Source organism: Anoxybacillus thermarum (assembly GCF_000836725.1).
GTDB classification, from domain to species: Bacteria; Bacillota; Bacilli; order Bacillales; family Anoxybacillaceae; genus Anoxybacillus; species Anoxybacillus thermarum.
Genome location: NZ_JXTH01000019.1, coordinates 1 through 42,266, shown reverse-complemented (window position 1 = coordinate 42,266; position 42,266 = coordinate 1). Strand labels below are relative to the sequence as shown.

General features: G+C 42.0%; 46 protein-coding genes, 2 pseudogenes and 1 riboswitch. Of the genes and pseudogenes, 41 read left to right on the top strand and 7 right to left on the bottom strand.

Going from position 1 to position 42,266, the window contains the following annotated elements; translation table 11 throughout:
• The 24 genes and pseudogenes from LH47_RS15130 to LH47_RS06390 form a co-directional block, all read left to right on the top strand.
• Positions 1 to 143, top strand: a pseudogene (locus LH47_RS15130) (UPF0236 family protein); the annotation flags it as partial.
• 308 nt (positions 144 to 451) lie between these two features.
• Complete coding sequence (rluB, locus tag LH47_RS06490; protein ID WP_043965796.1) at positions 452 to 1,189, top strand: 23S rRNA pseudouridine(2605) synthase RluB; 738 nt, start codon at positions 452 to 454, stop codon at positions 1,187 to 1,189.
• Positions 1,190 to 1,283: 94 nt separating this feature from the next.
• Positions 1,284 to 1,805, top strand: coding sequence for a thiol-disulfide oxidoreductase ResA (resA, locus tag LH47_RS06485; RefSeq protein ID WP_035066924.1), 522 nt, complete (start codon positions 1,284 to 1,286; stop codon positions 1,803 to 1,805).
• A gap of 12 nt (positions 1,806 to 1,817) precedes the next feature.
• On the top strand, positions 1,818 to 3,434 hold the full coding sequence (gene resB, locus LH47_RS06480) for a cytochrome c biogenesis protein ResB (RefSeq protein ID WP_043965794.1): 1,617 nt from the start codon (positions 1,818 to 1,820) through the stop codon (positions 3,432 to 3,434).
• Between the two features lie 12 nt (positions 3,435 to 3,446).
• Positions 3,447 to 4,622 carry a c-type cytochrome biogenesis protein CcsB gene (gene ccsB / locus LH47_RS06475; protein WP_043965792.1) on the top strand — a complete coding sequence of 392 codons (1,176 nt, stop codon included), beginning with the start codon at positions 3,447 to 3,449 and terminating at the stop codon, positions 4,620 to 4,622.
• Positions 4,623 to 4,715: 93 nt separating this feature from the next.
• Positions 4,716 to 5,432 carry a response regulator transcription factor gene (locus tag LH47_RS06470; protein WP_043965789.1) on the top strand — a complete coding sequence of 239 codons (717 nt, stop codon included), beginning with the start codon at positions 4,716 to 4,718 and terminating at the stop codon, positions 5,430 to 5,432.
• On the top strand, positions 5,429 to 7,192 hold the full coding sequence (locus LH47_RS06465) for an ATP-binding protein (protein ID WP_043965787.1): 1,764 nt from the start codon (positions 5,429 to 5,431) through the stop codon (positions 7,190 to 7,192). The genes LH47_RS06470 and LH47_RS06465 overlap by 4 nt, the downstream gene beginning before the upstream one ends.
• A gap of 67 nt (positions 7,193 to 7,259) precedes the next feature.
• A riboswitch (cobalamin riboswitch) is annotated at positions 7,260 to 7,451 on the top strand.
• A 152-nt stretch (positions 7,452 to 7,603) separates the two neighbouring features.
• Positions 7,604 to 8,413, top strand: coding sequence for a hypothetical protein (locus LH47_RS06460; protein ID WP_235341073.1), 810 nt, complete (start codon positions 7,604 to 7,606; stop codon positions 8,411 to 8,413).
• 417 nt (positions 8,414 to 8,830) lie between these two features.
• Positions 8,831 to 9,787: an ABC transporter substrate-binding protein gene (locus LH47_RS06455; RefSeq protein WP_043965783.1), complete on the top strand. Its 957-nt coding sequence runs from the start codon at positions 8,831 to 8,833 to the stop codon at positions 9,785 to 9,787.
• Entirely contained in the window at positions 9,753 to 10,799 is a 1,047-nt protein-coding gene (locus LH47_RS06450; RefSeq protein WP_043965781.1) for a FecCD family ABC transporter permease, read from the top strand. The genes LH47_RS06455 and LH47_RS06450 overlap by 35 nt, the downstream gene beginning before the upstream one ends.
• Positions 10,796 to 12,247, top strand: coding sequence for an adenosylcobinamide amidohydrolase (locus tag LH47_RS06445; protein ID WP_084221271.1), 1,452 nt, complete (start codon positions 10,796 to 10,798; stop codon positions 12,245 to 12,247). Before LH47_RS06450 ends, LH47_RS06445 begins: the two co-directional genes overlap by 4 nt.
• Positions 12,244 to 13,176, top strand: coding sequence for an adenosylcobinamide-phosphate synthase CbiB (gene cbiB, locus LH47_RS06440; RefSeq protein ID WP_043965777.1), 933 nt, complete (start codon positions 12,244 to 12,246; stop codon positions 13,174 to 13,176). The genes LH47_RS06445 and cbiB overlap by 4 nt, the downstream gene beginning before the upstream one ends.
• Positions 13,151 to 14,200 carry a threonine-phosphate decarboxylase CobD gene (gene cobD, locus LH47_RS06435; RefSeq protein ID WP_043965775.1) on the top strand — a complete coding sequence of 350 codons (1,050 nt, stop codon included), beginning with the start codon at positions 13,151 to 13,153 and terminating at the stop codon, positions 14,198 to 14,200. Before cbiB ends, cobD begins: the two co-directional genes overlap by 26 nt.
• Positions 14,197 to 14,748 (top strand): bifunctional adenosylcobinamide kinase/adenosylcobinamide-phosphate guanylyltransferase, encoded by a 552-nt coding sequence (locus tag LH47_RS06430; RefSeq protein ID WP_043965773.1) that lies wholly within the window; start codon positions 14,197 to 14,199, stop codon positions 14,746 to 14,748. The genes cobD and LH47_RS06430 overlap by 4 nt, the downstream gene beginning before the upstream one ends.
• Positions 14,727 to 15,476, top strand: a complete 750-nt coding sequence (locus LH47_RS06425; RefSeq protein WP_043965771.1) for an adenosylcobinamide-GDP ribazoletransferase — start codon at positions 14,727 to 14,729, stop codon at positions 15,474 to 15,476. The genes LH47_RS06430 and LH47_RS06425 overlap by 22 nt, the downstream gene beginning before the upstream one ends.
• The gene (locus LH47_RS06420; protein ID WP_043965769.1) at positions 15,434 to 16,030 is read left to right on the top strand and encodes a histidine phosphatase family protein; all 597 of its coding nucleotides are present in this window, start codon (positions 15,434 to 15,436) and stop codon (positions 16,028 to 16,030) included. Before LH47_RS06425 ends, LH47_RS06420 begins: the two co-directional genes overlap by 43 nt.
• Positions 15,982 to 16,407, top strand: a complete 426-nt coding sequence (locus tag LH47_RS06415; protein ID WP_043965767.1) for a bifunctional adenosylcobinamide kinase/adenosylcobinamide-phosphate guanylyltransferase — start codon at positions 15,982 to 15,984, stop codon at positions 16,405 to 16,407. The genes LH47_RS06420 and LH47_RS06415 overlap by 49 nt, the downstream gene beginning before the upstream one ends.
• Before the next feature lie 10 nt (positions 16,408 to 16,417).
• Complete coding sequence (locus tag LH47_RS06410; RefSeq protein ID WP_043965765.1) at positions 16,418 to 17,002, top strand: cob(I)yrinic acid a,c-diamide adenosyltransferase; 585 nt, start codon at positions 16,418 to 16,420, stop codon at positions 17,000 to 17,002.
• Positions 17,002 to 17,472, top strand: a complete 471-nt coding sequence (locus LH47_RS06405) for an ECF transporter S component (RefSeq protein WP_043965763.1) — start codon at positions 17,002 to 17,004, stop codon at positions 17,470 to 17,472. The genes LH47_RS06410 and LH47_RS06405 overlap by 1 nt, the downstream gene beginning before the upstream one ends.
• Entirely contained in the window at positions 17,465 to 18,190 is a 726-nt protein-coding gene (locus LH47_RS06400) for a hypothetical protein (RefSeq protein WP_043965761.1), read from the top strand. Before LH47_RS06405 ends, LH47_RS06400 begins: the two co-directional genes overlap by 8 nt.
• Before the next feature lie 106 nt (positions 18,191 to 18,296).
• Positions 18,297 to 20,093 (top strand): IS1182 family transposase, encoded by a 1,797-nt coding sequence (locus tag LH47_RS06395; protein WP_052585015.1) that lies wholly within the window; start codon positions 18,297 to 18,299, stop codon positions 20,091 to 20,093.
• A gap of 78 nt (positions 20,094 to 20,171) precedes the next feature.
• On the top strand, positions 20,172 to 20,237 hold the full coding sequence (locus LH47_RS17215; RefSeq protein WP_407637151.1) for a helix-turn-helix domain-containing protein: 66 nt from the start codon (positions 20,172 to 20,174) through the stop codon (positions 20,235 to 20,237).
• Positions 20,238 to 20,471, top strand: a pseudogene (locus LH47_RS15125) (zinc ribbon domain-containing protein); the annotation flags it as partial.
• A gap of 289 nt (positions 20,472 to 20,760) precedes the next feature.
• Positions 20,761 to 21,573 carry a histidinol-phosphatase gene (locus LH47_RS06390; RefSeq protein WP_043965759.1) on the top strand — a complete coding sequence of 271 codons (813 nt, stop codon included), beginning with the start codon at positions 20,761 to 20,763 and terminating at the stop codon, positions 21,571 to 21,573.
• A 28-nt stretch (positions 21,574 to 21,601) separates the two neighbouring features.
• Here LH47_RS06390 and serA read toward each other — a convergent pair whose 3' ends face one another.
• The 3 genes from serA to LH47_RS06375 form a co-directional block, all read right to left on the bottom strand.
• The gene (serA, locus tag LH47_RS06385; RefSeq protein WP_043965757.1) at positions 21,602 to 23,176 is read right to left on the bottom strand and encodes a phosphoglycerate dehydrogenase; all 1,575 of its coding nucleotides are present in this window, start codon (positions 23,174 to 23,176) and stop codon (positions 21,602 to 21,604) included.
• Between the two features lie 169 nt (positions 23,177 to 23,345).
• The gene (locus LH47_RS06380; RefSeq protein WP_019418534.1) at positions 23,346 to 23,846 is read right to left on the bottom strand and encodes an inorganic diphosphatase; all 501 of its coding nucleotides are present in this window, start codon (positions 23,844 to 23,846) and stop codon (positions 23,346 to 23,348) included.
• 118 nt (positions 23,847 to 23,964) lie between these two features.
• Entirely contained in the window at positions 23,965 to 24,213 is a 249-nt protein-coding gene (locus LH47_RS06375; RefSeq protein ID WP_003394452.1) for a ferredoxin, read from the bottom strand.
• A 200-nt stretch (positions 24,214 to 24,413) separates the two neighbouring features.
• Between LH47_RS06375 and LH47_RS06370 the strand changes: the two genes are divergently transcribed.
• The 9 genes from LH47_RS06370 to LH47_RS06330 all read left to right on the top strand — a co-directional run bounded on the left by LH47_RS06370 (position 24,414) and on the right by LH47_RS06330 (position 31,325).
• Positions 24,414 to 25,436: a helix-turn-helix domain-containing protein gene (locus LH47_RS06370; RefSeq protein ID WP_043965753.1), complete on the top strand. Its 1,023-nt coding sequence runs from the start codon at positions 24,414 to 24,416 to the stop codon at positions 25,434 to 25,436.
• Positions 25,429 to 26,871, top strand: coding sequence for a RecQ family ATP-dependent DNA helicase (locus LH47_RS06365; RefSeq protein ID WP_084221270.1), 1,443 nt, complete (start codon positions 25,429 to 25,431; stop codon positions 26,869 to 26,871). The genes LH47_RS06370 and LH47_RS06365 overlap by 8 nt, the downstream gene beginning before the upstream one ends.
• The gene (locus LH47_RS06360) at positions 26,868 to 27,458 is read left to right on the top strand and encodes a CPBP family intramembrane glutamic endopeptidase (RefSeq protein ID WP_043965749.1); all 591 of its coding nucleotides are present in this window, start codon (positions 26,868 to 26,870) and stop codon (positions 27,456 to 27,458) included. Before LH47_RS06365 ends, LH47_RS06360 begins: the two co-directional genes overlap by 4 nt.
• Entirely contained in the window at positions 27,451 to 27,972 is a 522-nt protein-coding gene (locus tag LH47_RS06355) for a LysM peptidoglycan-binding domain-containing protein (RefSeq protein WP_043965747.1), read from the top strand. Before LH47_RS06360 ends, LH47_RS06355 begins: the two co-directional genes overlap by 8 nt.
• Before the next feature lie 60 nt (positions 27,973 to 28,032).
• A complete protein-coding gene (locus LH47_RS06350) occupies positions 28,033 to 28,470 on the top strand; it encodes a YpbF family protein (RefSeq protein WP_043965745.1) in 438 nt (145 codons plus the stop codon).
• 45 nt (positions 28,471 to 28,515) lie between these two features.
• Positions 28,516 to 28,890, top strand: coding sequence for a hypothetical protein (locus tag LH47_RS06345; RefSeq protein ID WP_043965743.1), 375 nt, complete (start codon positions 28,516 to 28,518; stop codon positions 28,888 to 28,890).
• Between the two features lies 1 nt (position 28,891).
• Complete coding sequence (locus tag LH47_RS06340) at positions 28,892 to 29,653, top strand: metallophosphoesterase (RefSeq protein ID WP_043965741.1); 762 nt, start codon at positions 28,892 to 28,894, stop codon at positions 29,651 to 29,653.
• 82 nt (positions 29,654 to 29,735) lie between these two features.
• Positions 29,736 to 30,656 (top strand): MerR family transcriptional regulator, encoded by a 921-nt coding sequence (locus LH47_RS06335; RefSeq protein WP_043965739.1) that lies wholly within the window; start codon positions 29,736 to 29,738, stop codon positions 30,654 to 30,656.
• An 81-nt stretch (positions 30,657 to 30,737) separates the two neighbouring features.
• Complete coding sequence (locus LH47_RS06330) at positions 30,738 to 31,325, top strand: genetic competence negative regulator (RefSeq protein ID WP_043965737.1); 588 nt, start codon at positions 30,738 to 30,740, stop codon at positions 31,323 to 31,325.
• Between the two features lie 26 nt (positions 31,326 to 31,351).
• On the opposite strand, the gene LH47_RS06325 is transcribed toward LH47_RS06330, so the two are convergent.
• Positions 31,352 to 32,038, bottom strand: coding sequence for a PIG-L deacetylase family protein (locus LH47_RS06325; protein ID WP_043965735.1), 687 nt, complete (start codon positions 32,036 to 32,038; stop codon positions 31,352 to 31,354).
• 181 nt (positions 32,039 to 32,219) lie between these two features.
• On the opposite strand from LH47_RS06325, the gene LH47_RS06320 reads away from it, so the two are divergent.
• The 4 genes from LH47_RS06320 to bioA all read left to right on the top strand — a co-directional run bounded on the left by LH47_RS06320 (position 32,220) and on the right by bioA (position 36,618).
• Positions 32,220 to 33,485: a Glu/Leu/Phe/Val family dehydrogenase gene (locus tag LH47_RS06320; RefSeq protein ID WP_043965733.1), complete on the top strand. Its 1,266-nt coding sequence runs from the start codon at positions 32,220 to 32,222 to the stop codon at positions 33,483 to 33,485.
• A 69-nt stretch (positions 33,486 to 33,554) separates the two neighbouring features.
• Positions 33,555 to 34,535 (top strand): YpdA family putative bacillithiol disulfide reductase, encoded by a 981-nt coding sequence (locus LH47_RS06315; RefSeq protein WP_043965732.1) that lies wholly within the window; start codon positions 33,555 to 33,557, stop codon positions 34,533 to 34,535.
• A 74-nt stretch (positions 34,536 to 34,609) separates the two neighbouring features.
• Positions 34,610 to 35,278 (top strand): dethiobiotin synthase, encoded by a 669-nt coding sequence (bioD, locus tag LH47_RS06310; protein WP_043965730.1) that lies wholly within the window; start codon positions 34,610 to 34,612, stop codon positions 35,276 to 35,278.
• Positions 35,254 to 36,618 (top strand): adenosylmethionine--8-amino-7-oxononanoate transaminase, encoded by a 1,365-nt coding sequence (gene bioA / locus LH47_RS06305; RefSeq protein WP_043965728.1) that lies wholly within the window; start codon positions 35,254 to 35,256, stop codon positions 36,616 to 36,618. The genes bioD and bioA overlap by 25 nt, the downstream gene beginning before the upstream one ends.
• 11 nt (positions 36,619 to 36,629) lie before the next feature.
• Here the strand turns inward: bioA and ypeB are convergent, their stop codons facing one another.
• From ypeB to prsW, 3 genes are all read right to left on the bottom strand, one after another.
• On the bottom strand, positions 36,630 to 37,976 hold the full coding sequence (gene ypeB / locus LH47_RS06300) for a germination protein YpeB (RefSeq protein WP_043965726.1): 1,347 nt from the start codon (positions 37,974 to 37,976) through the stop codon (positions 36,630 to 36,632).
• A gap of 12 nt (positions 37,977 to 37,988) precedes the next feature.
• The gene (gene sleB / locus LH47_RS06295) at positions 37,989 to 38,828 is read right to left on the bottom strand and encodes a spore cortex-lytic enzyme (RefSeq protein ID WP_043965725.1); all 840 of its coding nucleotides are present in this window, start codon (positions 38,826 to 38,828) and stop codon (positions 37,989 to 37,991) included.
• A gap of 114 nt (positions 38,829 to 38,942) precedes the next feature.
• A complete protein-coding gene (gene prsW, locus LH47_RS06290; protein WP_043965724.1) occupies positions 38,943 to 39,617 on the bottom strand; it encodes a glutamic-type intramembrane protease PrsW in 675 nt (224 codons plus the stop codon).
• A 128-nt stretch (positions 39,618 to 39,745) separates the two neighbouring features.
• Between prsW and LH47_RS06285 the strand changes: the two genes are divergently transcribed.
• From LH47_RS06285 to LH47_RS06270, 4 genes are all read left to right on the top strand, one after another.
• Positions 39,746 to 40,405: a flagellar brake protein gene (locus tag LH47_RS06285; RefSeq protein ID WP_043965721.1), complete on the top strand. Its 660-nt coding sequence runs from the start codon at positions 39,746 to 39,748 to the stop codon at positions 40,403 to 40,405.
• 50 nt (positions 40,406 to 40,455) lie between these two features.
• Entirely contained in the window at positions 40,456 to 40,635 is a 180-nt protein-coding gene (locus tag LH47_RS06280; protein WP_043965719.1) for a YpfB family protein, read from the top strand.
• Positions 40,636 to 40,710: 75 nt separating this feature from the next.
• Complete coding sequence (gene cmk / locus LH47_RS06275; protein ID WP_043965717.1) at positions 40,711 to 41,388, top strand: (d)CMP kinase; 678 nt, start codon at positions 40,711 to 40,713, stop codon at positions 41,386 to 41,388.
• Entirely contained in the window at positions 41,388 to 41,969 is a 582-nt protein-coding gene (locus LH47_RS06270; RefSeq protein WP_043965714.1) for a lysophospholipid acyltransferase family protein, read from the top strand. The genes cmk and LH47_RS06270 overlap by 1 nt, the downstream gene beginning before the upstream one ends.
• The last annotated feature ends 297 nt before the right edge of the window (positions 41,970 to 42,266 follow it).

The window sequence follows — 42,266 nt, the reverse complement described above, 5'->3', positions numbered from 1 at the left end:
CCAAGCGGGTTGAACAGGCCAAACGGAAGGCAGGACGGTTGTGGGCAGATGTGGTGCGTCAGAATCTACCGTGTCTGCAGCGGTCATCCGGGACGCCGATCCATCAAGCGTTGTCGGCGCTTCGGGATTTTGGTTGGGTGTAAAAAAATGGAATACAATATCATCACTTCAAGATGAGGGATGAGAGTCCAAAAGCGCTTACGATATCAATTCCTGAAAATGGTTCGCTAACTAGTGATTGACAACACCCGTAGTGAACCGAAAAAATGTTCTCCACAAAGTCTTGACTGACTCCTAAAAGTTGGCTTACTTGCCGATCTCGTTAGCTTTATCGTATCATTTCTTATTGTGTTATGGATGTTTGGAAAATGAAGCGGTCGATATGATCGCTTTTTCTTATTTTTGAACTCTTGTACTGAATGTGGTAAAACTATATAGTGAGGTGAATGAAATGGAACGATTACAAAAAGTAATTGCTCATGCCGGTGTGGCATCACGAAGAAAGGCAGAGCAATTAATCGTCGAAGGAAAAGTGAAAGTAAATGGAAAAGTCGTAACAGAACTTGGGGTGAAAGTAAGCCCACAAGATCGCATTGAAGTAGACGGCATTCCGCTTGAGCGTGAAGAGCCGGTATATTATTTGTTGTACAAACCGCGCGGTGTGATTTCTAGCGTAAAAGACGAAAAGGGAAGAAAAGTAGTGACCGACTTTTTCAAACATGTCAACAAACGCATTTATCCGATCGGACGTCTAGATTACGATACGTCGGGGTTATTGTTGTTAACAAACGATGGTGAGTTTGCCAATTTATTAATGCATCCGCGTTATGAAATTGAAAAAGTGTATATCGCAAAAGTAAAAGGCATTCCAGCGCGTGAAAAAGTGAAACAGCTTGAAAAAGGTGTTGCGCTAGAAGATGGGGTAACAGCGCCAGCGAAAGCAAAAGTATTATCAATTGATAAACGAAAACAAACGGCGATTGTTGAACTGCACATTCATGAAGGACGCAATCGTCAAGTGCGCCGCATGTTTGAAGCGATTGGTCATCCTGTATTGAAATTAAAACGAGAACGCTACGCTTTTTTAGATTTAAAAGGGCTCAATCCTGGAGACTATCGCGAGCTATCACCGCATGAAGTGAAACAATTGCGCACGTTAGCGCTAGCTGGTTCGCCTTTTCCATCATAATTTTGTCACAATTTGTTCAAATAATTTTCATTATTTATATAGTGGTAACTTGTATAATGAGGTTGATGAAAACGGTTTATTAGGAGAGTTGGCAATGAAAGAAAAGCGATTTTGGCTTCGAACAGTCATTTTAGCCATCATGCTTGCAGCGATCGGCTATACGATTTATTCGAACGTTTTTGTGGAGAAAAAAGCGATTCAAGTAGGCGACTCAGCACCAGATTTCGTACTTACTGATTTAAACGGCAACAAAATTCAACTATCCGATTATCGTGGCAAAGGTGTCTTTTTAAACTTTTGGGGAACGTGGTGTAAACCGTGTGAAAAAGAGATGCCATACATCAATAGTCAATACAATGTATATAAAAATGAAGGGGTAGAAGTGATTGCTGTTAACGTTGGTGAAGCGAAAGTGACGGTACAAACATTCGTTGATCGCTTTCAGCTTACGTTCCCAGTTGTGATTGATCAACAAGATCAAGTGATGAATGCGTACGATATTAATCCGCTGCCAACGACATTTTTAATCGACAAGGACGGAAAAATTGTAGACATCATTACAGGAACGATGACAGAAGAAGATGTAAAAAAATATATGGAACGAATTAAGCCGTAAGGGGTTTTCAACATGGAACAAGTAAAATGTGAATGCGGGCATGTCAATCCGATCGGAACAGTGCTTTGTGAAGCGTGTGGTAAGCCGCTCGAAGAAGTGCCAGCGTTGCTAGATATGCGCTATGAAGGGAGCGCGCGCCGTTCACAAACGTACAATAAAACGATCATTGATAAAATTTGGAACTTTTTTTCATCTGTCAAAGTTGGGGTTTGGCTCATCGTCATTACGCTAGTTGCTTCTGCGATCGGTACGATTTATCCGCAACAAATGTACATTCCACCAACCGTATCACCATCGGAATATTATGAGCAGCAGTACGGTTTGCTCGGAAAATGGTACTATGCGCTTGGCTTTCATGACTTGTATAGTTCTTGGTGGTACATGTTGCTTATTGCACTCATTGGCGTATCGCTTGTCATTTGTAGTTTAGACCGTGTTGTACCGCTATATCGTGCGTTAAACAATCAACGAGTGACGCGCAACGAGCAATTTTTACAAAGACAACGTCTATTTAGTCGGGCGAAAGTAGAACATGATGAAACGGCATTTCGAAACGTCGTCGACAAGCTAACAAAACGAGGCTATCGCGTTCGGGAAGAAAACGGAAATATTTTAGCTGAAAAAGGGCGATTTTCTCGTTGGGGACCGTATGTGAATCATATTGGGCTTATCATTTTTTTAATCGGTGCGATGCTTCGTTTCGTTCCGGGCATGTATGTCGACGAAAGCATGTGGATTCGTGAAGGAGAAATAAAAGAAATTCCGGGAACGAACGGAAAATATTTTTTAGAAAATAAAAAGTTTATTTTTGAAGTATATGAGAAAGAAAAAGAGAAAGAAGCGTTTCAAGCAGCCATTGATCGCCTCGGTAGCGGAATGATGGCGAAAAACTATCAAACCGACGTCGTATTATACGAACGTGTTGGCCCAGTCGTTGCGGGCGAAGAGCCGAAATTAAAAAAAATAAAAAGTTTTCCAATTCGGGTTAATGAACCGTTAAAACATGATCATTACGCATTATACCAAGTTGATTTTAAGCTAGATGAGTTAAAAAGTATGTCGTTTCATTTCACCGATAAGGAAACGAACAAATCGTTTGGCACAATTACAGTTGATTTAATTCAACCAGAAAAAGAATATGATCTTGGTAACGGGTATAAAGTACAACTATTAAGCTATTTTCCAGATTTTTATTTTGATGAAAACGGCAATCCGAATACGCGCTCGAAAGTACCGAACAATCCAGCGTTCGTATTTAAAATGTTTGCACCAGATCGTCCGAAAGGCGAAGTGAGCTTCACGGCCATTCGTCAAACGATTGAGCCGCTTGGTAATAACAAATATAAGATGGCATTTGCGAATATTGAAACACGAAACGTATCAGCCTTAACGGTGCGTCGTGATTTTACACTTTGGATTTTAGGGGTTGGCGGCGCTATTTTCATGATCGGACTTATTCAAGGAATGTATTGGAACCATCGTCGCATATGGATTCAACGGATGGATGACGAGGTGCTCGTTGCCGCACATACGAATAAAAACTGGTTTGGGCTGAAAAAAGAGCTTGAAGGCATCTTTAACGATACGCCGTTTGTCATGCCAATCGATCAAGCGGACAAGCGGTCATAAGGGGGGAACATCGTGGTTCAGCTAAGTAGCACGTTACTGTACGTGGCATTTGTTCTTTATTTAGTTGCAACGCTTTTCTTTGGTGGAGCGATTCGTGTCAAAAAGAAAGAAGGAGTAGACCGTTGGGCAACGATCGGAATTTTTGTGACGATCATTGGTTTTGTCGCTCAACTCGGTTATTTTATTACGCGTTGGATTGCTGCCGGGCATGCACCTGTCAGCAATTTGTTTGAGTTTACAACATTTTTTGGCATGATGATTGTCGGCGCGTTTATCGTCATTTATTTTATTTACAAAACGAGCTTGCTCGGCTTATTTACTTTACCGATTGCCATTTTAGTCATCGCTTATGCGAGCATGTTTCCGCGGGAGATTTCGCCGCTCATCCCAGCTTTACAAAGCGATTGGTTGCATATTCATGTGACGACGGCAGCGGCTGGCGAAGCTATTTTAGCTATTAGTTTTGCGGCGGGACTCATTTATTTAATTCGCGTTGTCGATCAATCAAAACCGAGTAAGCGAACGTTTTGGCTTGAATTCGTATTATTTTTCTTAATTAGTACGCTTGGCTTTGTCATCGTCACAACATCGTTTCGCGTTGCTGGTTATGAAGCAACATTTGAGTGGATCGATAAAAATGGCAAGCAAGATGAAATGGTATACCATATGCCTGCGCTTGTCGGCCCGCATGAAGGAGTGCTAAAAACGGAAGAACGCATGAAGCCGCTTGTGGACATGCCAGCGATCATTAACGCGCGGAAATTAAATACGGTCATTTGGTCTTTATTTTCTGGTCTTGCGTTATACGGCTTGCTGCGCCTGCTTTTACGCAAACGTATCGCAGCCGCATTGCAGCCGATTGTAAAAAACGTCAATTTGGATTTAGTTGATGAAATTGGCTATCGTTCCGTAGCGATCGGCTTTCCAGTATTTACGCTCGGTGCGCTTATTTTTGCGATGATTTGGGCGCAAATCGCATGGACGCGTTTTTGGGGCTGGGATCCGAAAGAAGTATGGGCGCTCATTACGTGGTTGTTTTATGCAGCCTTTTTACATTTGCGACTATCGAAAGGATGGCATGGTGAACGTTCGGCATGGCTTGCGGTCATCGGTTTTGCGATCATTATGTTTAACTTGGTTGCGGTAAACTTAGTCATTGCCGGTTTACACTCATATGCTGGATCTTAAAAACGCCTTCGCCATGAAGGCGTTTGTTTTTTTATGAGAAGTAGAAAAAAGTTTGTCGGTTTTGTACAATAGAAAATGAGGAGGTATGACATCATGGAGAAAGAAATTAAAATTTTAGTTGTGGATGATGAAGAGCGAATTCGCCGCTTGCTTCGCATGTATTTAGAACGTGAACAATATGTCATTGATGAGGCAGAAAACGGCGAAGAAGCGCTAGCGTTAGCGATTGAAAATGATTATGATTTAATTTTGCTTGATCTTATGTTACCAGGAAAAGATGGGATTGAAGTATGTAAACAGTTGCGTGAGAAAAAAGCAACGCCCGTTATTATGTTGACAGCAAAGGGAGAGGAAGCGAACCGCGTGCAAGGGTTTGAAGCAGGAACAGACGACTATATTGTAAAGCCGTTCAGCCCGCGTGAAGTCGTGCTGCGTGTGAAAGCGCTGCTTCGTCGCACAGCAAACGCTTCCTACGTACCAACGGATACGACAGCACGGGATGTGCTTGTTTTCCCACATTTAACAATTGATCATGATGCACATCGTGTGACAGCAGATGGACATGAAGTCAGTTTAACTCCGAAAGAATATGAGTTGCTTCACTTTTTAGCGAAATCGCCAGATAAAGTGTTTGACCGTGAACAGTTGCTAAAAGAAGTATGGCATTACGAATTTTTTGGTGACTTGCGCACGGTAGATACGCACGTCAAGCGATTGCGTGAAAAACTAAATAAAGTGTCGCCAGCTGCAGCGAAAATGATCGTCACTGTTTGGGGTGTCGGGTATAAATTTGAGGTCGTGAATGAATGATGGCGTTATGGCGTAGTGTAGTCGGCAAACTATGGCTGACGATTTTGTTGCTTGTTGCTTTCGTTCTCTTTATTTTAACTGTCTTATTGCTCGGTTTTTTTGAAAAATATTATTTAGAAAAAACAAGTGATCAACTTACTCAACAAGCAACAAAAGTGGCTCGCGTTGTCGCTGAACATGACGAGCAGTTTGCGCGCTCGATTGCGTGGACGATGGTGGATGATGTGTCAAAGTTAATGATCATTGTTGATAATCGTCATTATTGGTATTCACCAAATGAAAAACTTCCTGATTTACCGCTCTCGTTCATTCAGCAAGATCAACAGTTAGGGCGCGTATTTGATGGAAATAAAGTAGTGAAACGGACGCTTATGCTAAATCAAACGATGCGAAACGGCGAATATAATGAACTATTTATTGTCGGTGTTCCGCTTCATACATCGGATGGGAATGGCGCGGTATTTGTATATCAGTCGTTAAAAGCGGTAGAAGAAACGACAAAGCAAACGACAAAATTTATTTTTCTTGCCGCGTTTATCGCTATTGTGTTAACGACCGTATTTGCCTTTTTCTTATCTACACGTATTACAGCGCCGCTTCGAAAAATGAGGCAAGTGGCATTCGAAATTGCGCGTGGAAAATTTGACTCAAAAGTGCCGATCGTCACCCATGATGAAATCGGGGAACTTGCGATGGCTTTTAATCAAATGGGACGGCAGTTGCAGTTTCATATTAATGCGTTAAATCAAGAAAAGGAGCAATTAGCAAGCATTTTAAGTAGCATGGCCGATGGTGTCATTACGTTCAATCGAAACGGGGAAGTGCTCATTACAAACCCGCCGGCTGACCGATTTTTACAAGCGTGGTATTACGAGCAAGGGCAAAGCGATAATTTATTGCCACTTCCTCCAGAAGTGAATGAATTGTTTACGAAAGCAGTCGCGGAGGAAAAAGAACAAGCGATAGAAATGGCTTTACAAGGGCGCAATTGGGTCATTGTCATGACGCCGTTATACAACGGCAAGGTCATTCGGGGAGCTGTTGCGGTGCTTCGCGATATGACGGAGGAACGACGGCTTGATAAGTTGCGCAAGGATTTTATCGCAAACGTCTCGCATGAGTTGCGCACGCCGATTGCCATGTTGCAAGGGTATAGCGAAGCGATTGTCGATGATATTGCCGGGACAGATGAAGAGAAAAAAGAATTGGCAAAAGTCATTTACGATGAATCGTTGCGCATGGGTCGCCTTGTTAACGATTTGCTTGATTTAGCGCGCATGGAAGCAGGTCATTTAACGCTTCATGAAGAGCAAGTGCCACTTAGACCGTATATCGAGCGCATTATTCATAAGTTTCAAGCGTTAGCGAAAGAAAAAGGAGTTCATTTGCTTGTTGAAATGAACGATGAGCTCATCGTTTCATTCGATCCCGACCGAATTGAACAAGTGTTGACGAATTTAATTGATAATGCGCTTCGCCATACAGATAACGGTGGCGAAGTACGTGTCATTGTCGACGCGGGGGAAGAAGTCGTGCGCATCTCTGTGCAAGATTCTGGCTCAGGCATCGCAGAAGAAGATTTACCGTTTGTGTTTGAGCGTTTTTATAAAGCAGATAAAGCACGCACGCGCGGTCGCTCAGGTACAGGTTTAGGTCTTGCGATTGCGAAAAACATCGTTGAAGCGCATAAAGGAACGATTGCAGTCCATAGCAAACTAGGAGAAGGAACGACGTTTACGTTTACATTGCCATTGAGGTAGAAAATTTTTATTGTCATCAGTGACGTTTTTCGTTATGATAGAAACGTAGAAATTGTTCGACAATTACATACGTTTGTTGCAAAAAGGTGTCGAATGGGAAACCTAGTAGACTTAATAGGGAATCTGGTGCAAGTCCAGAACTGTCCCCGCAACTGTAAATGCTGACGAAATGAAAACCGCCACTGTACAATTCGTATGGGAAGGCTTCAAAGTAGGATGACGCATAAGTCAGTAGACCTGCCTTTTTGCATCGTCATTCGCGTCTTCGGGGAGTGAGACGGCGAAACGACAAGGGGAAGTTATTGTCTTTTGTTGTTTCCAGCTCATTCCATTTGGAATGAGCTTTTTTATTTGATATACATAAAAGGGGGGAAAAACAGTGAAGGCTAAACTTTCTGCGGAGTTATTTGTGTGATCCTTTTTGCAACAATTTTTCTAAACGTAAACGTTGGTTATGTTGCAGCACATATGGATTATACAGATTTAACTTCTGTTGATTTTGTGGAGAACACAGATAATTTAATAGTTTATCGGATTGAAGAGAACGAGGAGCTTTATGAGTATGTAGAGGAATCAGAAATTGTAGATGGGGTCATAGAGGTCAATATAAAAAAATACGAAATCAAGGGCAATGAGAAGATTTTGATAGAGGAATCTATACAACAAATAAAAGAGTTAAATGATAGTAGTTTAGTTGTTCGTTCTCTAGTAAACGGAAGTGATGAAGAGATAATTATACATTTAGGCAATGAGGAGTCTGCGGAAATTATAGACTCAGAATATGTTAAATCCGAACGATTCATGCATTTTATTAATGCATTTCATACAAATTCTTACTGGTATATATCAGAAAAAGGAGCATCGTATATCACTGATACGAGATACGAAGTATTTTCGAATGGGCATGCCCGAGCCATAATGGCGGGAAATGACCCTTACTATAAAAACACTAGAAGTAGTAATGGTGATTTCAAGGTCTTCAAAGTGTATGCTGATTCCCTTAGACAAAAAGAAATTGAACTGACCTTAATTGGAGGAGCCATAGGTATAGCAGATGCAGTAATTGATGCTGTACGATCAGGACAAGTTTTAAACTTTACTTTAATTAAGACAATAGCCAAAAAGATGGGAAAGGGCATACCTATCATTGGTACATTATATGCAATCTATGACTATGCTCAAACGTATATAGATGCGAGAAGTGCGTATAAAAGGATCTAGTTTTCTTTAAAAGGATGGTTCTCGCTATGAAAGCTATAGAAAGTGTTATTTTAGCAATAACATATGTTTTTTTGCATCAATAGTTGCAAAACTTATTATCTACTATTTTAAGAATAAATATACATCCTATGAACTTGGGCTTTTCTTCTCAGCTATTTACTTAGGAGTATTTTCATTTACTATTCTAAGATGGGATTTTGATTATTTTATGCTCAATAATTTTCTTAAAGCAGGAATTACAATTAGCGCTATTCAGTTAACCTTAATACCAATACTTATTTTTATAAAGAAACGATACAATAGTTTGTACGACAAAATCGTTATGAAAATGAATAAAATGTTGTAGCGGGTGAGACTCGTCACAACATGTTTGAAAAGGTCAAAAAATAATTATTCTCATTTATAGGGGGAAAAACGATGAAGAAATGGAAACAATATGTGTGGCTTCTTGCGCTCGTATTGACGCTCGGATTAGCAGCGTGCAGCAATAACGCGGAGCCAGCAAAAGAAACGAAGCAAGAGGCGAAAACAGAGGAGGCTGCATTTCCGGTTACGGTAAAAGATGCGGTTGGCGATGTCACGATTGAAAAAGAACCGACAAAAATCGTTTCGCTCATTCCGAGCAATACAGAAATTGCATACGCGTTAGGGCTTGGTGACAAAATCGTTGGTGTAAGCGATTTTGATAACTATCCGGAAGATGTGAAAAATAAAGAAAAAATCGGCGGCATGGAGTTTAATGTTGAAAAAATTATCGCGCTTCAGCCGGATGTTGTGCTTGCGCATGCATCAAGCGCTCACAATTCTGAGGAAGGATTAAAACAATTGAAAGATGCGGGCATTACAGTCATTGTTGTGCCAAATGCTACATCGTTGAATGACGTGTATGCTTCCATTGAACTAATCGGTAAAGCGACAGGGAAAGGGAAAGAGGCAGCCGATGTTGTGCAGCAAATGAAGCAAAAAATTGATGCCATTGCGGAAAAAGCAAAAGAAGTAAAAGAAGAGGCAACTGTTTGGGTGGAAGTTTCTCCTGCACCTGAAATTTATACGGCTGGAAAAGGAACATTTATGGATGAAATGTTAACGATCATTCATGCGAAAAATGCAGCAGGCGATCAAGAAGGGTGGCCGATGTTTACAGAAGAAGATGCAGTGGCGTTAAACCCGGATGTCATCATTACGACATACGGTTATTACACACCGAACGCTGTCGAGCAAGTGCTCGCTCGCCCAGCTTGGAAAGATGTCCCTGCCATTAAAAATAAACGAGTATACGATGTCAATTCTGATTTAGTTTCTCGTCCAGGACCACGTTTAGCTGAAGGGGTCGAAGAAATTGCCAAAGTCGTTTATCCAGACATTTTTAAATAATTACATTAGCGCATCGCTTATTGCAACGATTGCCTTGTTATTAGGGGTATCGATTGGATCACAATCGATTCCCTTTTCTTCTATATGGGAGACGCTATTACATCAGTTTTTTCATACGCCGACAAATGTTCCTGCCACCGTTTCGCAAATTATTGTTGCGATTCGTTTACCGAGAGTGGTACTCGCCTTTCTGATCGGGGCATCTTTAGCACTGGCAGGGGTAGCGTTTCAAGGACTTTTGAAAAACGTTCTTGCCGATCCGTATACAATCGGGGTGTCGTCTGGAGCAGCCGTTGGCGCAGTGCTCGTCTTTTTCTTTCAGCTTCAGTTTTCGATTCTCGGACGTTTTACGCTCCCGATCGTTAGTATTATATTTGCGCTTGTGACATTATTGTTTGTTTTATTATTTACACGGCTTGCGGAACGAAATATGGCGATGGAGACGATTGTTTTAATCGGCATTATCATAAATGCGTTTTTCGGTTCGCTCATTTCGCTTATGGTCGCTTTTAGCGGCGAAGAATTGCGCCAAGTCATTAGCTGGCTCATGGGGAGCGTCGCGATGCGCGGCTGGTCGTACGTGTCTTTATTTGTTCCGTTTTTTATCATCGGTTCTCTCGGTTTATTTGCACATATTCGTGAGTTAAACGCTTTTTCATTCGGTGAACGGGTCGCTGCCAATATTGGTGTACACCTATTACAAAAAAAGCTAGCCATTTTACTTAGTGCCTCCTTGCTTACAGGAGGGGCGGTAGCGGTATCGGGAACGATCGGATTTGTCGGCCTCGTTATTCCGCATATGACTCGCCTCATTTGCGGGGCGAATCATCGGAAATTGTTGCCGCTCTCCTTTTTATACGGTGGAACGTTTTTAGTATTAGCGGATGTCGTGGCGCGAACGATCGTTTCGCCGCGAGAGTTGCCGATCGGGGTCATTACCTCTCTCATCGGCGCCCCTTTATTTGCGATATTGTTGTTTAAAAGTTTAAGACGGAAGACGGGATCAACATGATTGATGTGAAGAATGTTTCGTATCGATATGATGAAAAACAAGTATTACGGCATGTTTCGTTTACAGTATATGAAGGAGAGTTTTTCGGTATTTTAGGTCCGAACGGATCAGGGAAAACGACGTTAATAAAACTGTTAAGCCGCGAACTTGCTTTACAGCAAGGGGACATTTTTGTTTGTGGTCAACATATTGAAACATATAAGCCGAAACAATATGCAAAATTGATCGCTACGTTGCCGCAACATACAGATGTTTCGTTCGGATATACGGTGAAAGAAATGGTTGAGCTCGGTCGCTATCCTTATCAATCCAATCTTTTTCCGAAATGGACAAAGGAAGATGAGCAAGTCGTTAGTGACTCACTCCATGCGGTGACATTGGCGCATAAACAACATGCTTTATTAGAGCAGTTAAGCGGTGGAGAACGTCAGCGCGCTGCACTTGCTCGAGCGCTGGCACAACAACCGTGCGTATTGCTCCTAGATGAACCGACGAACCATATGGATGTGGCACAGCAATTTAAATTGCTTAATTTATTAAAGCAATCGAAGCTGACAATCGTTGCTATTTTTCATGATATAAACATTGCATCGCTTTATTGCGATCGTCTTCTTTTTTTGCGAGATGGAAAAGCCGTTGCATGCGGTACACCGAAAGAGTTGTTAAATGAATCGATGATTGCATCCGTATTTGAAACAAACATGAAACGATATGAGCATCCGGTGTTGCCAAAACCGCTTGTGACGTTCGTTCCGTTTTTAGAGGAGCCTATGAATGATGTGCTATGGCATGTCAATCAAAATGAAACGATGGTTGTCATTGAAACGGTAAAGCCATTTAAAGTGCTTTCTTCTGCGCTCGTTGGCGGTGGAACGCGCTGGGCAACGACGTTTGTCAATCGGCATGTTCCGCTTGATTATCGTTGTGATGATGCAAAGCAAGAGATGATTCAATTTTTGCGACAACACGGTTTTGATGAGCAGTGGACTGTTGGGATGATGACGGCTGTTTGTGTAAATGATGTCGCGTTTGCGTCTGTTCATGAAGATGTTCGCCTTTTCGTTGCCGTAACGGCAGGGGTTGGAAATGCTGTTGATAGTGCACAGGCTTGGCGTCGTACAGATATAATCGCTTCTCCGGGCACGATTAATACGTTTATTTTTATTGATGCACACTTATCAGAAGCTGCGTTTGTGCAAGCGTTAATGACCGCAACAGAAGCAAAAGCAAAAGCGCTGTACGATAAACAAGTCATCGACCCTCAAACCTACACAATTGCGACAGGAACATCGACAGATTCGACAGTCATCGCTGCGTCTCAACAAGGAACGTATTATGAATACGCTGGAACGATTACATCGATTGGTAAACAAATCGCTCGTCTTGTATATGAAGCGACGCAAACAGCAATTGATCGCTACCGAAAGCGAAAGGGTGACATTCGATGACGCACATATGGGCGGTGTGGCTTGCGCTTTTGCTCGATCGCATATTTGCTGATCCTCGCCGCTTTCATCCTGTTTGTTGGATTGGGCAAATGATTGCGTTCATGGATCGTCGTTTGAACAAAGGAAAATGGAGAAAAGGAAAAGGAATATTCACGCTGTTTGTCGTTTGTACGGTGACGTTCATTATAAGTTACGGACTGATTGCTAGCGCCTACCGCCTTTCATTTATATTCGGCATATTCATTGAAGCAATGATCATTTTTACTTCGATTGCGCCGACAAGTTTAGCGAACGCAGCGTTCGATGTCCTCGATCCGTTAGAAAGAGGGGATATGGATGAAGCGCGAAAAAACGTGGGAATGATTGTCGGGCGTGATACAAAAACGTTGCAAAAAGAAGGGATCGTACGTGCATGTGTGGAAACAGTAGCCGAAAATACGAGCGACGGAGTAACCGCCCCTCTTTTTTATGCTTTTATTGGCGGGGGAGCGTTAGCGATGTTGTATCGCGCTGTAAATACGTGCGATTCGATGCTCGGCTATAAAAACGAGCGATATGCCCAATTTGGTTGGGCATCGGCTCGATTTGATGATGTACTTAATTACATTCCTGCTAGACTAACAGCGTTCGTTATGCTGTTTGTTCATCGTGCAAATAAACGAGCATGGAAACTATTATTTCGCGATGCGCGTAATCACCCAAGTCCAAATAGCGGGTGGTGCGAAGCGGCGATGGCTGCGTTGTTACATGTTCAACTCGGAGGAGTAAACACATATCACGGTGTCGTATCCGTCCGACCAACGATTGGAGATGCGTCTGTTCCGCTTTCCGCTTGGCACATTAAACAAGCGGTGGCAATCATGATACGCACGACCGTTGCTTTTACGATAGGAGGGAGTTTGCTTGCGCTTGCCTGCACATGGGGCTAATCCACATCGTTTATATGAAGCGATGCAAATAAGTATGCCGAGCTCATATATTGATTTTAGCGTCAATGTCAATCCAATGCAGTACGAATATATACTAACAGAACAACAGTGGTTACGTTGGATGAGCGAATATCCAGAGGAGCGAAGTGAGTCGCTTCAAACGATGATTGCTGAACGAGAGCGTCTTGCGCGCAGCCATGTATTTGTCGGAAATGGTGCTGCCCAATGTATTTATTTGCTTGCCGAACAATTTGCCGGGCAACATATTGGCATCCTCGAGCCGACGTTTACAGAATATCGCCTCGCATGTGAGGCTTACGGTTGTACCGTTCACTCGTTTATATTAGATGAACATTGGCAACCACCGATTGAACAAATGATAGAACACTTGCCGTCTTTACACGCGTTATTCGTTTGTCATCCGAACAATCCAACAGGTACCGTATGGTCGAAAGAAACGATGTATGCTTTATTAAAAGCAGCACATGATGAAGGGGTATATGTTATTGTCGACGAAGCGTTTTACGATTTTTGGCTCGATGGTTATTCCGTTTCTTCTTTTTTACGCACATTCGATCGTTTAATTGTGCTACGGTCATTAACGAAAATGTACCAATTGGCAGGCGTACGGCTCGGTTATGTGTTAGCGCATGAGCATGTCGTAAGAAAGTTAACGGAAAAACAACCGCCATGGAGCGTGAACACGATCGCTCAACAAATAGGAAAACAATTATTGAACGATGAGGCATTTGTCGAACGAACAAAAACATATATCGCATCAGAACGAAAACGAATATTTTCACAGCTTACTGAGATGGGCTATCGCTATTCACCGTCTGTTGTCAATTTTTATATGTTGAATGATGAGACGATGACACTTTTTCCTTTTTTGTTGCAGCACGGCATTGTTGCTCGTCATACGTTTAATTTTCAAGGACTGAACGGAAAATATGTTCGTTTTGCGATTCGAACGAAAGAAGAGAACGATCGTCTCCTTTCTTATTTAAGGAGGTGGCATAAATGATCGTATTTATTAGCGGTGGGGTGCGTAGCGGAAAGTCTTCATTTGCAGAACAATGGGCAAAAACAATGGCGGGAGCAACACATTCACTTCATTATATTGCGACAGCGATACGCGCAGATGAAGAAATGGAGAAGCGCATTGCTCATCATCAACAACAACGAAAACATGATCGGTGGCAAACATGGGAACAGCCATATGATCTCGATCACATCATTTCTATGTTTTCCAAACGTGATATCGTGCTGCTTGATTGCTTAACAAATTTATGGGCAAATGAGTTGTTTCGTGATCATATATGGGATGTACATGGAAAAGTACCGCGCATCGTTCAACAAATGAAACAGTTAGCTGACAAAGTTAAAGGACTAATTATTGTAAGTAACGAAGTGTTTTATGATGGGATACCTAATGAACGAGGAACGTATATGTATATGCACGGTCTCGGTTTATTGCACCAACATCTTGTTACATTAAGCGATGTGGCGATTTTGATGCGTTACGGATTGCCGATTGTAAAGAAAGGAAGATGGCCATGTGGCGTGGTGTAATGTTGGCTGTACAATTTTTAACTGTGTTTCCGCTTCGTATGCAAGTGGACTGGAATGAGCGAACAGCACGCGCAGCTGTTCTGTCGTTTCCGTTCGTCGGTGCGATGATTGGAGCGTTTCTCGTTGTTTTGTACGTGTTCATGTTTCATCATGTGTCTGTGCTTGTCTTATCATTTTTGCTCATGTTTTTTTCTATCTTTCTTTCCGGAGGTTTGCATGCTGACGGATGGATGGATTGTAGCGATGCGTATTTTTCATATCGCGATCCACAGCGCCGTCTGGATATTATGAGCGATTCGCGCGTCGGGGCGTTTGCGGTGCTCTCCATTTTATTTTTACTTGGCTTCCGTTTCGTTTTTCTGTTTGAGACTGTTGCGCACATGTCATTGTTTTCTCTTTTTTGCCTTCCGTTACTTTCACGTCTTGGCATGACGTTGTTTTTATTGACGACGCCGCTTGCGAAACAGACAGGGATGGCAGCAGCATTTCGTCAACATGTCGATCACCGCTATGTACCTTTCGTTATGGCGTACGCATTCATTGTTTTATTATCGCGTGAAACGATCATATTGTTTTTGGCACTTATGTTGTTTTATGTCGTCGCGCGTGCGTTCGCTGTGAGGCAATTTGGTGGAATCACAGGCGATGTGCTTGGGGCGTTTGTTGAAGGAGGCGAAACGTTTTTATGGCTCGTCATTTGGCTATTACATACGTTCGCCATTTTATAACGAAAGAAAACGAAGCGAAACAATATATCGGTTGGACGAATGTGCCAGTAATTAAGCCGAAAAATGTGTCGCATGAGCTGAAGCCAGAAATCGTCATGACAAGCGATTTGCTCCGTTGTCGCCAAACGGCGCATTTGTTGTTTCCGAATCACGTCATTGAATGTTCTTATCGTTGGCGAGAACTGCATTTTGGTGATTTTGAAGGAAAAACGTATGAACAATTGCAAACGGTCAAAGCATATCGTCGTTGGTTAGATGATCCGTTTCGCTATGCACCTCCAAACGGTGAAACGTTTGCTCAGTTTGAAGCTCGTATTGAACAAGCCGTTAGCGATGCGATTCATCGATCCGTTTCACATGTTGTCGTTGTGACGCACGGCGGGGTAATTCGTTATATATTATCGAAGTACGCACCGGACATTCGTTCGTTTTGGGAATGGCACGTTCCGTTTGGCGAAGGAGTGACGCTTTATAATACGAAGGAACGATGGAAGGAGGGAAAGCGATGCATTTCGTTAGCGGCGGTGCATTTCAAGGGAAGCGAAAATGGGTAAATGCCCATTATTCATTCGCGCATACGCCATACAGTTGGTATTGTGCATATGAAAATATGTTTCCGTTTCCACATGATGAAACCGCATCTGTTGTTGTGCTTGAAGGAATAGAACATTGGATTCGCGAATATTTTTTTCCTTATACGGACGATGAAAAGGAAGCGATCCGATCGTATATGTGCGCGTGGAAGCGATGGGAACAAGCGGGGGAACGGACGGTCGTTTGGATTGGTTGCGATATTGGGCAAGGTATCGTGCCGATCGATGCGCATGAACGGGCATGGAGAGATATGGTTGGCTGGACGTATCAACAGCTAGCGAGCATATGTAACCGTGTCGATTACGTATGGTGTGGGATCAATGAACGAATCAAGTAGGAGGGAGAACATGAAATTATATACAAAAACAGGAGATAAAGGACAAACGAGTTTAGTTGGAGGGCGAGTCGATAAAAACGATGTACGTGTTGAAGCGTACGGAACGATTGATGAAGCGAATTCTGTCATTGGATGGGCGATGACGTTATTACAGGATGAGAAGTTTCGCGACATTTATGAAGAATTGCAACGCATTCAACATGAACTTTTTGATTGTGGTGGTGATTTGGCCATTGTCGGTAAAAAAATACCATACAAAGTAAAGGCGGAAATGGTGACGTTTTTAGAAGAACGCATCGATGCATATATTCAACAAGCGCCGCCGCTTGAACGGTTTATTTTGCCGGGAGGTTCGCCGCAAGCAGCAGCTTTGCATATGGCACGTACTGTGACGCGAAGAGCAGAACGTTGTGTCGTTGCGCTGATGAAGCAACAACAAACGAACGAAGTCGTCTTACAATATATGAATCGTTTATCAGACTATTTATTTGCGATTGCACGCGTTGTTAACGCTCGTTTACACGTAAAAGACGTGGAATATGAACGAAGCGCGATCGTGTTTCGGGATAAAAACGAAAAAAAGGGTGAATCATAATGAGGCGTTTCACATTGCTCGTTATGTTTATTAGTTTATCGGTCATCGGTTCACTTATAAAAATCCCATTTACAATTGGAAGCATTGCATTAGATAGTGCTCCAGCAGTTGTTGCTGCGTTTTTGCTCGGTCCAACAGCTGCAGCGGTCGTTGCAAGTGTTGGACATATTGTTTCTGCGCTATTTGGCGGATTTCCGCTTGGACCTTTTCATATACTTGTGGCGGTGGAAATGGCAGCTCTTTTATACGTTGTTGGCTTGTTGATGAGAAGAGGATGGTTCATTTCTAGTTATATATGTTTTTTTATCGGTAATGCACTGATTGCACCGTTGCCTTTTGTATGGATCATGAGTCCAGCATTTGTACTTTCCATCATTCCTTCTCTTGCCTTAGCTACCGGGGTCAATTTAGCGATTGCTGTTGTCGTTTCAAAAACGTTGCAACGAGTATGGGGGGAACGGCATGCGTGACGTATTATGTGTGCCGCTTGATGAAGAAAACGAACTCGTTTTGGCAACGGATTGTTCAGGTGGCATTGGCTTAAAACAAGATGACGTTGTAAATGTACCGTACGATGTTGTTGGGTACTACGGCGCGCGAGTAGCATGGATGGAATTGATGAGTATAGGAGCAACACCAAAAGCTTTCGTGTTACAAAATTTTGTAAACGATCATGCATGGCATGCACTTGTCGCAGGCGTTCAACAAACGATGAAAGAATTGCAGTTGTCGCTCCCTATAACAGGAAGTAGCGAATCAAATATGCCGCTCATGCAATCAGCTGTCGGTTTTGTAGCCGTCGGCACGGTGCGCAAAGAAGAAAAGAGGATAAATATTACGCCGACAGATGCATGTTGGGCGGTCATTGGCGAGCCGCTTGTTGGAGAAGCGGTTATACAAAAAAAAGATCGGATTATTCCGCTTTCGTTATTTCGCACGTTGTTGCAGTTAGATGGTGTATATGAAATCATTCCGGTTGGTTCAAAAGGAATATGGCATGAGTGGAAACTTGTGCATGGGGAACGACCACTTCGTTGTTCCCTTCCGCTGCATGCTTCTGCTGGTCCAGCTACGTGTGTGCTTATTAGCTATGATCGGGCGCAACAACATTTCTTGCAATCGCTCGCTGGACCACTTTTTTATGATTTTAGCCGAGAACGGGGCTGTCCAAAAAGTCAGTGTAACTGACTTTTTGGAGCCCCTTTTTTGAAATTTTTTAATTAAAAGGCACAAAAAAATCGCCCTTTTTAGTAAAATGAAGTTACCACACCACATTTTAGAAAGGACGATTTTTATGAGCAATCAAATGATTACTACTGAAGATTATAACACGCAAACTACACTTCCTCTAGATGTAAATGAAGAAAAATCTCCTACGAAACGAAAACTAGCTCCTACATTCAAGCCCTACGATAACCGTCAAGTTCAAGTTATTTTTGATTTAGAAGCACTCATTCCCGACCATCATGTCGCACGTGTAGTGGACGAAATGGTTGAAGCTGTACCAGATGACGTCTTGTTTTCGCATTACAAAGGTGGCGGCAGAAGTTCTTACCATCCGAAAATGATGCTTAAAGTCATTCTGTATGCCTATTCCCAAAAGGTTTATTCGTGCCGTGGCATTGAAAAGCTCATTCAAGAAAACATTCCTGCCATGTGGTTGGCAGCGATGCAACAACCGGACTTTCGCACCATTAATGAGTTCCGAGGAGAACGGATGAAAAGCTTGATGGACGAGTTATTTGAAGCCATGATTATGAAATTGATAAAAGACAATTACATTTCGATGGAGAACTACTTTTTGGATGGTACGAAGATTGAAGCCAATGCCAATAAGTTTACTTTCGTATGGAAAAAATCAACCTCGAAATTTGAAGCGATGTTAAAGAAGAAAATCCAAGAAACACTCCAATACATACAGCAATTAGCACAAGAAGAAACAGGAGCCATTCAAAAGGAAATCGTAGAAGATCCAGAAATGACGGAACAAAAATTAGAGGCCATCGCAGCGAAAATCGAAGAAAAGGTAGAAGGGTTAACGAAAGAGATTGAAACAGAACAAGACCCAGAGACGCGAAAGGAAAAGAGACAAAAACGTAGTCAATGGAAAAAGCCTTTGAAGTTGATTCGGGAAAACTTCTTACCTCGGTTAGCGAAATATAAGGAACAGAACGAAACATTCGGAGATCGGAATAGTTATTCTAAAACGGATAAAGATGCTACCTTTATGCGTATGAAAGAAGACCCGATGAAAAACGGTCAACTCAAGCCCGGTTATAACGTACAAATGGGGACAGAAGGCCAGTTTATTGTGTTTTACAGCATTCATCAGCGTCCTACAGACACGCGTTGTATGATCCCGCATTTGGAGAAACTGGCTTCAACCTCTATCCCAATGCCCAAAACCATTATTGCGGATGCAGGGTATGGAAGTGAAGAAAACTATGTGTACGCACTTGGTGACGAGAAAGAGCCTCGATTTGATTTTCTAATTCCTTATGGAACCTATGTACAAGAACAGACGCGGAAATATCAAAAAGACATCAAACATGCGAAAAACTGGATCTATCTTGAGCATGATGATTGTTTTATCTGCCCGAATGGAAGGAAAGTTCTGTTTAAAAAGTATCAAACGAAAAAGAATTCATCTGGATATGAGCAAAGCTTTAAAATCTACGAATGCGAAGACTGTACCGATTGCCCATTAAAAGCGAAATGTACGAAAGCGAAGGGAAATCGACAAGTTCATTGGAATACCATCTTCGAAGAAATGAAAGCGAAGGCAAAAACAGCCCTTGAATGTGAAGAAAAAGCCGCGATCTATGCTCGACGCAAAGTCGAGGTAGAAAGTGTGTTCGGTCACATCAAGGGCAATCGGTCGTTCCGCAGATTTTCGTTACGTGGGCTCGACAAAGTGCATGTCGAGTTCGGCATAGTGGCATTAGCCCACAACATCCTGAAAGTAGCAGGGATCCGCCAGCTACTTTCAGGTCATAGCCGAAATAATACAAAAGCAAGTGGAGAAAAAAGAGTCGTTTTTCTCCACTTGCTTCATTTTAGGGACTTATCAGACAGCCCCGTTCTCGGCTAGGTTAGTTTATCCAAACGTTTGACATATGTTATTCTATTTACGACAGTATATCCAAAATCAGAAATCAAGGTGAAAGCGATGTTCGTCCATAAAGCATACAAATTCCGTATTTATCCAATAAAAGAACAGGAAAAAGCGACATAGTACGGCAAACAGGTGGTTGTGGTGGCGAAAAACTTTCCATCTAGCCAATTGTGTTCTCATTGTGGATACAAAAACAAAGACGTGAAACATCTTCACCTTCGTGAATGGGAGTGCCCTTCATGTGGCACACATCACGATCGAGATGTGAACGCAAGTATCAATTTGAAAAACGAAGCTATTCGGCTTCTAACCGCAGGAACTGCGGGGCTAGCCTGCTCATTCTCACTTCATTAGAAGTGACAGCGCACGAATCTCGCGGCTTCAGTCATGAGAGGTTCAACCCATTGTAAAGCAATTGTAAAATGTAACCTTCTATCGTTCTAACCGTTCATATTTTTGCATACAACATATATGGTGATCGCAAACGGGAGGGAATAGACGATGGAAGATATGATGAAACGAGTGCTCGTTGTAGTTGGTATGGCCGCGTGCATTCATTTATTGTTTCTTGTTGGATTAAATAACTAGAAAAAGAGAGAGATGTGCTATATAATGTAAAACAATACGAGAGGGGGAGAGAACAATGTTAACAGATTACCATAATCACTTAGAGCGCGGGACGCTAACGCTCGACTATTTGAAGCAATTTACGGACGAAGCCGCGCGAAAAGGTATTGAACATTTCGGTATTTCCGAACATGCGTATCACTTTTATCAAACGAAAAACATTTTATCGAATGCGTGGATTGAAGAGCGCCGCTATTATGATATGGCTGACTACGTTCGTTTATTCCAAGAAGCGTGGGATGCAGGAATTGATGTGAAAATGTCGATTGAAATGGATTACACGCCAGGTAAACATAAAGAAATGGCTGAATTTATTCAAGCTTACGATTTTGATTATGTCATCGGCTCGATTCATTGGGTGGATGACTTTGGCATTGATTTAGCTGAGTTTCGAAAAGAATGGGATCGTCGTGATCTATACGATACATACCGAAAATATTTCGATCAAGTCGTGACGTTAGCTGAATCGAACTTATTTGATATCATCGGTCATTTAGATTTAGTAAAAATTTTTAAATACGTCCCGGAAGATGAGGAATTTTTGCTTGAACAGTACGATCGAGCAACGACAGCACTAGCAAACTCGAAAACGTGCGTAGAAATTAGTACAGCAGGATTGCGTAAACCAGTCGGAGAGCTATACCCTGATCCTCGTCTACTGCAAATGTGCTATGACAAAGGGATTCCAATTGTGTTATCGTCCGATGCGCACGTTCCTCAAGATGTCGGGGCGAATTATGATCGAGCGATCGCTCTTGCAAAAACAGTCGGTTACACTGAAATTATGACGTTTTCTAAAGGACAACGAAAAGCCGTTCCGCTTGGATAAAAAAGGTTCAGCCACGTGGCTGAACCTTTTATACTTCCAATCTTTTTACAAAGTCAATATCGTCAATTTTCTCAAGTATTTCAACGAGTGCCTCATCGAGCGGTTTATCGAGCGAAAGCATCATAATCGCTTTTCCGCCAGCTTCTTGGCGACCGACTTGCATCGTTGCAATGTTTACTTGATGGTCGCCTAAAATGTTTCCGACTTTTCCGATCATTCCCGGTTTGTCATGATGTTGAATGTATAGTAAGTGTCCTTCTGGCGCAAAGTCGATTGCAAAGCCGTTGAAATGAACGATGCGATCGCCATAGTGGGCGATGTGCGTTCCTTTCATCGTAAACGTTTTGTTTTCACCATATACCGTTAATGTAATACTGTTGTTATAGTCATTGCCATTAGCTGAAAACTTTTCGCTAAAGGCGATGCCGCGCTCTTTGGCAATCATTGCCGCATTCACTTCATTGACTGTTGAAGCGACGCGCGGTTTTAAAAATCCAGCGAGCAAGCTACGTGTAATAAATGTCGTTTCTAAGTCAGCGACGGAACCAGAATACGTAATTGCAATTTCTTGTACAGGTTCGCTCATATATTGGGAAGCGACAATGCCCATTTTGCGAGCTAATGTATAAAACGCTTGAATTTTTTCGTATACATCTTTTGATAATGTCGGTAAGTTGATGGACGATGTGACCGGTTTACCTTGTAAAAATTTTAATACTTCTTCGGCGACTTGTGTCGCAACATTCACTTGCGCCTCGATCGTTGATGCCCCAAGATGCGGAGTGACGATGACGTTGTCAAACGAAAGAAGCGGATGATCTCCTGGCGGCTCTTGTTCAAATACATCGAGGGCGACGCCTGCCACGTGTCCGTTTTCTAAAAACGAAATAAGCGCTTGTTCATCGATAATTCCACCGCGCGCGCAGTTAATTAAATAGACACCTTTTTTCGTTTTTGCTAAGTTTTTTGGGCCGAGAAGACCTTTCGTTTCTTTGGTGAGCGGTGTATGTACCGTAATGATATCCGCTTGCGCAAGCAATTCATCAAGCGTGCAAACATCGACCCCAATTTTTTCTGCTCGTGCTTTCGTCAAAAATGGGTCGTACACATGGACGTGCATACCGAACGCGCGCGCTCGTTTCGCTACTTCCGAACCGATGCGCCCAAAGCCAATGATCCCTAAATGTTTTCCGAATAGCTCGACACCGACGAAAGCGGAACGATTCCATTCACGTGATTTGACTGAAATGTGCGCTTGTGGAATACGGCGCACTAATGAAGCCATCATCGCAAATGTATGTTCCGCTGTAGAAATCGTATTGCCATTTGGGGCGTTAATGACGACGACACCGTATCGTGTCGCTGCGTCAACGTCGATGTTGTCGACACCGACTCCAGCACGTCCAACAATTTTTAAATTTGGCATGTTTTGAAGGAGTTGTTCTGTGACTTTCGTTGCGCTGCGAACAAGCAACGCATCAAACTTGTCAAGCTCATCTTCTACTTCTGTGACTTTCTTTTGTACGACTTCAATCGTTGGATCAGCAAGAAGTGGGGCAAGACCTTCTTCGCTCATCGCATCAGATACTAAAATGCGAACCACAAATATCCGCTCCTTTCAAATCATAAGTTTTTAAATTTCTGATAATTTAACATAACCGTATACATGTGTCAATAACTTTCGGAAAGGTCATACAAATGAAAGCGTTTTTATATATGAATGTTCGGAAAAAAGACAAAAAGCTGGCGAAAAGCCAGCTTCAAACGTGACATTATTTATTTTGTTCATTGTAGCGAGCGATGCATTCGTCAATAAGTTTCGCAGCCGCTTCCGGACCTTCCCACGTGCCAATTTCTGTTTTCTTTCCTTCTAAGTCTTTGTAACGCTCAAAGAAATGAGCGATTTCTTTTAACTTATGTTGTGGAAGATCTTCAAGGCTGCGTACATCAGCAAAGCGAGGGTCATCAACAGGAACGCCGATTAATTTTGCATCTTCTTCACCGCCGTCTACCATGTTTAAGTAGCCGAGCACACGCGTTTCGATGACGCAACCAGGGAATGTTGGATTTGTGACGATCACTAAAATATCAAGTGGATCGCCGTCTAACGCAAGTGTATTTTCCAAATAACCGTATTCAGCAGGATAAAACATCGGTGAATATAAGACGCGATCGAGCTTAAACACACCACGCTCTTTGTCATATTCGTATTTGTTTTGGCTACCTGTTGGAATTTCAATAAACGCTTCAACAACTTTGTTTTCAAACGCCATGCCAAATTCCTCCTTTTCATTATGTATACTTTTTTATTATAGTCGATTGGACAAGTGGTGACAATGATTGAAAAGAAGAAAAGGGCAAGCTTCATGTGAAGTTTGCCCTTCGATGCTCTTATTCAAATTTGTTTGGATCGCCATCAAATGGCTCGTCCGCGACTTTGATCGAGTCTGTTGGACAGCCTTCAAACGCATCCATCATATCGTCGATTAATACGTCTGGCACTTCCACAATGCCTTGGTTGTCGTCTAATGTAACGTACGCAATGCCTTCATCATCGTAGTCGTAAATATCTGGTGCAGCTGCTCCGCACGCACCACAGGCAATACATGTTTCTTTGTCAACAATTGTGTACTTTGGCATACAATGACCCTCCTTAATTATATGGAACCAATCGCTTCATATGAAACGTTGGAAACGTATTCCTCACACTTTTATAATAAATGTGTTCCGACAACTTTTCAATAAAAAACTCCAATGAAAATGCTTATCAGTGCATAGTTTCCCCTCACATCCTTTCGCTTAATCTGGTAAAATGAAAGGGAAAATGGAGTGAATGTTGCATGTTACAACACATCGTTTTGTTTTGTATTGATCGTTTTCGTGGCGAGCGGTCACTCGCTGCGATTGACCATTTGCTGAACGGAAAAAAAACGGCGCAAACGCTACAAGATAGTAGGTGGTACAACGTTAGTCGGCTATTTGGGACGGTGCCGATTGATCGTTCTCGTTTGCTCCATATTGCACGCAAATTAGAAGCTAACGGATGGATTAACAAAGTGGACGAGCATATATATCGCATAACCTCAAGCGGAAAAGAGGAACTTCGTCGTTTTGTCTTTCCTCCTTACGTGGATGGATGGAAATATATGAATGAATCTTCTTTATTTTGGAAAAGACTTTCTTTGCTTATCCAAACGGTCACAAACATCATTCATCGCACACCATTTGAGCCTATTCATCGCGATGAGCGCATTCAATCATTTGTGAAGCGGTGGTTGTTTCAACATAAACATATGCAGAAGATCGCTCGGTCGTTATATGAAGAAATGTATGAGCTACTCGGCCGTGTGGAAGAAAGGGACGCAAACATTTTTGTTTGGCGGTTGACGACTCATGATCGCATCGGATGGACGAACGAACAAATTGCTTATGCGATAAAAGAAGAAGATGTAACTGTATCGCTATCGTTTCAAAATGTGTTGCATTTTATACTTGAGGTGTCAGAAAAAGAAAAGGAAAAATTTCCGCTTCTCTTCTCGTTACGTGAACAAATGCGCACACAATTAACAAGCTCAGCCCAAAAAACTTGGGAAATGTTAAAAGAAGGATATTCACTTGAACAAATTGCCGAGTTGCGTCGATTGAAAAAAGGGACGATTGAAGATCATGTTGTAGAAATTGCGACATATGTGCCGTCATTTGTGACGATGCCTTTTTTAGATGAGAATAAACGTAAGCGCATTATACAACAGGCACGACAATTAAAAACGAAAAAATTGCGGGCAATTAAAGAAGCATTGCCAGATGTTTCTTATTTTGAAATTCGGCTCGCGTTAGCAAGGTGGGATAAGGAAGATGATTAACATATTAAGGGAGCGATTTGGCTACGATTCGTTTCGCATCGGACAGAAAGAAATTATTGAAGATGTGCTTCATGGACGAAATTGTGTCGCTATGCTTCCGACCGGTGGGGGAAAGTCGCTTTGTTATCAGCTTCCTGGCTACATATTGGACGGTAGTGTGCTAATTATTTCACCGCTCGTCTCTCTCATGGAAGACCAAGTACAACAGCTTAAAAATCGCGGTGAAAAACGTGTTGTCGCATTGAATCGTTTTCTTTCCTATCGCGAAAAAAAAGACGTGCTACATGAATTAGCATCGTATCGCTTTATTTATGCTTCACCTGAAATTTTACAATCTCCCTTGCTCATTGAAGCGCTAAAGCGTATAAATATTTCTTTGTTTGTTGTAGATGAAGCGCATTGCATTTCACAATGGGGACACGATTTTCGTCCTGACTTTTTAAAGCTCGGTCTTCTTCGTGAAACGCTCGGCAACCCGCCTTGTTTAGCGCTAACAGCAACGGCAACTCGTCAAGTAATTGATGATATTGTAGCAACGCTTAAACTTGATCGAGTGAAACAGCATATGTACCCACTTGATCGAACAAACATTTGCTTATATGTTCAATACGTTCATACGCTAGAAGGGAAAATGGAAGCGTTAAAACAACTTATCGCTATATTGCCTAAGCCAGGCATCGTTTATGTATCGAGTCGGCAATGGGCAGAGACGTTAGCAAACATGTTACATGGAGATCATCGTGTTGGTTACTATCATGGAGGCATGGATGGCGAACAGCGACTTCTTATTCAACAACAGTTTATTTATGATCAGTTAGACGTCATTTGTTGTACGAATGCGTTTGGAATGGGTGTTGATAAACGGAACGTTCGCTTCGTCATTCATTTTCATTTGCCAACGCAACCGGAAGCATATTGGCAAGAAATTGGACGCGCTGGGCGAGATGGAAACGAAAGTATAGCGGTATTATTGTATGCCCCAGGAGACGAGCAACTCGGGCAAGCGATGATCGATGCGGAATTTCCGACAAAAGAGCAAATCGTTTATGCGCTGAACGCTTTACGCCATGGACAGAAAGAGACGGGATTAACAGATGTGCAACAACGGCTTCTTTTATATTGGTTAGAACAAATGAATGCTCAAGGAGATGTGAATATATTAGCAAAACAACTGTATTCCCATGTCGAGCAAAGAAAAAAAGAAAAAATGAACAAATGGATATTTATGCAACGATGGGTACACGAACAAACTTGTCGCCGACGTACGATGCTTTCATATTTTGAACAACAACCACTTCCGAATGAACGTTGTTGTGACCGATGTGGTGCCCATATATACGTAAATGCTCCTGTGAAACATATTCGGCAAATACAGTTGCGCCCGTGGCGCGAAGAGCTTCGTGCGATGTTTTCGATAAAGGTGGAGGACAAATGATAAAAAAACAAATCGAGATCGCCAATGAAATAAGTGAACAGGAAATGGTATATCACTTGTATTTCACACAAGCGCTCATTTTTCTTATTGCGCTCGTATTGGGCATATATTTATTTACACCTGCAACATTTTTTGCGATATGGCAATGGGATGTGCGGGAAATATTATTATACGGTGGCGGTTGTGCAGCGCTCGTTCTTTTTGTCGATTTTTTACTCATTCGTTATGCACCTGAACAATGGTATGATGATGGTGGGATTAATGAAAAGCTATTTCGTTCTCGCTCGGTTCCGCACATTTTTATCATGACTGCAATCATTGCATTTTGTGAAGAATGGTTATTTCGCGGTGTCATTCAGACGCACGTTGGCTTACTTTTTGCGAGCGTCATTTTCGGTTTATTGCATATTCGTTATTGGAGAAGATGGCTTCTTCTTGTTGCTGTCGTCAGTTTAAGCTTTTGGATTGGATTCATATATGAATGGACAGGAAATTTATGGGTGACAATTTTCGCCCACTTTCTCATTGATTTTATTTTAGCATTACACATCCGGTATCGGACAAAAGAGGTGAATAACGATGCGTGAAGATCAAGCAGAAAATTTGCGTAAAAAAATGGGGATGATCAGTAAGCAACAAGAAAGCAACGAACTTCATTTGCCGCCACGAAGTCAAGTGCATAAAAAGAAAAAAGCGAAATGGAAAATAAAACACCCGCTCGTTCGTATTCTTGCGCTCTTTTTCGTCTTATTGCCTATTTCGATTTATAGCATATACCATTTAGTCGACAAACGTCCGATCCAAGTTGTGACGATTGATGACGAGAGTTATGAAACGATAGACGTCGATCAACAAAAAGAGGAGATGCCACAACAAAAACCGCTCGAAAATGAAGCAAAGCAAGAGGAAGATGTATCCGATGAAACAGAGCCGGCTTTTATTTATCATACAGTACAAGAAAATGAAACGTTATATAGCATTGCGATGAAATATTACGGAAATGAAAAAGGAATGGACCTTATCAAAGAATGGAACCGTTTAACGAGCACGAAGCTTCAAAAAGGACAAGTATTAAAAATCCCAAATATGAACGAAAAATAAGGTATACACCTCTGCCGATGGACATACAATCGTAGTAAAACACGATCGGTAGGGGTGGCTATGATTTTCCCAATGGAATTAGATGAAGTGACAAAAGTCATTTTAAAGCGCATAATCGCCCACAAAAAAGAATGGGACGATATGAAAAAAAGAATGAAGTGGTCATTCAGTTTATTTTTATTTTCTCTCGCTTTATTTGGAATGTATATATATCAAACTGTCTTCGTTTTACATCGTACGTCTGTGGAGCGAGTCGTGATGGCGCTTATTGACGAACGTATTTTTTGGTTTGTTGCATTTATTTCGACATTTGGCTGGCTCGTTTCTTTTTATAAAAAGAAAAGTGAAAAAGCGGAGCAAGATTTTCATGCACTCCGCTGCGAGCTGATTCAAAAAAGTAGCGAGTTACTTCAAAAAGAAACATGGGAAAAACGACATATTCTTTATGAATGGATGAAAGATAAATATGATATTTCGCTTTACCATGAAAATAAGTGACCACATGCTCTCTCGTTTCATATAGTGAGAAAAGGAGGGAGTCATATGTGGCTTTTTTTGATCACTGGTTTGACTTGTGGTTATTTTATGATTGCTTGGACGCCAACAGTGGAACCATTTGAACTTGAATTGCTTTTGACCGATATGATTTTTGATCCGATGAAAACATTTTTTGCGCTTGTTAGTTTTTTGATTGGTTTCATCGCCAATGCTGTTTTAATTCGCACAGCCATTTGGCATACGGTACGGGCGTGGCGGAAGGAGACGATGAATCGAAAAGAATGCTTTCTTTCGTATAGTGTTTTGCTAACGTTTATAATATTAGCAGCCATTGATGTGAAAAAAACGGTGATTTTTTTTCTCTTTTCTTTCGTATATGGTATGATGTCAATGAGTGTATACAGAGAGAGGGAAAATTGAAATGATGTATGTTGTCATAGCGTTCGTTAGCTTCATCATATACATGTGGATTGAAGCGCATCGCAATCGGGTCATTGTTCAGTCATTATCGTTTTCGACATTTCCAGAAAGCTTTTCCCGCTTTCGTATTTTCTTTATTTCAGATATTCATCGGCGGCGTTTATCCGAAACGTTCATTCGTTCGTTGAAGGGAAAAGTTGATCTTGTTGTCATCGGCGGAGATTTAATAGAAAAAGGAGTGCCGTTCTCACGTGTCAAACAAAACGTCGAATTGTTAAAGCAGCTCGGCCCTGTCTATTTTGTTTGGGGAAATAATGACTATGAAGTAGATTACCATGAATTAGATGCCCTATTGCTTGAAAGTGGTGTGAAAATATTAGATAATACGGCGGCCATATTTGAAAGTGAACAAGGTGATCGCATCGCTTTACTTGGTGTTGACGATATGAATAAAAGGCGAGATCGGCTCGATTTGTCGTTAAGTGATGCAGGTGACGCAACATTTCGCATTGTTGTTAGCCACGATCCGCGCATCATTCAAAAAATAGCGCCAGAACATAACATTTCTCTCGTTTTAAGTGGGCATACGCACGGTGGGCAAATTCGTTTCGGTCCATTTGGCTTATATGAAAAAGGGCGTTTACAAAATGTGAATGGGACGATGTTACTTGTTAGCAACGGATATGGGACAACGACGCTTCCGCTTCGTTTAGGTGCGCGTGCGGAGACACATCTGATCGAGTTAGAACATAAAAAAGGTTAAGCAAAACTTATACAAATTTTACACACCTCCCTCTTGTTCGCTATAATATTGACAGAATGATGCGAAAGATGGAGGATTTTATATGTCAACGCAAGAAGGGAAGTATAATGTCAAAGCGGTATCAAATATGTTAGGCATTCAGCCTGGGACGTTGCGAGCATGGGAGCGTCGCTATCAAATCATCGCTCCGCCGCGCAATGAAGCTGGGCATCGGCTATATACGGAGGAACAAGTCCAAATATTAAAATGGCTTGTTGATAAAGTAAATCAAGGTTTTACGATTAGTCAAGCCGTATCTCTTTTAGAACAACAACCTTCTGACGTGCGCGTGCAAGCAGAAGATCATATGACTGGGCTTCGTGAACGTTTGTTGCAAGCACTTTTATCATTTGAAGAGTGGACAGCGCATGAATTGCTAAATGAGGCGTTCAGTCTATATACGGTTGAAAAAGTGGCAATTGATATATTAGGTCCGCTTCTTGTACGGATCGGGGACTTATGGGAAAACGGAAAAATCACGAGCGCTCATGAACATTTCGCCTCTGCTTTTTTACGTTCACGACTTGGAATGGCTTTTTCTATGCTACCTGTTAATCGTTTGTTACCAAAAACAATTTCAGTTTGCGGGCCAAATGAATGGCATGAACTTGGGCTGCTTATTTTTACCTTATACTTACGCAGAAGAGGATACGAAACGATTTATTTAGGGGCAAGTATTGACCAAAAGGACTTACCTATTGTCATTGATGAAGTGAAGCCATCTTATATATTTTTATCGTGCACGTTACAACAAAACGCACAGGCGACACTACAACTTGTCGATCAATTGAAACAAACGTATCCCGCCATTCGTATTGGAGTAGGTGGACGGGCGTTTGATGAAGTGGATGAGCAAATGAAAAAAAAGTACGGTGCTCATTTTCTCGGACAATCAAAAGAACAATGGGACGAATGGCTAAAATCGAATGAAAAATACTTGTCTAAAAGGGAGAAAACGATGTAAACTCATTAGTAATATGACGAACGTTTTTATGCGTTCGTCATATGCTAACAGTAAAGTCTGTGTAGGTAAGGAGGGGTGTTTATGCGGCTTGAACGCTTAAACTACAATAAAATTAAAATATTCCTCACATTTGACGATTTAGTCGAGCGCGGTTTAACGAAAGAAGATTTATGGAAAGATACGTTCAAAGTGCATGAGCTATTTCGTGATATGATTGAGGAAGCAAGTGAAGAGCTCGGCTTTGAAATTAACGGGTCGGTCGCTGTGGAAGTGTACTCTTTACCGGCACAGGGGATGGTTGTCATCGTAACGAGCGAAGGTGAGATGACAGATGAAGAAGATGAGTTTAGCGATGATTATATTGAGATGCAAGTCACGCTAGATGAAAGCGATGATATATTTTTCGAATTTCAAACGTTTGAAGATGTCATTCAATTAGCGACACGTCTCTATTCGCTCGGTTGCCATGGTGGCTCGCTTTACAGTTATGAAGGACGCTTTTATTTACATTTTGCTGAATCTGTCATTCAAACAGATAACTTTGTGGCCATTTTGGCTGAATATGGTAGTCCGTCCACATTAACAATTTATCGTGTCGAAGAGTACGGGAAAAAATTGATCGCAACTGAAGCGATCGCCCAGCTATATCAATACTTTGTGAAAAAATAACCTTCGCTCACACGCGAAGGTTATTTTTAAAATGGATAAGGTGGTTCGCTTTCTTTTGACCATGCGCGGATGAAGTATTCGCGATTTTGAAACTTATGAAACGAATCATGATGAACGGTTGGAAATACACGTTCGACGGATAAATGTTGCGTACGGTGCGCGAGCAACGCTTGACGCACTTTTTTTGCCTCTTCATCTGTAAACGTGAAGACGATATCAATGTTTTCAATCGGGTCACCGTAGCGATCCGGACGACCGACGACAGTCACATAATATAGCTGTTCTACGATATGATCCATTGCTTTGACCGCCTGATACGTTGCCCGTTGAATAGCTTGATGGTCTCGATGACCGGAAATGCCGTGTGGTGGAAACGTAACGACAACGGACGGCTTATATTGTTCAATGATATGGCAAATCGAATCAACAAGCTGTTCTTCATATTCAGGAAGCTTCCCATCTGGATATGTACCAGTAATGACATGATCGACCCCTAAAATGGCGGTCGCCTGTTCCAACTCTTTTTTACGTACGTAAGGTAGTTCTTCTTTTTTACAAACCGGTGGATTCCCACATTTTCCTGCATCGCCAAGCGTCGCGCTATATACAATGGTTTCTACATCTTCACGTTTCGCTAATGAAGCAAGCAACCCTCCAACAGTAAACGTTTCGTCATCCGGATGTGCAAAGCAAAATAAAATTCGTTTTTTCATTTTTTCGCCCCTTTCTATCGTACGTCCATTATATCGTGTTCGTATGATGATGTGAATGATCGATTTTTTGAAAACGATTACAAAAAAACGATAAAAACTTCTTTGCATATACGCATAGAAGGTGTATACTATGACATGAAGGGCGGACAATATTTTACAAAAGGTCATGGGAGGTTTACAAATGGTAGCCGAAAAGCATACCAACGAAGAAAAACATGATGTCCTACGAGCGACGCAAATCGTCATACATAGAGCGCTTGAAAAGCTCGGATATCCTGAAGAAGTATACGAGCTGTTAAAAGAGCCGTTGCGCATGTTAACGGTGAAAATTCCGGTGCGCATGGACGATGGCTCGGTGAAAGTATTTACTGGCTACCGTGCACAGCATAACGATGCGGTCGGTCCAACTAAAGGGGGTATTCGCTTTCACCCGAACGTAACAGAACGCGAAGTGAAAGCACTTTCCATTTGGATGAGTTTAAAATGTGGCATTGTCGATTTGCCGTACGGTGGTGGAAAAGGCGGAATCGTATGTGATCCTCGCACAATGTCATTCCGTGAGCTAGAGAGATTAAGTCGTGGTTACGTTCGCGCCATTAGCCAAATCGTTGGTCCAACAAAAGATATTCCTGCACCCGATGTGTTTACAAACTCACAAATTATGGCGTGGATGATGGATGAGTATAGCCGTATTGATGAATTTAACTCGCCCGGGTTCATTACCGGAAAACCGCTTGTATTAGGTGGTTCACACGGTCGTGAAACGGCCACGGCCAAAGGGGTTACGATTTGTATTCGTGAAGCAGCGAGAAAGCGCGGCATTGACTTAAAAGGCGCGCGTGTTGTTGTGCAAGGATTCGGTAACGCTGGGAGCTATTTAGCGAAATTTATGCACGATGCGGGAGCGAAAGTGATCGGCATTTCTGATGCATACGGCGGTTTATATGATCCAAACGGTCTTGACATTGATTACTTATTAGATCGTCGCGACAGCTTTGGTACGGTGACGAAACTATTTAAAAATACAATTACAAATAAAGAGCTTCTTGAGTTAGATTGTGACATTTTAGTTCCAGCAGCGATTGAAAATCAAATTACAGAAGAGAATGCGCACAATATTAAAGCGAAAATTGTCGTTGAAGCTGCAAACGGTCCGACAACACTAGAAGCGACAGAAATTTTAACAGAACGCGGAATTTTAATCGTTCCTGACGTCCTAGCAAGCGCTGGTGGAGTTACTGTTTCTTACTTTGAATGGGTGCAAAACAACCAAGGATATTATTGGACGGAAGAAGAAGTGGAAGAAAAGCTTGAAAAAGTGATGGTAAAAGCGTTCAATAACGTATATGAAACGTCGCAAACACGTCGCGTCGATATGCGTTTAGCTGCATATATGGTCGGGGTGCGGAAAATGGCGGAAGCTTGCCGTTTCCGTGGCTGGATTTAATGTTTGCACGAATGCGAAAAATCTCCTATCATTGTATGATAGGAGATTTTTCATTGAGGTGAGTGTCAAGTGAAAAAAGAACAAATCATTATTGTTGGTGGAGGGCCGTGTGGATTAGCTGCTGCGATCGCATTACAAAACGCGCACTTTTCACCGCTTGTCATTGAAAAAGGAAATATCGTGAATTCCATATACCATTATCCGACACATCAAACTTTTTTTAGCTCGAGTGACCGGTTAGAAATTGGTGGTGTGCCGTTTATTACAGAAAATCGAAAGCCGAAACGAAATCAAGCTCTTGCTTATTATCGTGAAGTGGTGACGCGGAAAAACATTCGCGTTCATGCGTTTGAAAAAGTAGAGCGTGTCACGAAGCAAGCGGATGGAACGTTCATCGTTGAAACGAGCAAAGATACGTACGAAGCAACGTACGTCGTTATTGCGACAGGATATTACGACAACCCAAACTATATGAACGTGCCTGGGGAGCATTTGCCGAAAGTGACGCATTACTTTAAAGAAGCACATCCTTATTACAATACAGATTGCGTCGTCATTGGTGGAAAAAACTCAAGCGTCGATGCAGCATTAGAACTCGTGAAAGCAGGGGCGCGCGTCACCGTATTATATCGCGGCTCACAATATTCTTCGAGCATTAAACCGTGGATTTTGCCTGAATTTGACTCGCTTGTACGCCAAGGGGTCATTCAAATGGAATTTAACGCCCATGTGCAAGAAATTACGGAAGACGCGGTTATTTATCGCGTTGGCGATGAAGTGAAGTCAATCAAAAACGATTTCGTTTTTGCAATGACAGGATATCACCCTGACCATGATTTTTTAAAGAAAATAGGCGTTCATATCGATGCTGAAACAGGGCGGCCGATGTATCATCCAGAAACGATGGAAACAAATGTGGAAGGTATTTTTATTGCCGGTGTCATTGCCGCTGGAAATAACGCGAATGAAATTTTTATTGAAAACGGTCGCTTTCATGGCGATTTCATTGCTACATGCATCGCAAAAAGAGAGGGAAAAGTGTCCGAATAACTTTCGGACGCTTTTTTTATTGTTTCTTTTTGTTAACTGTCGTAAAATATAAGTTAACAAAAAGGAGGGAGAGGATGAGAGGATTTTTTATTACAGGTACAGATACAGATGTAGGGAAAACATTTGTCACCACTTGCATGTTGCGCACGCTAATTGACAAACGTATACGTGCAACGGCTTATAAACCTGTTCAAAGCGGAGCGCAATGGAAAGAGGGAAAATGGATTGCACCTGATGTGGACATGTATCGAAAAGTCATTGATATTACCGACGAAGAAGGATGTACATATATATTAAAAACTCCTTGTTCCCCGCATTTAGCTGCTCAAATCGATGGGGTAACTATAGAGCCGGAACGGATTGTGGCGCATATGCAAAAGCTGCAACAAACGTATGATTTCGTGCTTGTCGAAGGGGCGGGGGGAATTGCTGTTCCGATCGTTGACGAATCGTTTCTCGTTGCTCATTTAGCCCGATCGTTGTCGCTTCCGCTTATTATCGTTGCGCGAGCGAGCGTGGGAACGATCAACCATACGGTGTTAACGGTACAATATGCGAAAACGTTTGGTCTGCAAATTGCCGGCATTGTGATGAACGGATTCTCTACACCGAAAAATGAAATTGAACAAGACAACATACGGATGATTGAAACGATGACGGGTGTTCCGGTGATCGGTGAAATTCCGCATATGACAAGCGTTTCTGATAGTGACATTGTATGGAGAGAGGAATGGTGGCGATGAACGATTGGATAGAAAAAAGCAAAACATATTTATGGTTGCCGTTTACGCAAATGAAAGATTATGAACAACATCCGCTCGTCATTGAAAGCGGGGAAGGGATTTTTTTAACAGATGTGAACGGAAAAACGTATTATGATGGATATTCATCACTTTGGCTAAACGTTCACGGGCATCGCAAAAAAGAAATTGATGATGCGATTCGCGCCCAACTTGAGCGAATTGCACATTCGACGCTTTTAGGCGCAGCAAATATTCCTGCGATTGCATTGGCGGAAAAATTAATTGAATGGACGCCAAGTCATTTGACGCGCGTGTTTTATTCAGACAGCGGAGCGGAAGCTGTAGAAATTGCGCTCAAAATCGCCTTTCAATATTGGCGAAACATCGGGGAACATAAAAAACAAAAATTTGTCACATTGACAAATGGGTATCACGGAGATACAGTCGGCGCCATTAGCGTCGGGGCGATTGATCTTTTTCATACCGTATATGAACCGCTTATGTTTACAAGTTATAAAGCACCGTTTCCGCTCGTCTATCGTCATCCGAGCAACGATCCAAACGTTGTGCGTGATGAAGCGTTGCACGCATTAGAAACGTTACTCGCCGAACGTCATGAAGAAATTGCTGCGATTATTGTCGAAGGGATGATTCAAGGAGCGGGCGGCATGCATATTATGCCAGCGGGGTATTTAAAAGGAGTCGAACAATTATGCCGCCGTTATCACATCTTATTCATTGTCGATGAAGTGGCCACTGGATTTGGACGAACGGGAAAGCGATTTGCCATTGAACATGAAGATGTGAAACCGGATATGATGACAGTTGCAAAAGGAATTACGGGCGGTTATTTGCCAATTGCTGCTACGTTAACGACCGAAACGATTTATGAGGCGTTTTATGGCGATTACACGGAGTTTAAAACGTTTTTTCATGGCCATTCTTATACAGGAAATCAGCTTGGCTGTGCAGCCGCTTTAGCCAATATACAAATTTTTGAGCGCGAGCGACTCATTGAACAAATAGAGCAAAAAGCCGCATTTGTCGCCGAACAGCTCGCATCTTTTACTGAGCTGAATCATGTTGGTGATGTGCGACAGCTTGGGCTCATGTGCGGCATCGAGCTTGTGCGCGATCGACATACACATGAACCGTATCCGTGGACGGAACGGATGGGATATAAAGCAACGTTAAAAATGAGAGAAAAAGGGATGTTAACACGTCCGCTTGGCGATGTCATTGTCTTTATGCCGCCGCTAGCGAGTACGTTTGAGCAGTTAGAGGCGATGATTGCGATCATGAAAGAGGCGATTATTGAAACGACAGAAAAAAGGGGCTAATTGTTAGCCCCTTATATTTCACCATATATAGGCTCAGGATTTTGAAGTTTTTCCACTTTCTCTTCCATTCCATTTTGCGCATTAATAAAAATGCGATACGTGTCATCCCCGAGTGTTCCTAAAAACTCATAGCAAAGCACTTCTTGATTCATATTGTTCATAATGATCGCTTTTCTTTCTTCCATAATGGTGACATTGGGGTTCATTTTTTTTCGTGCTTGTTCAATAGAAATAGATGGTTTTGGAATTTTCCGTTCGCGTTTCGCCGATAAGTAATCGCGAGCAGAAAAGCCGATAATGTTTCCATCGTCTAATGCAATCTTCATTTTAATGGATTCAGGGTAAATACGAACGCCATCTTTTGCTGTGACGAATGTGAGAACAGCGACGTGATCATATTGTGTGCTTTCGTACAATTCGAAGTTGTTGAATTTATGTTGTTTTAAAAACTGAAGCCCGCGCATCGTTGCTTCATTTAAACTAATGTTTTGTTTATTGACGGGGCGGTTTTCAATGACCCAAATCGGATATCCTCCTTTTTCGGTAATATCCATATACGTTTCGCTTTTTGTTTTCGGATGTTTAATCGTTACACTATAAAAAGCATCGCTTGCTCCTTCTCCGCTATGCACGACTTGTATGTCCTCATTTCCTTTTAAACCGAGAAACATTTTTGCAATTTGCTTTGCTTCTTCTTTTGTAATCTTTTTCCCAGAAATATGTTCAAACCCTTTCGTCCTCTTTTCGATACTTGTAAACGATGGACCGAAGTCGGTTTCGTTATAAGATTGAACGTTTTTCTCTACCGTTTTAAATCCATCAATAATGGTGTTGTCATTTGGGCGATTGTTTGTCGCGAGCGCCAACTCGACATCCATCCAACGCAAGTTATTTTCTAATACGAGATGCTGTACATTTCTCAACTCTTGTTGAATGTCAGCAGATTTTTTATATAGTTGTTGTAATGTTTTATATTCTTCAGCGTTCAATGGCTGTTTATCTAAATCGCGAATAGCTGCACGGTAGCTAAATGAGCCAATATTAGACAAAAACTCTTCTGTTTTATTGAACGGTAAAAGTGAGAGTGGAAGTTGTCCGACTGTGGCGTGTGCTTCTGACGCAAGACGCCAAACTTCCGCAAGTGCTGGTGACAGCGATTGGCGAGAATTCATCGCGAGCGTCGTTCCAATTTGATCATGAAGTAAGTCAATTTGATATGTTAAATCATGAAATGCGCGTTGATAATTGTTTTCCGCATGAATTAAAATCGCATTTTTTTGTTGGTGCTCCCGGTATCCCCAATAGGCTGTGCCAGCAATGCCGATTGATAGTGCTCCAATAAGTAAAATTCGTAGCAAAAAACTCCCCTCCTATTTACAAAAAATATGTTTTCCAATTCGTTTAATTTGCGGACGGCTCCAAATCCACCCGTTTGTTGCTGTATGTGGATTAAAATAATATAGGGCTCCACTTGATGGATCCCATCCGTTTAGCGCATCAAGTACGGCTTTGCGAGACGTTTCGTTTGGGGTGAGCCAAATTTGTCCGTCTGCGACAGCTGTAAACGCTCCTGGCTCAAAAATAACGCCTGCGACGGTGTTTGGAAACGAAGGGCTATTGATGCGATTTAAAATGACTGCGGCAACAGCCACTTGTCCGATATACGGTTCACCGCGTGCTTCACCGTGTACAGCGTTTGCCATAAGCTGTATATCATTTTGTGAGAATCCGTTTGGTACGTTTACTGCAGCGGATTTCACGCGTTTTACAGCCATTTGTTTCGAGTTAGCACGGGTATTTATTGCTTTTGCAGCGGTTGCTTGTTTTTTTGTTTTACGTGCTTTCACTTGTTTGCTTAACGGAACACCCCCATAATGAGTAAACGTATTTCCTTTTCGTAAATTGTTATAAACAAATGATTTGTAATATTTTGAAGCGCGTACGAGTTTTTGTTTCGTTGTTTCTCCTGCTAGCCCATCGACAGGCAACTTAAATTTGTATTGAAACTTTCTTAGCGCCCAATACGTTCGCCAACCGAACACTCCATCAATTTTCCCTCTGTAAAAGCCGAGATATTGCAATCGTGCTTGTAGTTCAATCACATCATCGCCGACAGCTCCGCGTTGGATGACTTGTTTGGAAAACGCGTGCACCTGCGATGTATAACTAAACGAAAAAATCAAAAATAAACAAATGAACCATTTGCGCATTGTGACTCCTCCCTTGATGTGTAAACAATACCTTTTGACGCTATTTTTTGTCACAATAACGTTTTTATACATAAGAAAAGCGAAAGGGATTGCATAAATAAAAAAAGCCAAGCGTTACGCCTGACTCGATGATTGTGTGGTCTCGATCGTCATCCCTCTCGCAAGTTTGACTTTTCGCAAAGCGAGCCACCATAAAAAAATCATAAAGGGAAGCATGTAATATATCCAACGTTCTTGCGTTAATAAAATATAGTCGTATATGCCGTGAAATAAAAACGGAAGGAGAAAAGATAACCATATATAGTTTTTTTCTTTTTTAGGTAAACCGAATTTTGCCCTTCCTAAGTAAAAGCCCATAATGACACCAAACAACGCATGGCTTGATACAGGTAAAAGGGCGCGAGTAACCGCAAACTCAACGCCATTTGCAAATAAATATAAAATATTTTCAAGCGTAGCAAATCCGAGCGATACACTTACCCCGTAAACGATGCCGTCATATGGTTCGTTAAATTCCCGATGGTCATAAATCGCATAGTAAAAAACAAACCATTTGAAAAACTCTTCTAACAAACTCGTTGATAAAAACGCTTCAACAAAGGCGTTTGGGAGCATGTGCTCGACTTTTAATACGTGTTGAATAAACATGAGTGGAAACACTAAAAACGTGCCGTATAAAAACATGCGTAAAACGAGTGATAACGGTTCCGTTTCGTATTCATCTTTTAAATAAAAATAACTGAGCAGCGCTAATCCGGGAGCAATCCCTGCAGAAATAATAGCCCACATCATTTTTTCCTCGTTCCCAATTCTTTTCTTTTCATTTTGATGGTATCATGTTATTGTCAAATTGAAAATGCTATGAGGTGTATTTTTCAATAAAGAAAGAACTGTTTTTAGCGAGGGGGATTTACACGTTGATTAAAATTGGGGTGCCGTTAACGCTCGAACCGAAATATAGCGAAAAAATGGAAAAATACAAATGTAAAGTAGCAGAAATGGAAGATGGGAAAATTTATGTTGATTATCCGATTGATATGAGCACGAATCGCAATGCGTTTTTGCTCGACGGGATGCAATTAAAAGTAAGTTTTGTCGGGGAAGATGAAGCTGTTTATGCGTTTGAAGCAGAAGTGTTAGGCCGAACAAAGCGCAATATTCCGCTTCTTATTTTGTCATATCCCGGAGATCAGCATCTTATTCGTGTTCAACGTCGTCAGTTTGTACGTGTCGATGCCATTGTAGACGTTGCTGTTCATCCGCTCAATGAAGAATTTGCCCCGTTTACGACCGTTACAAGTGATATAAGTGCGGGTGGTGCAGCGATTGTATTGCCAAACGATGAAACAGGGTTAAAACATGGGATGACCATTGAAATTTGGCTCGTGCTCCATATGCGTTCAGGAGATTATCACTATTTACGTTTTCTTGCGCGCGTTGTTCGTATTTTTGAAGAAAATGTTTTAAAAGCCTCTTTAGAATTTTTGGAAGTGAACGATGTAGATCGTCTGGCATTGATTCGTTACAGCTTTGAAAAACAGCTTGAAATGAGGAAAAAAGAACAGTTGGACGCATAAATATAACCGTTTTCTCCCATAATAAAAATAAAAAAGAGAGGGAGAAACGAATGAAAACGGTTGAACGAATGTTATGGAAGCTAGCGATCATTCAATTTATTTTTTTATTCATCGCCCAACTTGTCGTTTCCCATTCGTCCATTGCCCCTTATATTGTGAAAGTCATTCATTACGAAGGGATAATGAAAAATTCCGCTACGAAAACGATTGAAACATTCGACCAACGATAAACGGTATGGTACAATATAAGAAGCAGGAGTGTTCCTGCTTTTTTGTTGAAAACAAAATGATGTATGGGAGGCATTATGGAAAAGAAAATTTCGATCGCGATTGATGGACCGGCAGCGGCTGGAAAAAGCACGGTTGCGAAACGATTAGCTGAAGCATTATCTTACGTTTATATTGATACAGGAGCGATGTATCGCGCCTTGACATATTGTGCTTTACGGCACGGAGTAGATGTTCATGATGAAAAACAATTAATGAACGTCCTTCATGATACATATATTGAATTAAAGCCGTCTCCAATTGGACAGCTTGTGTTTGCCAACGGTGAAGATGTAACGGAGGCCATTCGAAAAAACGATGTGACAAACAACGTATCGTACGTCGCTAAACATCCGGCAGTGCGAGAGGAAATGGTGAAACGCCAACGTGAGCTAGGGCAGCATGGCGGTGTTGTGATGGACGGTCGTGATATTGGTACGCACGTGTTGCCACACGCTGAAGTAAAAATTTTTTTGCTCGCCTCTGTTGAAGAGCGAGCAAAACGTCGCCATGAAGAAAATATGGCTCGGGGCATTCCTTCTAATTTAGAACAACTCAAAGAGGAAATTGCTCAGCGTGATCGAATTGACTCTGAACGTAGCGTCGCTCCATTAAAAAAAGCAGAAGACGCCATTGAAATTGATACAACATCGCTATCCATTGATGAAGTGGTTGATCGCATTATGCGCATTGTCCAAGAAAGGGTGAAGGGGTAGTGAGTTTTTACACGTTTGCCCGCGCGCTTGTGAAACAAGTGCTTACTCCACTTTACCGTATTGAAGTTAGTGGAGTGGAACATATTCCGAAAGAAGGCGCTGTCATCATTTGCGCCAATCATATTAGCAACTTAGATCCGCCAGTTGTCGGTATTACATGCCCGCGCCCGGTTCATTTTATGGCAAAAGAAGAACTGTTTCGCACACCTATCGTCAAACAACTCGTCTCTCGCTTACATGCGTTCCCTGTTCGTCGTGGAATGGGTGATCGTGAAGCGTTGCGAACAGGATTAGCTTTATTAAAAGAGAAACATGTACTCGGGTTATTTCCTGAAGGAACGCGAAGTAAGGATGGAAAGTTGAAAAAAGGGCTAGCCGGAGCAGGATTTTTCGCATTGCGTAGCGATGCGGTTGTCGTGCCTTGTGCTATCGTTGGTCCTTATCGCATCGGAAAGAAGTTAAAAGTTATATACGGTGCCCCGATTGACTTTACACCATGGCGAGAAAGAAAGGCGAGTGCCGATGAAGTGACCGCAGTCATTATGGAACATATTCAAAAACTTTTACATGCGCATCAATAGGTGTGAGTAAAATATTTGTGGGTGACATTCAGGAATGATTCCCCGACGAGGGTTGCGAACTTTTGTTCGCGACGCTCGTCGGGGCCACCAAGCGAAGCGCGGTAGAAAAAAGCAAATGTCATGCAAAAAGGACTCTCTCCCTGCTATGATGGTGATGACCAACATCAATAAAACAGGAGGGAGAGAGTCCATGAAACATTTTACCACAGAATGGCCTTTATTAAAAGAGCTGGAGGAACAATTAGTCAGAACTCTTCAAAAGGTGTTCGCTGTCTTGTTGGCGGCCCTTTTGGAGGA

Coding starts and splice junctions, on each gene's coding strand:
- rluB (WP_043965796.1), top strand. CDS start 452: ATGGAACGATTACAAAAAGTAATTGCTCATGCCGGTGTGGCATCACGA.
- resA (WP_035066924.1), top strand. CDS start 1,284: ATGAAAGAAAAGCGATTTTGGCTTCGAACAGTCATTTTAGCCATCATG.
- resB (WP_043965794.1), top strand. CDS start 1,818: ATGGAACAAGTAAAATGTGAATGCGGGCATGTCAATCCGATCGGAACA.
- LH47_RS06470 (WP_043965789.1), top strand. CDS start 4,716: ATGGAGAAAGAAATTAAAATTTTAGTTGTGGATGATGAAGAGCGAATT.
- LH47_RS06465 (WP_043965787.1), top strand. CDS start 5,429: ATGATGGCGTTATGGCGTAGTGTAGTCGGCAAACTATGGCTGACGATT.
- LH47_RS06455 (WP_043965783.1), top strand. CDS start 8,831: ATGAAGAAATGGAAACAATATGTGTGGCTTCTTGCGCTCGTATTGACG.
- LH47_RS06445 (WP_084221271.1), top strand. CDS start 10,796: ATGATTGATGTGAAGAATGTTTCGTATCGATATGATGAAAAACAAGTA.
- cbiB (WP_043965777.1), top strand. CDS start 12,244: ATGACGCACATATGGGCGGTGTGGCTTGCGCTTTTGCTCGATCGCATA.
- LH47_RS06430 (WP_043965773.1), top strand. CDS start 14,197: ATGATCGTATTTATTAGCGGTGGGGTGCGTAGCGGAAAGTCTTCATTT.
- LH47_RS06425 (WP_043965771.1), top strand. CDS start 14,727: ATGGCCATGTGGCGTGGTGTAATGTTGGCTGTACAATTTTTAACTGTG.
- LH47_RS06420 (WP_043965769.1), top strand. CDS start 15,434: ATGGCTCGTCATTTGGCTATTACATACGTTCGCCATTTTATAACGAAA.
- LH47_RS06415 (WP_043965767.1), top strand. CDS start 15,982: ATGCATTTCGTTAGCGGCGGTGCATTTCAAGGGAAGCGAAAATGGGTA.
- LH47_RS06410 (WP_043965765.1), top strand. CDS start 16,418: ATGAAATTATATACAAAAACAGGAGATAAAGGACAAACGAGTTTAGTT.
- LH47_RS06405 (WP_043965763.1), top strand. CDS start 17,002: ATGAGGCGTTTCACATTGCTCGTTATGTTTATTAGTTTATCGGTCATC.
- LH47_RS06400 (WP_043965761.1), top strand. CDS start 17,465: ATGCGTGACGTATTATGTGTGCCGCTTGATGAAGAAAACGAACTCGTT.
- LH47_RS06395 (WP_052585015.1), top strand. CDS start 18,297: ATGAGCAATCAAATGATTACTACTGAAGATTATAACACGCAAACTACA.
- LH47_RS06390 (WP_043965759.1), top strand. CDS start 20,761: ATGTTAACAGATTACCATAATCACTTAGAGCGCGGGACGCTAACGCTC.
- LH47_RS06380 (WP_019418534.1), bottom strand. CDS start 23,846: ATGGCGTTTGAAAACAAAGTTGTTGAAGCGTTTATTGAAATTCCAACA.
- LH47_RS06375 (WP_003394452.1), bottom strand. CDS start 24,213: ATGCCAAAGTACACAATTGTTGACAAAGAAACATGTATTGCCTGTGGT.
- LH47_RS06370 (WP_043965753.1), top strand. CDS start 24,414: ATGTTACAACACATCGTTTTGTTTTGTATTGATCGTTTTCGTGGCGAG.
- LH47_RS06365 (WP_084221270.1), top strand. CDS start 25,429: ATGATTAACATATTAAGGGAGCGATTTGGCTACGATTCGTTTCGCATC.
- LH47_RS06360 (WP_043965749.1), top strand. CDS start 26,868: ATGATAAAAAAACAAATCGAGATCGCCAATGAAATAAGTGAACAGGAA.
- LH47_RS06355 (WP_043965747.1), top strand. CDS start 27,451: ATGCGTGAAGATCAAGCAGAAAATTTGCGTAAAAAAATGGGGATGATC.
- LH47_RS06350 (WP_043965745.1), top strand. CDS start 28,033: ATGATTTTCCCAATGGAATTAGATGAAGTGACAAAAGTCATTTTAAAG.
- LH47_RS06345 (WP_043965743.1), top strand. CDS start 28,516: ATGTGGCTTTTTTTGATCACTGGTTTGACTTGTGGTTATTTTATGATT.
- LH47_RS06340 (WP_043965741.1), top strand. CDS start 28,892: ATGATGTATGTTGTCATAGCGTTCGTTAGCTTCATCATATACATGTGG.
- LH47_RS06335 (WP_043965739.1), top strand. CDS start 29,736: ATGTCAACGCAAGAAGGGAAGTATAATGTCAAAGCGGTATCAAATATG.
- LH47_RS06330 (WP_043965737.1), top strand. CDS start 30,738: ATGCGGCTTGAACGCTTAAACTACAATAAAATTAAAATATTCCTCACA.
- LH47_RS06325 (WP_043965735.1), bottom strand. CDS start 32,038: ATGAAAAAACGAATTTTATTTTGCTTTGCACATCCGGATGACGAAACG.
- LH47_RS06320 (WP_043965733.1), top strand. CDS start 32,220: ATGGTAGCCGAAAAGCATACCAACGAAGAAAAACATGATGTCCTACGA.
- bioD (WP_043965730.1), top strand. CDS start 34,610: ATGAGAGGATTTTTTATTACAGGTACAGATACAGATGTAGGGAAAACA.
- bioA (WP_043965728.1), top strand. CDS start 35,254: ATGGAGAGAGGAATGGTGGCGATGAACGATTGGATAGAAAAAAGCAAA.
- sleB (WP_043965725.1), bottom strand. CDS start 38,828: ATGCGCAAATGGTTCATTTGTTTATTTTTGATTTTTTCGTTTAGTTAT.
- prsW (WP_043965724.1), bottom strand. CDS start 39,617: ATGTGGGCTATTATTTCTGCAGGGATTGCTCCCGGATTAGCGCTGCTC.
- LH47_RS06280 (WP_043965719.1), top strand. CDS start 40,456: ATGAAAACGGTTGAACGAATGTTATGGAAGCTAGCGATCATTCAATTT.
- cmk (WP_043965717.1), top strand. CDS start 40,711: ATGGAAAAGAAAATTTCGATCGCGATTGATGGACCGGCAGCGGCTGGA.